Here is a 42,124-nt window from a genome sequence, read left to right on the forward strand (position 1 = left end):
TCTATGAAACTCATGGCCGGCAATTCGAACCTGCCGCTGGCGAGCGCCATCGCCGACTATCTGGAGATTCCCCTCACCCAGGCGAACGTCCGCCGCTTCGCCGACGAGGAGATCTTCGTCGAGATCCTCGAGAACGTCCGCGGCGAGGACGTGTTCGTGCTCCAGTCGACCAGCTATCCGGCGAACGACAATCTGATGGAGCTGCTGATCATGATCGACGCGCTCCGCCGCGCGTCGGCCAAGCGGATCACCGCGGTGCTCCCCTATTTCGGCTATGCCCGCCAGGACCGGAAGCCCGGGCCCCGCACGCCGATTTCGGCCAAGCTGGTCGCCAACCTGATCACCACCGCAGGCGCCAACCGCGTCCTCTCGGTCGATCTGCACGCCGGGCAGATCCAGGGCTTCTTCGACATCCCGACCGACAATCTGTTCGCGGCGCCGGTGATGTCGGCGGACATCCAGACGCGCTTCATCGACAAGCAGTGGATGGTCGTCTCGCCCGACGTCGGCGGCGTGGTGCGCGCGCGCCAGCTCGCCAAGCGGCTGGACAACGCCCCCCTCGCGATCGTCGACAAGCGGCGCGAGCGTCCGGGTGAATCGGAAGTGATGAACATCATCGGCGAGGTGAAGGGCCGCTTCTGCATCCTCATCGACGACATCGTCGATTCGGCCGGCACGCTGTGCAACGCCGCGGCGGCGCTGAAGGCGGCGGGCGCCGAGGACGTCGTCGCCTATTGTACCCACGGCGTGCTCTCCGGCGCGGCGATGGCGCGCGTCGCCAAGTCCGAGCTGCGCGAGCTGGTGATCACCGACTCCATCGGTAATCACGACGTGGTCGCCGCCGGCGAGAAGGTCCGCCACCTCACCATCGCGCCGCTGATCGCCGAGGCGATCCGCCGCATCGCCGACGAAAGCTCGGTCTCGAGCCTGTTCGACTGAGCCGACCTGGCCCCTCCTCCTCGGAGGAGGGGCTTAGCCCTTGGCTACCGCCTCCCAAATCAGCGCACCGCCCACCGCGATCATCAGCACATAGATCGCAGTGTAGAAGCGTTCCGGCGACACCCGCCGCACCAGCCACACCCCTGCCAGCGTCGAGACCAGCGCCAGCGGAAACAGCACGGCCGAGGTCAGCAGGTTCGCGGGCGTGAACTGGCCGAGCGCCCAATAGGCCGGTACCTTGATCCAGTTGGTCGCGGCGAAGAAGAGCGCGGTCGTCCCCACCAGCCGGTCGCGCGGCAGGCCCCGCGGCAGCACCCAGAGCTGGAAGGGCGGCTGCCCTGCATGGGCGATCTGGCTGGTGAAGCCCGAGGCGACGCCGAACAGGCTGCCCACCCATTCGGGCCAGCGCGCCGCCATCGCCGGCGTAGCCCGCCCGCTCCCCCACAGCCGGTACAGCCCGAACAGGATCGAGATCGCGCCCACCGCCGCCAGCACCAGCACCGACGACACGCTCGCCGCGAAGCCATAGCCGAGTGCGATCCCGGCCATCGATCCCGGCAGCATCCACGCCAGCAGCCGCCAGTCCACGGTGCGGCGGAACGCCCAGACGCTTACCACGTCCTGCAGAATCAGGATCGGCAGCGTGATCGCCGCCGCGCGCACCGGATCCATCGCCAGCGCCAGCAGCGGCAGCGACAGCGCGCCCATGCCGGCGAACCCGCCCTTGGACAGGCCGAGCAGCAGCACGGCGGGCACGGCGAGCGCATAGAAATGCCAGTCGGTGATCATGCGTTCGCTTTCGCAGGGCTCGTACGGATTGCAAAGTGCCGCGCGCCTTCTACGATTCACGTATGGGAGAGGATCGTACAGGCCAGATCGCGGTGCTGTTCGTGTCGAAGCGCACCGACGAAGATGCCGCCGGCTATGCCGCAGCGGCAGACGCGATGGTCGCGCTGGCGGCGGTGCAGCCGGGCTATCGTGGCATCGAATCGCAGCGCGGCGCCGACGGCGTCGGCATCACCATCAGCTACTGGGCCGACGATGCCAGCGCTATCGCCTGGCGCGACCATCCCGAGCACGCCGCGATCCGCGCGCAGGGCCGCGCGCGCTGGTACGAATGGTATGAGGTGATCGTCACCCGGGTCGAGCGCGGCTATCGGTGGCGCCGCGCATGAGCCGCGCATGAGCCGCGCATGAGCCGCGCGATCGACCGCGATTTCGCGCTGCTGTTCGGCGTGATGCTGATGATCGCGGCCGGCAACACGGCGCTGCAATCGATCCTGCCGGCGCTCGGCCGCTCGCTCCATGCCGCCGACAGCGCGGTAGCGGCGGTTTTCTCGGTATCGGCGCTCTTGTGGATGCTTACCGCACCGTTCTGGGCCGCGCGCTCCGAAAAGGCGGGGCGGCGATCGATGGTGCTGCTCGGCATTCTCGGCTTCACGGCGTCGCTGGGGCTGTGCGGGCTGTGCCTCGCGCTCGGCATCAACGGCGTGCTGAGCCCCTTCGCCACCTTCGCTGCCTTCGTGGTGGGGCGGATGCTGTACGGCGCCTTCGGCTCGGCCGCGCCGCCGGCGGTGCAGGCGATCGTCGCCGCACGTACCAGCCGCGAGGATCGTACCAAGGCGCTGACCCTGCTCGCCTCGGCCTTTGGCCTCGGGACGATCCTGGGCCCTGCCGTCGCGCCCTATCTGGTGATGGGGCATCTCTGGCCCGGCGGGCCGCTGATCGGCCTTTCCGGCCCCGCCTTCGCCGCCAGCGTGCTGGGAATGGTGCTCTTCGTTGCCGTGCTGCGGCTGCTGCCGCGCGAATCGGGAACGGTCGAACATGGCGCGACCACGAGCTACCCGTCGATCGGCGGGCAGGGCACCGGCGCCAGCGTCGCCGCAGCGGTGGGCGAGCATGCCGAGGATGTCCGTACCTTCGATCCGCGGGTGCGCCCCTGGATGATCGCGGGGCTTGTCGCGGGACACGCCCAGGCGATGACCGGCCAGGCGATCGGCTTCCTGATCATCGATCGGCTTGCGCTTGCCCCCGCCGCCGCGCTGGAGCCGACCGGCCTGGTGCTGATGATCGGGGCCGGCGCCTCGCTGCTCGTCCAATGGGGGCTCATCCCGCTGCTCGAGCTGAAGCCGCGGGCACTGATTCTCGCCGGGGCGGCGCTGGGCGCGCTGGGCTGCCTGGCGACGGCGATGGCGGGATCGCTCTACGGCATCGCGCTCGGCTATGCGACCATCGCGCTGGGCATGGGCTTCGCGCGGCCGGGGTTCACCGCCGGCGCGTCGCTGGCGGTCGGCCCGCATGCGCAGGGGTCGGTGGCGGGCCGGGTGACCTCGATCAACGGCGCGGCGTTCGTGCTGGGGCCGTCGATCGGCGTGGCGATGTACGAATATTGGGGGTCGCTGCCCTTCCTGGTCGCGGCGGCCGCCCTGGCGGTGATGTTCGGCTATGGCTGGGTCGCGACGCGCCAGCGATTCCCACATCCCTGAGCACCGGGCGACTCCCCCGGGAGCGGATCAGGATCGTTCGCGCGGACGATCGTCCTCCGTCAGTTCCACGACTTCGAAATCGTAGCGGGCCCAGCCGCGCTGGCGGGCAGCTTCCTCGGTCGCCGCCCGCTTGCCGGTCGCTTCCTTGAGCGATTTCGCGTGCCCCCAGAAAACCTCGGTGCGGCCGCCGCCCAGTTCCGCGACGATGCGCCAGTAATGGGTAAACGGTGCGGACGTCGGCCCGATCGTCTTCACATAGCCGTCTGCCAGGGTAGCGGTCAGATATCGTCTTCGCTTCGCCATGGGACTCTCTGCAGGACGACGCCCGTGCGTGAAGGCCGGAACGCCGGTTTTGCGGGTAGCGCCCAGCCTGTCCGACGTCGAGGCGCATCGCCAGGGGAGGGCTCCCGCCCCAGGCGGCACCGCTCATCGGTTCACGCATCGGCGAACATCGTGGCAGTTTCAGGGAGGCTGGGAAGCCGCTTGGATGCCCCGTGAGGATTCGAACCTCAATTGACGGAGTCAGAGTCCGTAGTCTTACCTTTAGACGACGGGGCACCAGGCAGGTCGCGCCAGATAGGGGGATGCGGCGGCCATGTCAACGCGCAATCGCGCGCTCGCCTTGCGCTGCCATCTTTGCTCGTCTAGCCTCGCATCCAAGCACCGGCCGGACCGTTTTGGTTCGGTGACGGAAGAAGATAAGTGAGTTGATGTGATGGGGGATGGCTCCGCCAGAATGCCCCGCGGGAGGCGCGTTTCCGCCGCCCGCCCTGCGCCGCCACCGGCCGCGAAAGGGCAGGCACCGCGCTGGCCCGAAGCGCGCCATTATGCCGCGCTGGACCTGGGTACCAATAACTGCCGATTGCTGATCGCCCGCCCGCAAGGTTCCGGCTTTGCGGTGATCGATGCCTTTTCGCGAATCGTCCGGCTCGGCGAGGGGCTGGCGACGACCGGTCGCCTGTCCGATGCGGCGATCGAGCGCACGCTCGCCGCGCTGCGCATCTGCGCGGACAAGCTCAAGCGCCGCAACGTCGCGCTCGCCCGCTCGGTCGCGACCCAGGCCTGCCGCCAGGCCGAGAACGGCGCCGAGTTCATCGAGCGCGCCTATCGCGAGACGGGAATCGCGCTCGACATCATCACCGCCGAGGAAGAGGCGCGGCTGGCGGTGCTCGGCTGCCATGCGCTGCTCGAGCCCGGGGACGGACCGGCGCTGGTGTTCGACATCGGCGGCGGTTCGACCGAGCTGGTGCTGGTCGATTCGCATGCGCCCATCCCGCGCATCCTCGACTGGCACAGCGCGCCCTGGGGCGTGGTGTCGCTGAGCGAGGCGACCGGGCAGAGCAAGGCGGTGAGCGCCGATGCCCGCGCCGCCGCCTATGCGGACATGCGCGCACGGGTACGCGATAGTTTCGCGCCGTTCGTCGCGCGGCTGCGCCCGCCCAAGGGCACGCCGCGGCTGCTCGGCACCAGCGGCACGGTGACGACGCTGGCCAGCGTGCATCTGGGGCTCGCCTCGTACGATCGCTCGGCGGTCGACGGGCTGATCGTGCCGAGCGCGGCGATGCGCGAGGTGAGCGCGCGAATCGCCGCGATGAGCGTCAAGGAACGCGCGCAGGTGCCGTGCATCGGCAACGAACGCGCCGATCTGGTCTCGGCCGGCTGCGCGATCCTGGAGACGATCCTCGACATCTGGCCCGCGGAGCGGCTAGGCATCGCCGATCGCGGCATTCGCGAAGGCATCTTGCGGCGGCTGATCGGCGGCGCGCCCTTATAGGTTGTGAGGAAGAAGCGATGAGCAGGGGCGGTGGCCGCGGCCATGTCCGCGTGCGCACGGCGCGCGGCCGTACGGCGCAATCGACGCGCTGGCTGGAACGCCAGTTGAACGACCCCTATGTCCGGCGCGCCAAGGCCGAGGGCTATCGCAGCCGCGCGGCGTACAAGCTGACCGAGCTGGACGAGAAATTCGGCTTCCTGAAAGGTGCAAAGCGCGTCGTCGATCTGGGCGTGGCGCCCGGCGGCTGGACGCAGGTGGTGCGCCGGGTGCTGCCCAAGGCGGCGGTGGTCGGCATCGACCTGCTGCCCGTCGACCCGATCGAGGGCGCGACGCTGCTCCAGATGGACTTCATGGACGATGCCGCGCCCGACCGGCTGATCGAGGAACTGGGCGGCGCGCCGGACCTGATCCTGTCCGACATGGCCGCGAACACGGTGGGCCATCCGCAGACCGATGCGCTGCGCACGATGGCGCTGGTGGAAACCGCGTTCGACTTCGCGATCAAGACCCTCGCGCCCGGCGGCGATTTCGTCGCCAAGGTGTTCGCCGGCGGCGCCGATTCGGCACTCATCGCCGAAATGAAGCGCGCCTTCACCACCGTGAAGCACGCCAAGCCCCCCGCGAGCCGCAAGGGATCGGTGGAATGGTATGTGGTGGCGCAGGGCTTCAAGGGCCGGGCGGAGAGCGCCGGTGGGGCCGAAGAAGAATAGCGTTTTCAAAAAGGCGACGGTTTTGACGCGCCGCTTGCCCCGTACCGCAAAGGCGGTCTCCTGCTTACCCGGGTGAGGAGGCGGTTGCGACCACATGACCCATTCTCCGCTCCGTCCGCCCTATGCCGAAGCGCTCGCGCAGAGCGGGATGCTGACGCGGCTCGCGGCCTTCGACGCGCATGTCGCAGGCACGCCGCCGCTCGGCCTCGACCTGCCCGACAGCGACATCGGCCTCCTCTGCCATGCGCCCGATCCGCACCGCTTCGCCGCAGCGGTCTGGGCGGCCTGCCGCGACCTGCCCGGTTTCGCGATGTGGCAGTGGCAGGGCCGCGACCGCCCCGTGGTGGCGCGCTTCCACTGCGCGGGCTGGCTGTTCGAGCTGTTCGGCCAGGCGCGGCCGGTCGCCGAGCAGCTCGGCTGGCGGCACTTCGCCATCGAGCGGCGGCTGCTCGCGCTGGGCGGCGAACCGCTTCGTGCAGCCGTGATGGCGCGGCGGCACGCGGGCGCCAAGACGGAACCCGCCTTCGCACAGGTGCTGGGGCTGGCGGGGGACCCCTATGCCGCGCTGCTCACGCTCGAAGGTCTCGACGACGAGGCGCTGCGCCTGCGGATCAGCGCATCAACAAAAAGGGCCGGCGTTTCCGCCAGCCCCTTTGTTGTTCGTTCGACCAAAGGCGATCAGCCCTCGTAGTCGCCGCCCAGATTCTGGTTGCGCGGCGGGGCTGCGGCGGTGAGGCGGAGCGCCTCGGCCTGCGCCTGGATCGAACCGATTTCGTCGGGGGCATCCTCGTCGTCGACGCGGACGCGCTGCAGGCTGGCAATCACCCCCTCCTGCAGATGATCGGGACGCACGGTCTCTTCCGCGATCTCGCGCAGCGCGACGACCGGGTTCTTGTCGCGATCGCGATCGAGCGTGAGATCGGCGCCGCCGGAAATCTGCCGCGCGCGCTGTGCGGCGAACAACACCAGGTCGAACCGGTTGGGAACCTTGTCGACGCAATCCTCGACTGTGACGCGCGCCATAAAACGCTTCCTTGGGATAGGGGTGTCCGGAAAGACCGGCCAGTTAGAGGCCGGCTGCCGAAATGTCAAGGAAAGCGGCCGCGGCGCCGGGGGCGAACCGATTGGCGGCTGAACCGTTGTCTGCGCGTCCGAGCAGGAGAAACGATCCCGATGGCGCCCTATGCCGATGCCGAACCGCTTGTCGCGGGCGCCGATCCGACCCATGGCGCAGCGATGCCGCCGCTCGCCCAGCCCAGCTTCACCGTCGACGGAAACCGCCTCACGCTCCTTCCCGAAGGCCCGGAGCGGCTGCGCGCGCTGCTGGCCCTGATCGCTGGCGCCGAGCGCACGCTGCGCGTGCTCTATTACATCTATCTCGACGACACGGCCGGCGCCGCGGTGCGCCAGGCGTTGATCGACGCTTCCGCGCGCGGGGTGCGGGTCCATCTGATCGTCGACGGCCTGGGCAGCGAGCATGCCGAGAGCAACGCTTTCTTCGATCCGCTGCACGAAGCCGGTGTCGAGGTGTGCCGCTTCGTGCCGCGCTGGGGCCGGCGTTACCTGCTGCGCAACCACCAGAAGCTGGCGCTTGCCGACGAGGCACGGGTGATCGTCGGCGGGTTCAACATCGAGGACGATTATTTCGGTACCGTCGCCGAGCAGGCGTGGCGCGACCTGGGGCTGCTGGTCGAGGGTCCGGCGGCCGAGCGGCTGACCGGCTATTTCGACGCGCTCGCCGACTGGGCGAAGCGTCCGCGTGCGACGCTGCGGTCGCTGGGCAGGACGCTCAAGGCCTGGAGCGAGCCCGACGGGCGCGCGCGCTGGCTGCTGGGCGGGCCGATGCGGCGGTTGTCGCCCTGGGCGCGGGTGGTGAAGCACGACATGGAGCGGGCGAACACGCTCGACCTGATCGCCGCCTATTTCGCCCCCAGCCCGGCGATGCTGCGGCGGCTCGACAAGGCCGGGCGGCGCGGGCGGGTGCGGCTGGTGCTGCCGTCGAAGCTGGATCACACCGCCGCGATCTGGGCGGCGCGGTTCACCTATGCCGGGCTGCTGCGCAAGAAGGTGCAGATCTTCGAATATCAGCCGACCAAGCTGCACACCAAGCTCTATGTGATCGACGACGTCGTCCATATCGGCTCGGCCAATTTCGACATTCGCAGCATGTTCCTCAACCTCGAGCTGATGCTGCGGGTGCAGGATCCCGCCTTCGCCGCGCATGTCCGCAGCTATGTCGACGGCGAGATCGCGCAATCGGAACGGATCACGCCCGAACTCTACAAGGCGCGCACCGGCTGGTGGACGCGAGTGAAGCAGTTTGCGGCGTATTTCGTGATGGCGGTGCTCGATTATCGCGTCACGCGCCGGCTGAACTTCGGCGACAAGGGCCCGGTGGAGCACTGATCGCGCGGTCAGGGCGCCCCGGTCTCCAGCGGCTCCACGTCCACCGACACGTGCATCGCCTGCGCACCCGAGCCGAGCACGATGCCGTCGATCGGCGCAATGTCGGCATAGTCGCGACCGATCGCCATGACGATGTGGTCCTCGGCCATCCAGATGCCGTTGGTCGGATCGACGCCGACCCAGCCGAGATCGGGCCCGCCCCACAGCAGCACCCAGGCATGGGTGGCGTCCGCGCCGACCAGCCGTGGCTGGCCCGGCGGCGGCAGCGTGCGCAGATAGCCCGAGACATAGGCGGCCGGCAGCCCGGCGGCGCGCAGGCCCGAGAGCATGATCTGCGCGAAATCCTGGCAGACGCCGCCGCGTTTCGCGAACGCCTCGTGCGGCGGCGTGTCGACCAGCGTGGCGGTGGGATCGAAGGCGAAGTCGCGCTGGATACGCTGCGCCAGCGCGATGCCGGCGTCGAGGATGCCGCGATCGGGGTGCAGTTCCTCGGCACACCAGGCGGCGATGTCGCGGTCGAGCGGGATCAGCGGCGAGGGAAACAGATAGGCGGCGGGGCCCGCCGGCGTGGGATCGCCGCTGTCGCGCGCCCAGGCGGCGATCTGGGAAATCGTCGGGTCGCTGGCCGCGGGAATCGGAATCTGCCGTTCGACGCGCACCTGCGCGCTGCTCTCGATCGTCAGGCTGTTCGCGGCATGCTCCACCACCAGCCGCACGACATTGGCAAGCCCGGCCTCGGCGCGGGCCGGGTAGGTGCGGCCGCCCGGCTGGATGCTCAGCGCATACTCCTCGATCATCTGGCCGGACCAGAGAATCGGCTTCAGCCGCAGGTTGCAGCGCGCGAAGGCGACCGGCTGGGCATAATCGAACCGCGTCACATGGCGGATGCGGTACAGCATCATGCGAGCACGAGCCCCGCCGCGCGCAGCGGCTCGGCGCCGTGCAGGAAATAGCGGCGGGCGACGGCCTCGGAGAGGCTCCACAGTCGCGACTGGAGATCGTCGAGCCAGGCATCGTCGATCGCGGTGGCGCGCGCGGTGACCAAGGTAGCGGCGATGCTGCGTGCCTGTTCCTGCTGCGGCTCGGCCAGGCCGTCGTCGGAGAGCACCGGCAGCGCGTTGAGGTGCGCCGAAATCGCCGCCGCCTGGAAGGACAGGCCGCGCGGATTGCCGGGATCGAGCGCGAGCAGGTCGAGCACCGGCACCCGGGCGATGCCGGTCAGGTAGCGCTGGCGATAGCTGATCTGGCTGTCGGCCAGGTCCAGCAGCGTCGAGAGATCGTCGGCGGTCGCCTGCGGCCCGCCAAGGGCGCGGAGGAAGCCGATCGTCGCCAGCGCCCGCTCGATGCGACGGCCGAGATCGTGGAAGCGCCAGGCATCGGTGCGGCCCATATGCTCGCCCGCCTGGCCCGCCAGCGCGGAATAGCGCCGCTGCAGCGATCCGGCGCGATCGAGCAGCACGCCGCGTTCCGGGAAGGGCGCATCGAGCAGGCGGATCATGTCGGCGGAGAGCCGGTCGCGCGAGACCGCGCCGATCGAGCGGGCCTGGGCATTGATCGCACGGACGCTGGTCCAGCCTTCGCCCGATTCCAGCGCGGTGCGGGCGAGCTGGGTGAGATCCTGCCGTTTCAGGCCGCGGGGGGGCGGGGCCGCCCCTGCTCCCACCACCAGCTGGGCGAGCCGATCGACGGTCTCGGCAGAAAGTGCTGCGCCGGTGTCCGCGCTGATCGAGTGGCCCAGCAGCACGCGGAGCACCGACAGCAGCGCCTCGCCCCGCTCGAGATAGCGGCCCAGCCAGAACATGTTGTCCGCCACTCGGCTGGGCAGCGTGCCGGGGTTGCGACGCAGCTGGGTCGAATCGCCCGAGGGGAGCAGCGAGACGGGCGCCACCGGATCGGGCCCGTGGATGCAGACGTCGGCCGACCAGCTGCCTTCGCCCATCACCGCGGCGCGGGCGTCGGCATGGTCGCCGATCCGGGCGAAGCCGCCGGGCAGCACCGTCCAGTGGCCGGCGGCGTCGCGCGCGGCGAAGACGCGCAGGGTGAAGGGGCGCGGGGCAAGCCGGTCTTCGGCGACGAACGGCATGGTCGAGAGGCAGACCACCTCCTGCCCGACATAATCCTGCGGCCGGCGGGTGAGATCGTCGCGCAGCGCGTCGCGCGCCGCCGCGTCGAGATGCGCGCCGAGCACCGCCTTGCCCCCCGGCAGGCCGAGCGGCGGCGTGCCGAAGGCGGGGGCGATGAGCATCTGGTCGAGATTCGCCGCGACCTGTGCGGCTTCGGCAGGCTGGCCGCACCACCAGGTGGCGATGTTGGGCAGGCGCAGCGGCTCGCCGAGCAGGATCTCGCTGAGCCGCGGCAGGAAGGCGGCGAAGGCCGGCGCTTCGAGCAGGCCGGCGCCCGGCGCATTGGCGATCACGACATTGCCGGCAACCGTCGCGTCGATCAGCCCGGCGACGCCGATGGAGGAATGCGAGTCGAGTGCAAGCGGATCGAGATAGCGCGGGTCGAATCGGTGCCACAGCGCATCCACCCGCTTCAACCCGGCGATGGTGCGGACATAGACCCGGTCGTCGAGCACCGCGAGATCGGCGCCCTCGACCATCAGGAAGCCGAGATAGCGGGCGAGATGCGCCTGTTCGGCATAGCTCGCGGTGAAGCGGCCGGGGGTAAGCAGCGCCATGCGCGGTTCGGCGCGGCGGCAGGCGGCGGCGATTCCGTCGCGGAAGGCGGCGAAGAAGGGCGCGTGGCGCTCGATGTTGAGCCGGCCCTGCAGGCCGCCCAGCGTCCGCGCCATCGCCAGCCGGTTCTCCAGCGCATAGCCGGCGCCGGCGGGGGCGCGGAGATGATCGGCGAGGACCCGCCAATGGCCGTCCGGACTGCGGCACAGGTCGAAGGCGACGAAATGGAGATGATGCTCGCCCGGCGGGGTCAGATGGGTGAGCGGGCGCAGGAAGAAGGGGCTGCCGGTGAGCAGCGCCGCGGGCAGATGGCCATCGGCGATCAGCCGGGTCGGGCCGTAGAGGTCGCGAAGCAGCAGCTCCATCAGTTCCGCGCGCTGGGCAATGCCGGCCTCGATCCCGCGCCATTCGATCTGGTCGATCAGCAGCGGCACGGGGGAGAGCGGCCAGGGGCGCTCGTCGCCCTCGTCGCCGATGCGGTAGCCGGTGCCGATGTCCTCGGCATGCCGATGCGCGCGTTCGCGGGCGATCGTCAGCCCGTCGCCCGAAAGCCCCGCCAGCTCCTCGAACAGCGCGCTCCATGCTGCGCCGGTTTGCGCGCACAGAACATCGCCGGCCGGTGCCTGGCCGCAATAATCGGTGATCCAACGATCGGCGATCGTACCGGCGTCGAACAATCCGGCCTCGGCAAGGCTGGCCACAGCTGCGTCCCTTTCTCGGCGGAGGTGATGCGGGAAACCATGGTGCCATGCAACACGGGAGATGTGCGGGACCGATCAGCCGAGCCGGGCGCACGTCCTCCCAGCGTCTTAACCCCCGCCCTGCCGCGTGCGTTGCAGCAGGGCGGATGAAATGCGCAAGATGGCGCGGGTTACAGGTCGGGAAGCGTCTGGTCCGCCGTCCCCCAGCCGCGCAGCGCCCGGCTGCCGGCGCGATCGAGCAGCGCGGCGGCGTCCTTGATGGTGAAGACATGCGCGCTGTCGATGGCGCGCAGCTCGGTCCAGGTGACGGGTGCCGCCACCGGCGCATTTTCCCGAGCGCGGGCGACATAGGGCAGCACCGCCGTCGCGCCGCGCTGGTTGCGCAGATAATCGATGAAGATGCGGCCCGTCCGGCTGGCTTTCTTGATGTTGGCGGTGAAGCGCTCGGGCTCGGCCTGGGCCAGCGCGCGGGCGAAGCGCTCGCAGAAGCTTTTCGCCGCCGGCCATTCGGCGTGCGGCACCAGCGGCACCACCACGTGCACGCCCTTGCCGCCGGAGAGCAATGGCCAGCTGGTCAGCCCGATTTCGGCGAGCTGTTCCTTCAGATATTCCGCCGCCTTCTTCACCACGCCGAAATCGAGGCCTTCGTCGGGATCGAGATCGAACACCAGCCGATCGGGTTTTTCGACATCGGCGACGCGCGATCCCCAGCCATGGAACTCGATCGTGCCCATCTGGACGCAGGCGAGCATGCCGTCGACGTCCGAGACGTAGAGATAGGGCTCGATCGAACCATCCTTCTCGCGGATGTCGACATGGTGGACCTGCTCGCCGAAGCTGCCGGCATCATGCTTCTGGAAGAAGCATTGCTTGGCGCGGCCCTGCGGGCAGCGGACCAGGCTGATCGGGCGCTCGCCGAGCCAGGGCAGCGCGATCGGCGCGATCGCCGCGTAATAGTCGGCAAGGTCGCCCTTGGTCAGCTTCGATTCGGGGAAGATCACGCGGTCGCGGCTGCTGATCTTGATCGTGGAAGGGGCGGCCTCGGCCAGTGCAGCCGGCTCCTCGGCGACCACTGTGTCGGCGGCCTTGTCCTCGCGCAGGCCGAGGAAGCTGGCGTGGCGCACCACCTTTTCGGCGGTGAATTCGGCAAAGGCGATCTCGGCGACCAGCTCCGGCTTCACCCAATGCGCGCCCCGCGCTTCGGGACGGGGCACCTTGGCGGCCGGCTTGTCGACGGCGAGCGCGTCGAGCCGCGCGCGCACCGACAGCAGCGTGTTGGTGTTGAAGCCGGTGCCGACCTTGCCGGCATAGACGAGGCCGTCGGGCCCGTTCACCCCGAGCAGCAGCGACTTGAAGCCGCGGCCCCGGGCGGTGGAGGCGGTCCAGCCGAGGATCACGAATTCCTGGCGGTGCGTGCACTTGATCTTGAGCCACGCCTTGCTGCGGGTGCCGCGATAGGGCGCATCGGCGCGCTTCGAGACGACGCCCTCTAAGCCTTCGCGGCACATGCTCTCGAACAGCTTCTCGCCATTGCCGAGAATGTGTTCGGAGAAGCGGATGCGATCGTCGGCGCCCTCGAGCAGCGCGCGAAGGCGCTCCTTGCGGTCGCGCTGGGGCAGGGCGGTCAGGTCCTCACCACCCTCGGCGAGCAGGTCGAAGGCGAAGCAAGTCAGTCCCGCGCCGCCGGCGGAGATCGCCTCCTGCAGGGTGGAGAAATCGGGCTTGCCGTCGTGCATCGCGACGATCTCGCCGTCGATCAGCGCGCCGGGCGGCAGGGTGGCGGCGGCTTCGGCGATCCCGGGGAACTTCGCGGTCCAGTCGAGCCCGGAGCGGGTGTAGATCCTCGGTCCGCCGCCGCCCGTGGCGATCAGCGCGCGGTAGCCGTCATATTTGATCTCGTGGAGCCACTGGTTGCCGGTGGGAACGGTATCGACCAGCGTGGCGAGCTGGGGGGACCGGAAGGGCGGGACGTTCGAGGTGCCTGCCTTTTTTCCGCGCTTCTTCGCCGTCGCCCCAGCGGAAGCTGGGGCTTCCCCGAGGCTGGGCGAGCGCTTCCCTCCGCTACGGGAGACGCCAGCTTTCGCTGGCATGACGGGAGGTGCGGGCGCGGCATGGGGCGCGGCGCCCTCCGCGATCTCCTGCATCGTCCGGCCGGTGGTGACGCTGGTCAGGCCCGCCTCGACCAGTTCGTCCGTCGGGCCGGCATGGTCGTCGTCGATCTTGCGGAGCAGCCAGTTTTCGGCCTTCTCCTTGCCCCTGGGCTTCAGCCGGATCAGCAGCCATTCGCCCTGCATCCGCTCGCCATGGAGCACGAAATGGAGATGGCCCTTTTCCAGGTCCTTGGCGCTCTTGCCGGGGATCGGCTCCCAGGTGCCGGCGTCCCACAGCATCACCGTGCCGCCGCCATATTGGCCCTTGGGGATGGTGCCTTCGAAATCGGCATAGGACAGTGGATGGTCCTCGGTGCGGACCGCAAGCCGTTTCTCGTCGGGGTCGAGGCTGGGGCCGCGCGTCACCGCCCAGCTTTTCAGCACGCCGTCCACTTCCAGCCGGAAGTCCCAGTGCAGCCGCGTCGCGTCGTGCTTCTGGACGAGGAAGCGGTTGCCGCTGCCCTTGGCGACCTCGCCGGCGGGCTCCGCCGTCCTGGCGAAGTCCCGCTTGGCGTTGTAGCGGGCGAGGCTGTCGGGCTCAGGCACGTTTCTTCGCCGCCGGCTTCTTGGCCGGTGCCTTCTTCGCCGGTGCCTTAGCCTTGGGGGCGGGCTTGGCATCGCCCGGGCCCAGCGACTTCTTCAGCGCCGCCATCAGGTCCACCACGTTCGATCCGCGACTCTCCGGCTTTTCCGGATCCTCCAGGATCTTGGCGCCCTTGGCCTTTTTCTTCTTCTCGATCAGGTCGCGCAGCGCATCGACATAACGATCGTGAAACCCCTTGGGATCGAAGCTGCCCGACTTCTTCTCGATCAGCGTCTGCGCCAGGTCGAGCAGTTCGGGATCGGGTTCGCTGTCCGGTATCTCGCGGAAATAGCCCTGCGCCTTCTGCACCTCGTCGGCATAGCGCAGCGTCTCGAGGATCATGCCGCGCCCGCAGGGCTTCAGGCTGACGACATATTCGCGGCCGCGCATCGCCAGCTGGCCCAGCCCCACCTTGCGCGCGCGGCGCAGCGCCTCGCGCAGCACGATGAACGCCTCTTCGGCAAGATCGTCGGCCGGCACCACGAAATAGGGCCGCTCGTAATAGAGCACGTCGATCTCGTCGGCATCGACGAACTGGGTGAGCTCCAGCGTCTTTTTCGATTCGAGCTTCACCGCGTCGATCTCGTCTTGCTCCAGCAGGACATATTCGCCCTTCTCGATCTCATAGCCCTTGACGATCTCGTCCGGTTCGACCGCGCCCACGCCGGGCGCGACCTTCTCGTACTTGATCCGCTGGCCGCTCGGTTCGTGGATCTGGTGGAACGCGATCTGCGCGCCGGATTTGGTGGCGGTGTAGATCTCGACGGGAATCGAAACGAGGGCCAGCCGGATCTGTCCCTGCCAATAGGCACGTGCCGCCATGCGGAAGTCTCCTCGTTGCAGGCCCGATTCAATTCCCCAAAGTCCAGTGTGTTCCGCCCATCGCAACGGCGGCGTTTAGGTTGTAGAGGCACCCCCATGAGCACCGATCCATTTGCGCTGTTCCACGACTGGTACACCGAGGCGCGTACCACCGAGATCAACGATTCCAACGCGATGGCGCTGGCCACGGCGGATGCCCAGGGGCGCCCGTCGGTGCGGATGGTGCTGCTGAAGGGCTATGACGAACGCGGCTTCGTCTTCTACACCAATCGCGAGGGTCGCAAGGCCGGCGATCTTGCCGCCAACCCGCATGTCGCGCTGCTCTTCCACTGGAAGTCGCTGCGCCGCCAGATCCGCATCGAAGGGCCCGTAGACTTGGCCAGCGACGAAGAGTCGGATGCCTATTTCGCCAGCCGCAGCCGCGATTCGCAGCTCGGCGCCTGGGCCTCGGATCAGTCGCGCCCGCTCGATGCCCGCGCCACCTTCGAGGCGCGCTTCGCCGAGGTGCAGGCGCGGTTCGAAGGCCAGCCGGTGCCGCGCCCGCCGCATTGGGGCGGCTACCGCGTGACGCCCGAGCGGATCGAATTCTGGCTCGACCGCGAGCATCGCCTGCACGAGCGGCGGGTGTTCACCCGCGCCGGCGACGGTTGGTCGGAAGGCATGCTGTTCCCGTGACCAACCTCGCCCGCCGTGCGGCGATCGCCAGCGTGTGCAGCGCGCTCTTCCTGGGCGCGATCAAATCCTATGCCGCGGTGAAGACCGGATCGGTGGCGGTGCTGGCGAGCCTTGCGGACTCCGGCCTCGATCTCGTCGCATCGCTGGTCACGCTGGGCGGGGTTCACTGGGCCTCGCAGCCGGCGGATGACGAGCACCGCTTCGGCCATGGCAAGGCCGAAGCGCTGGCGGCGCTGTTCCAGGTGGCGATCATCGCCATTTCGGGCTTCGCCATCCTGCTGCGCGCCGTGCAGCGGCTGATGCAGAGCCAGACGAGCGCGCATCCCGCCGACGGCATCGCCGTGTCCGTGATCGCCATTGTGGTGACGCTGGCCCTCACCCAATATCAGCGCTCGGTGATCCGCCGCACCGGCTCTATCGCGATCACCACCGACAGCATCCATTACAGCTCGGACCTGTACCTCAACGCCGCGGTGATCGGCGCGCTGGTCAGCGAAAGCTATCTGGGGCTGCGCGGTGCCGACCCGGTGTTCGGCATCGCCATCGCCTTCTGGCTGCTCTGGGGCGCCTGGCGCGCCTCGGTCGCGGCGATCGACCAGCTGATGGACCGCGAATGGCCCGAGGAGAAGCGGCGCCGCTTCGTCGAGATCGCCGCGACGCACCCCGAGCTCAACAGCCTGCACGACCTGCGTACCCGCACCAGCGGCAACCGCGATTTCGTGCAGTTCCATGTCAGCATGCGCCCCCGCATGACGATCGCCGAGGCGCACGACGTGGTCGAGCGGCTGGAAGGCGCGCTGGGGCAGGCCTTTCCGGACACCGAGATCCTGATCCATGTCGATCCGGACGGCCATGTCGACGAGCCGGACAATGCGATGGCCGAGACCAATCTGCTCGACGAGAGCGGGCCCCAAACCATCGGCCCCCAAACCATCGGACAGTAACAAGCGGCGACGTCGCTTCCTATCTGTGCGTCCCAACGCCTGAGGAGTCGCCGCTGTGAACGCAACACCCGCCCCGCTCGGCCGCGGCCTTACCTTCGCGATGGCGGCGGCGGCCGGCATTGCGGTGGCCAATATCTACTACAACCAGCCGCTGCTCGGCATCATCGAGCGCGACCTCCCCGGCCAGCCGGCGGGGCTGGTGCCGACGGCGACCCAGCTCGGCTATGCGGCGGGGCTGTTCCTGCTGGTGCCGCTGGGCGATCTGCACGAGCGCAAGCGGCTGATCGTGCTCCAGTTCCTCGTGCTGGCGGGGGCGCTGGTGGCGGCGGCGCTGGCGCCCAATGCCTGGATGCTGATCGGTGCGTCGCTGGCGGTGGGCGCGGCGGCGAGCGTGGCGCAGCAGATCGTGCCGTTCGCTGCGCACCTCGCAGATCCGGCAAAGCGCGGGCAGACCGTGGGCACGGTGATGGCGGGGCTGCTCTGCGGGATCCTGCTCAGCCGGACGCTGTCCGGTTTCGTCGGCACGCACCTGGGGTGGCGCGAGATGTTCTGGCTCGGCGTGCCGCTGGCGCTGGGCACCGCGGCGGTGATGGCGTGGCGGCTGCCGCGCAGCGAGCCCGAGGCGACGCTCGGCTATGGGGCGTTGCTCGGATCACTGGGTAGCCTGTGGCGGGAATTCCCGGCGTTGCGGCTGGCGGCGATCACCCAGGCGCTGCTGTTCGCGGGCTTCACCGGCTTCTGGACGATCCTGGCGCTGTATCTGGAGACGCCGCGCTTCGGCATGGGCGCGGACGTGGCCGGGCTGTTCGGCGTGGTCGGCGCGGCCGGAATCCTCGGTGCGCCGCTCGCCGGGCGGATCGCCGACAGGACTGGGCCGCACCGGGTGGTGCTGCTCGGCGCGCTGCTCGCGGTGGCGAGCTGGCTGCTGTTCGGGCTGTGGGCGAGCATCGCCGCGCTGGTGATCGGCGTCGTCGTGCTCGACTTCGCGGTGCAGAGCGCGCTCGTTTCCAACCAGCACATCATCTTCGCACTCCGGCCCGAGGCGCGGGCGCGGCTGAACACCGTGCTGATGGGATCGATGTTCCTCGGCGCCTCCGCCGGCTCGGCGACCGCCACCTATGCCTGGGGCGCCGGCGGCTGGACCGGGGTGGCGCTGCTCGGCGGCGGGCTCTCGCTGATCGCCGCGCTGTTGCAGCTGGTGAATCGCCGAAAGCGGTAATGCGGGGAACAGCCGCCGCTGCATGTCGTTTGCCTGCCTATCAGGAGAAGCGCCATGCCCGATCCGGACACTGAAACGCACACCCAGCCGAACCCCAATCTCGCGACCGAACCCGGCGAGAAAGGCGACAAGGGCGGCACCAGCACCCAGCCGCGCCCGAACCTCTCGACCGAGCATCAGCAGGAGGGCGATGCCGCCCATCCCAGCGACACGCTCGATCGCGGCCAGACGGATCGCTGAGCGCCTCAGGGGAGCGAGACCGTGGAAGCACCCGAAACGGGCGCCACCGCCCCTGCGCGCGACAGGCCGGGTGCGGCAGCGGCGCTGCTGATCATCGACATGATCAACACCTTCGACTTCGAAGGTGGCGAGGAACTGCGTAGCCGCGCCGAGGCGATCGCGGGACCGATTGCCAGGCTGCGCGCCGCGTTCGACGCGGCCGATCTGCCGACGGTCTTCGTCAACGACAATTTCGGCGAGTGGCATTCGGAAAAGTCCCGGCTGATCGAGCAGGCGCTGGACGGCGCCCCGGACAGCCTCGCAGAGCTCAAGCCGCGCGAGTGCGACTATTTCGTGCTCAAGCCGCAATTCTCCGGCTTCTACGCGACCAACCTGCCGGTGCTGCTCCCCAAGCTGGGCGTGCGCCGGCTGGTGCTGACCGGCGTCGCGACCGACATCTGCGTGCTGTTCACCGCCGGCGACGCGCACATGCGCGACTATGCGCTGTGGGTGCCGGGCGACGCCGTGGCGACGCAGGACGATGATCGCGGGCGCTGGGCGCTGGAGATCATCGCGCAGAGCATGGGCGCCGACATCGCGCCGACCAGGGAGCGCTCGCCCGATGACTGGCTGGCCGAGGCGCACCATGGCTAGCCGCGCGGCGCGCCTCCTCCCGCTGCTGTTGTTGCTCGGCGGGTGCAGCGGCGCGAGTATCCTCCGCCCCGGCGGGCCGATCAGCGCGAACAACCGGACGATCCTGCTCAATTCGCTGGTCATCATGCTGGCGATCATCATCCCCACGATGATCGCCACGCTCGCCTTTGCCTGGTGGTTCCGCGCCGGCAACGACAAGGCGCGCCATCGGCCAGAGTTCGTCTATTCGGGGCGGATCGAGCTGATCGTGTGGTCGATCCCGCTGCTGACGATCCTGTTCCTCAGCGGTCTGATCTGGATCGGCAGCCACGACCTCGATCCCGCCAGGCCGATCGCGTCGAAGGCCCCGCCGCTCGAGGTTCAGGTGGTGTCGCTCGATTGGAAATGGCTGTTCGTTTACCCTGCGCAGGGCATCGCGACGCTGAACCAGCCGGTGATCCCGGCCGGCGTGCCGATCCGCTTCCGCCTCACCTCGGCCAGCGTGATGAACAGCTTCTTCGTGCCGCGGCTGGGCAGCCAGATCTACACGATGAACGGCATGGCGACGACGCTGCACCTGCAGGCGGACAGGCCCGGCAGCTATTACGGCCAATCGGCGCATTACAGCGGCGACGGCTTTTCGGACATGAACTTCCGGCTCCAGGCCGTGCCGGCGGCGGACTTCACCCGCTGGGTGGCGGGCGTGAAGGCGGCCGGCGGGCTGCTCGATGGACCCGCCTACGCCCAACTCGCCCGGCAGAGCCAGCACGAGCCCGCCAAGCATTGGGGGGCGGTGCAGCCAGGCCTGTTCGACAGGGTGGTGGCACAGCATTTGCCGCCCGCGCCCGGCCCCGAACAGGGCCGCGACGGCCAGCCCCAGATTTCCCCCGGAACGGCGGAGTGACGATGTTCGGCAAGCTCACCTGGTCCGCGATTCCGTTCAGCCAGCCGATCCCGCTGATCGCAGCGGGCGGCGTCGCGCTGGCGCTGTTCGCGGTGCTCGGCTGGATCACGGCGAAGGGGCACTGGCCCTATCTGTGGAAGGAGTGGATCACCTCGGTCGATCACAAGCGGATCGGGGTGATGTACGTGCTGCTCGGGCTCGTCATGCTGCTGCGCGGGTTCGTCGACGCGATCATGATGCGCACCCAGCAGGCGACCGCGATCGGCCATGCCCAGGGCTATCTGCCGCCCGAGCATTACGACCAGATCTTCTCGGCGCACGGCACGATCATGATCTTCTTCGGCGCGATGCCGGTGATCATCGGGCTGATGAACTTCGTCGTGCCGCTCCAGCTCGGCGTCCGCGACGTGGCCTTCCCGACGCTCAACTCGACCAGCTTCTGGCTCACCGCTTCGGGCGCGCTGCTGGTCAATATGAGCCTGGTGATCGGCGAGTTCGCGCGTACCGGCTGGCTGCCCTATGCACCCTTGAGCGAGACGACCTACTCGCCCGGCGTCGGCGTGGATTACTATGTCTGGGCGATCCAGATTTCGGGTGTCGGCACGCTGATGTCGGGCATCAACCTGGTGACGACGATCCTCAAGCTGCGCGCGCCGGGCATGAGTTACCTCCGCATGCCGATGTTCTGCTGGACCGCGCTGGGCGCCAACATGCTGATCGTCGCTGCCTTCCCGATCCTCACCGCCACGCTGGGGATGCTGGCGCTCGACCGGTATCTCGGCTTCCACTTCTTCACCAACGAAGCCGGCGGCAACATGATGATGTTCGTGAACCTCATCTGGGCCTGGGGGCATCCGGAGGTCTACATCCTCATCCTGCCCGCGTTCGGCATCTTCTCCGAGGTGATCTCCACCTTCTCGTCCAAACCGCTGTTCGGCTATCGGTCGATGGTGGCGGCGACGCTGTTCATCGTCGTGGTGTCGTTCACGGTGTGGCTGCACCATTTCTTCACGATGGGGGCGGGCGGCGACGTCAACGCCGCCTTCGGCATCGCCACCAGCATCATCGCGGTGGGCACCGGCGTGAAGATCTACAACTGGCTGTTCACCATGTATGGCGGGCGGCTGCGCTTCCCCACGCCGATGCTCTGGTCGATCGCCTTCCTGATGACCTTCATCATCGGCGGGATGACCGGCGTGCTGCTCGCGGTCCCGCCGGCCGATTTCATGCTGCACAATTCGATGTTCCTGGTCGCGCACTTCCACAACGTCATCAACTCGGGCGTGATCTTCGGCGCGTTCGCGGGCATCACCTTCTGGTTCCCCAAGGCGTTCGGCTTCCGGCTCGACGAAACTTGGGGGAAGATGGCGTTCTGGCTGACGCTCGCGGGCTTCCTGATCGTGTTCGGCGCACTGTACGTGCTGGGGCTGGAGGGGATGACCCGGCGGCTGCAGCATATCGATTTCACCGAATGGGCGCCGTGGCTCTACGTCTCGGTCGGCGGCATCGGCGTGATGATGCTGGGCGTGGCCTCGCAGATCGTCCAGATCGTCGTCAGCATCCGCAACCGCGAGGCATTGCGCGACGAAACCGGCGATCCCTGGGATGGCCGTTCGCTCGAATGGGCAACCTCGTCCCCGCCGCCGGTGTTCAACTTCGCGGTGCTGCCACGCGTGCACGGCGAGGAGCCCTATTGGACGATCAAGCGCACGGCGCTCGAAAGCCAGGGGCTCGGCGACGAACCCGACTACGAACCGATCGAAATGCCGCGCAACAGCGCAACCGGGGTCGCCACCGCGTTCTTCGCCACGCTGATCGGCTTTGCGATGATCTGGAGTATCTGGTGGCTGGCGGCGCTGGGTTTCGTCGGCGCCTATGCCACCTTCGTGGTCTTCGCCTGGCGCGACGAGGAGGAGAAGGCAATCCCGGCGGAAGAAGTGGCCCGGATCGATCGCGTCCGCCGCGCCGCGCGCCAGGCCTGGCTTGATGCGAACCGGGAGCAGCCGGCATGACCGCCAAGGCACAGGATCCCTATCGCATCGGCCGCGGTGGTGGCGAGGATACCAATACGGGTCGCGGCGAGGGCGGGCCGGCGAGCAAGCGTACCACCGTGGGCTATGGCTTCTGGATCTACCTGCTCAGCGACATCATCCTCTTCTCGGGCTTCTTCGCCGCCTATGCGGTGCTGGCGAAGCAAACCGCGGGCGGCCCGTCGCCCCGCGAGCTGTTCGGACAGGAGCGGGTGGCGCTCGAGACGGCGGCATTGCTCCTCTCCAGCTTCACTTGCGGCTTGGCGGGCGTTGCGGCGGAGCGGCGCAAGCTGCTGCCCGCGCAGCTCTGGCTGCTTGCCACCGGCGTGCTGGGCGCGGCGTTCCTCGGGCTCGAGCTGGCCGAGTTCGCCGAGATGATCGGCGAGGGCGCAGGGCCCCAGCGCAGCGCCTTTCTCTCCGCCTTTTTCGGCCTGGTCGGGCTGCACGGCCTGCACATCGGCGTCGGGCTGTTGTGGCTCGGCACGATGATGGCGCAGCTGTGGGTGAAGGGTTTCCAGCCGCAGGTCCTGCGGCGGCTGATGTGCTTCAACCTGTTCTGGCACGCGCTCGACATCGTCTGGGTCGGCATTTTCACGATGGTCTATCTTATGGGGTCTATCTGATGGGAGTGGCGCCATGAGCGAGCGCGAGACCGACAGCGGTGATACCGCGCCCGGCGACGAAGCGGCCGAAGGCGAGGAATTCGCCGGCGGCACCAGCGGCTATGTGGTGGGGCTGGGCCTCGCCGCGCTGCTCACCGCCGCGGCCTTCGCGATGGTCAACCTGCCGCTGGTCTGGCGGCCGGCGGTGCCGATGGCGCTGGTGGTGCTGGCCATCGCGCAGATGGGCGTCCACCTCGTCTTCTTCCTCCACGTGAACACCGGGCCGGACAACACCAACAACGTGCTGGCGCTCGCCTTCGGGACGCTCGTCGTGTTGCTGCTGATCGGCGGATCGGTGTGGATCCTCGGCCATCTCGACCATGCGATGATGCCGATGGACCGGCAGATGCACGGCTTCCCGTGACGCGGTGGTTCAGCCCATGATGCCGAGCAGCGCCAGGATCAGCAGGAACAGCGATGCGATGATGGTGATGAACCACAGCAACAGACTGGTCCGGAAGATGGCGGAGCGCCATCCCAGGCCATAGGCCTGCTTCAGCTGCCGGCACATGTGGATCGGCGGCAGGAGCAGGGCGGTCCAAACCAGAATGTCGGTGGATACGCCCACCGCGCTCAGCAGCGTGATACCGATGAACAGCATCGACATCGCCGCGATCGAGTAGGTCACGAACACCGCGTGATCGTAGAGCTTGTACTGGCGTTTCCAGAAGAACAGCAGCCACACGAACGGGATCGACAGCGGGATCAGCAGCCAGGAGAATTTGTAGATGCTCGATTGCAGCTTGTAGAGCATCAGCGCGGGGTTCTTCTGCCACTTCTCGACACCGTGATCGAGGGTGTGCCAGCCGGTGTGCACCTGCTTGATGTTGTCGTCGTCCCCGGCGACGGCCTCTATAGGCGCGATCTGCGCGGCGGCGGCCTTGATCGCGGCGATCTCGCGATCCGCCTTGGCGATGTCCTTGTCCAGATCGGCGCGATCGCTGTCGTCTGCGGCGAGCCTGGCGCGCTTGGCGACATCCTTCGCGCGTCCTTCTTCGCTATGCTTCAGCGCGCGCTGCAGGGCGGCGGTCGGCCGGGCCGTCGGGGTTTCCAGGTCGGTCGGCGTCGAGATGCCGAGGATCTGGAAGATCGCGAACATCGTGAAGATCGAGAAGAGGAACATCGCCATCGGCGAGACGAAGCGCGCGCGCTCGCCGGCGATGTAGCGGCGGGTGAGATCGCCGGGCCGCCAAACGAGCAGTGGCAGCGTGCGCCACATCTTTCCCTCGAAATGCGCGACGCCGTGCAGCAATTCGTGCCCGATCGCGCCGAGCGAGCGATGGACGTGCCCCGATTGCCCGCATTCGTGGCAATGCGGGCCGACCAGCGCGCTACCGCAATTCAGGCAGATCGTGCCATGCCCGTGCCCATGGCCCTCGCCCGCATGCGGCTCTACCGCACGGCCGAGCAGGCCCCCCATTACCAGTTCGCCGGCTGCGTCGAATTCCCCCATGGGGCCTGAGGCTACCAGCTTCGCGCGCTTCGTGCTAGCGACTGCAGCATGGCCGATATCGACATGCCCGACACCCAGATGCTGATCGCCGACATGGGCCGCCGCGCCCGTGCCGCCGCCACGGTGCTGGCGGCGATGCCAAGCCCGGCCAAGGCCGCTGCGCTGCGCGCTGCCGCCGCCGCGATCCGATCGGCGCAGGACGCGATTCTCGCCGCCAACGCCGAGGACATGGCGGGAGGCAAGGCCAACGGCCTGTCCGACGCGCTACTCGACCGGTTGCTGCTCGATGCCAAGCGCGTCGAAGCGATGGCCGCCGGCATCGAAGCGGTCGCCGGACTGGAAGACCCCGTCGGCAGCGTGCTCGACGAACGGACCCGGCCGAACGGCCTCGTCCTCAAGCGCGTGCGCGTGCCGATCGGCGTGATCGCCATCATCTACGAAAGCCGCCCCAACGTCACCGCCGATGCCGGCGCGCTATGCCTGATGTCCGGCAACGCGGCGATCCTGCGCGGCGGTTCGGAAGCGATCCGCAGCAATCGCGCGATCCACGCCGCGCTGGTGCAGGGGCTGCTGGCCGCAGGCGCTCCGGCCGACGCGATCCAGCTGGTGCCGGTGACCGATCGCGCTGCGGTGGGTGCGATGCTCACCGCCGAGGGGCTGATCGACATGGTCGTGCCGCGCGGCGGCAAGGGGCTGGTCGCGCGGGTGCAGGCCGAGGCGCGGGTGCCCGTTCTCGCGCATCTCGACGGCATCTGCCACACCTATGTCGACCGTGCCGCCGATCCGGCGATGGCGCGCACGCTGGCGGTCAACGCCAAGATGCGCCGCACCGGGATTTGCGGGTCGACCGAAACGCTGCTGATCGACCGCGATTTCGCCGATCCCAAGCCGATCCTGACGGCGCTGGCCGAAGCCGGCTGCGAACTGCGCGGCGATGCCGACGTGCAGGCGCTCGATTCGCGCGTGCTGCCGGCGAGCGACGCGGACTGGGACACCGAGTATCTCGATGCGATCCTCTCGGTGAAGCTGGTCGACGGCGTGGACGGGGCCATGGCCCATATCGCCGCGCACAGCTCGCATCACACCGACGCGATCCTCACCGAGGATGCCGACACGGCGGCCCGGTTCCTCAACGGCGTCGACAGCGCGATCGTGATGTGGAACGCCTCGACGCAGTTCGCCGATGGCGGCGAGTTCGGGCTGGGCGCCGAGATCGGCATCTCCACCGGCCGCCTGCATGCGCGCGGGCCCGTGGCGCTGGAGGGGCTCACCACCTACAAGTGGCTGGTGCTCGGCACCGGCCAGGCGCGGCCTTGAACCGTTCCTTTTAAGCTCTTGAAGCGCATCGGTCTCCTTGGCGGGTCGTTCAATCCGGCGCATCGCGGGCATCGGCGGCTGTCGATGCACGCGATTCGCGCGCTGGACCTCGACGAGGTGTGGTGGATGGTCTCGCCGGGTAACCCGCTGAAGGACAAGGCGGGCATGGCGCCGTTCCAGGCACGGATGGCCGCCGCGCGCGCCGTCGCCCGGCACGCGCCGATCCGCGTCACCGCGATCGAGAAGCGGATGAAGACCCGCTACACTGCCGATACGCTCACCAAGCTGCCCCGGCTCTACCCGAATCATCGCTTCATCTGGCTGATGGGCGCGGACAATCTGGCGCAGTTCCATCGCTGGGAACGGTGGCGGCACATCGCCCGTCAGGTTCCGATTGCGGTTATCGCGCGTCCGGGCTATGATCGGGGCGCCCATGCAAGTCCTGCAATGGGTTGGCTGCGGCGCGCTGTGCGGCCCGCAGGCCAGGCGAAACATTGGACGCGATGGAGATTGCCGGCACTTGTGCTGTTGCGCTTCCGCCCCGATCCGACGTCGGCAACGCGCCTTCGGGCTGCCGATCCTGCCTGGCACCGGCGATTCCTCGGGTCTTCTCCGCATTTGGAACAGGAGAGCCCGGCGCCGTCTCCAATCACATCGCACAGACAGTCGCTAGACTAGGAGCAACCTTGGCCACTTCCCCCAATATGCAGCGTTCGAACGACGCCGACAGCGTCGAAGCGCTGCATAGGCTCGTGCTCGCCTCGCTGGAAGACGATCAGGCGGTGGAAACCGTCTCGATCCCGCTCGCCGGCAAGAGCAGCATTGCCGACTATATGGTGATCGCATCGGGCCGCTCGACCCGGCAGGTCGCCTCTATGGCGATGAAGCTGGCCGACAAGCTCAAGGCCGAGCAGGGCCGCACGCCCCGCGTCGAGGGCCTGCCGGCCGCCGACTGGGTGCTGATCGACGCGGGCGACGTGATCGTCCACCTGTTCCGCCCGGAAGTGCGCAGCTTCTACAATCTCGAGCGGATGTGGTCGTTCGAGGGCCAGGCCTGATCTGATTCCGGAAGCGCGCGCGCCATGTTGCTGCACATCGTCGCGCGCGGCCGGATCGGGCGCAGCCCCGAGGCCGAACTGGTCGACCGCTATCTGAAGCGCGTCACCTGGGGTACGCGCGTCACCGAACTGCCCGACACTGGCGGCAAGATGCCGGTGCTCGCCCCCGGCACCCGCGTGGTGATGCTCGACGAACTCGGCGAGAACCTGCCGTCCAGGACGCTGGCGACCCGGCTCGGCGCCTGGCGCGACGACGGGGTGCGCGAAACGCGCTTCCTGATCGGCGCGGCCGACGGGTTCGACGATGCCGATCGCCGGGCGGCGGACATGCTGCTCAGCTTCGGCAAGGCGACCTGGCCGCACATGATGGCGCGCGCGATGCTCGCCGAGCAGCTCTGGCGCGCGGTCTCGATTCTTTCCAACCACCCCTATCACCGCGAAGGCTGATGGGCCCGGCGCGCAGCCTCGGCATCGCGGCAGCGCTGGTCGCGATCGCGGTGACGGGCGTGCTCGCCCAGCCGCAGCCCGATGCCACGCAGCAATCGGCACGATCCGCGATCGAGGCCTCGCAGGCGGCGAAAGCGGCCGAGGCGCGCGCGGCCGAGCTCGATCGCACCGCTGCGGCGGAGCGGGACGCGGAGGCCCGCGCCCGCGCCGAACAGGCGGCGGCGGCCCAGCGCATCAAGGCGGCGGAGGCCGAGCAGGCCGCGGCCGAGGCGCGCGTGGCGCTGCTCGACCGGCTGCTCGCCCGCCAGCGCACCGCCTTTGCCGAGCGGCAGCGGCCCGCGCTGGAACTGGTCGCGGCACTGCAGGCGATGGCGCGGCGCCCGGCGGTGCTGGCACTGGCCCAGCCGGGATCGGCACAGGATCTCGTCCATGTCCGCGCGACGCTCGCCAGCCTGTTGCCCGCGCTCGAGGCGCGCAGTGCCGGCGTGCGCGCTGATCTGGCGCGGTCGCGTGCCCTTCGCACCGCGACCGCCGGCGCTGTGGCAGAGCTGAAGCGACGCCGTGCCGATCTCGAAACGCGCCGCCTTGCCGCGCTCCAGCTCGAATCCGATCACCGGCTGCGGGCGATGACGCTCGGCCGCGCCGCACTGGTGGAATCGGAGCGCGCGCTCGCGCTGGGCGAGAAGGCGCGCGACCTTGCGGCGGACCAGGATCGAACCGAAAGCGCGGCGCAGGTGCGTTCGGATCTCCTCGTGCTGAACGGGCCCCTGCCGCGCCCCGGCGTCCCGACGGAACGGCCAGGCGGCCCGGCCCCCTATCGCCTTCCGGTCACCGGCCACCTGGTCACCGGCTTCGGCGAGATTTCGTCCGCCGGCGTCCGTGCCCGCGGGCCCAGCTTCGCGGTGCAACCCGGTTTCGCCGTGGTCGCCCCGGCCGCCGGCACCATCGTCTATGCTGCCCCATTTCCCGGCTATGGGCAGGTGGTGATCGTCGACCACGGCAAGCAATGGACCAGCCTGCTCTCCGGCCTGGGCACGCTGGCGGTGCGCCCGGGGACCAGGGTGGCGCAGGGCACCCGGCTCGGCACGGCGGGCCCCCGGATCACGGTCGAGCTGCGCCGCCGGGGCCAGCCGCTGGACCTGACCCAATTGCTCGACTGACACCGCGTGCAAATCCCGTTATCCTCGCCTACATTAGCTTGGTCGCCCTTCCGGAAAGTCTCTTGATGCTGCGTTCGTTTCTTCAGGTTTCCGCCGCTGTCGGCGCACTCGCGATCATTCCCATCACATCCGGTGCCATGGCAGGGGTCGATACCAGCAGCTATCGCGAGCTCGATACCTTCATGGAAGTCTACAACACCGTGAAGGCCAATTACGTCGACAAGGTCGACGACAAGACGCTGGTGAAGGGTGCGATCGAAGGCATGCTGGCGGCACTCGATCCGCACAGCAGCTATGCCGACGGGCTCGATTTCGACAATCTCAAGATCCAGACCGAGGGCAATTACGGCGGCCTCGGCCTCACCGTCACCCAGCAGGACGGCGCGGTGAAGGTGATCGCGCCGACCGAGGACGGGCCCGCCGCCAAGGCCGGCATCAAGTCGGGCGACTTCATCACCCATCTGGACGGCAAGTTCATCGTCGGGGGCAGCCTGGACGAGGCGATCACCCAGATGCGCGGCGCGCCGGGCACCAAGATCGCGCTGACCATCGTGCGCCCCGGCGCCGACAAGCCGCTGCAGTTCACGCTCACCCGCGAGATCATCACCCAGAAGCCGGTGAAGTGGGAAATCAAGGACGGCGTCGGCATCCTCAACATCAACACCTTCACGGCGCACACCGGCGGCGATACCGCGCTCGCCATCCAGGCGATCGAGAAGAAGCTGGGCCACAAGCCGCTCGGCTATATCGTGGACCTGCGCGAGAATGGCGGCGGCCTGCTGACCGAGGCGATCGCGGTGGCCGACGTGTTCCTGACCCATGGCGAGATCGTCTCGCAGCGCGGCCGCGAGAAGACCGACATCGAGCGCTATTATGCCGAGAGCGTGTTCCCGGGCGACCTCGCCAAGGGGCTGCCGGTGATCGTGCTGACCGATTCCGGCACCGCCTCCGCGTCCGAGATCGTCGCCGGCGCGCTGCAGGACCATCACCGCGCGATCGTGATGGGCGTGCGCAGCTTCGGCAAGGGATCGGTCCAGACGATCATGCCGATGGGCCAGCGTGCCGCGCTGCGCCTCACCACCGCGCGCTATTTCACGCCTTCGGGCCATTCGGTGCAGGAAGGCGGCATCAAGCCCGACATCGTCGTGCCGCAGCTTTCCGATCCCGACTACAAGTCGCGGCCGGTGCTGCGCGAGGCCGATCTGCGCCGCCACCTGATCAACCAGGAGAAGGTGGACGACAGCGTGCTTGAGGAAGACACCGGCACCGATCCGCGCTTCACCGCCACGGCGGACGAGCTGAAGAAGAAGGGCGTCGAGGACTTCCAGCTGAGCTACGCGGTGCAGACCATCGCGCGCCTGGGCAAGACCGCGACCGCGAGCGCCGGCAAGTGAGCGCGATGCCGCGGAACGTGCCGGTGCTGGCGCGCTGGATCGCGCTGCTGCTGCCGCTCGCCCTGCTGGGCGGCGCGCTGGGATCGCAGTTCATCGGCGGGCTGGTGCCGTGCGAGATGTGCGTGTGGCAGCGCTGGCCGCATCTGGCCGCGATCGTCGTCGCCGCGCTCGCCTTCTTCGCGCGCGGGCGCCGGCAGGTGGCGGCGCTGGTGCTGCTCGCTGCGCTGCTGATCGCGGTGAGCGGCGGCATCGGCGTCTATCATGCCGGTACCGAATATCATTGGTGGCAGGGCATCACGGAATGCACCGCTGCGCCGCGGCATGGCTCGGCGATGGACATGCTGACCCAGGCGCTCCGCGCGCCGATCATCCGCTGCGACGTGCCCCAATGGACGATGTTCGGCATCAGCCTGGCAGGATATAACGCGATCGTCTCTCTGGGCGGTGCGCTGCTGATCGCGCTGCTCGCAACGCGAAAGTCGGTACGATGAGCTGGAAGCCGGGGGATCGGCGCGAGCGCCATGACGCGATGGTCCGGGTAGACCAGGCGGGCGAATATGGCGCGACGCGCATCTATGCGGGCCAGCTCGCAGTGATGGGCGACCGGACGCCGACCGCGCGGCTGATCAGCGGCATGGCCAACCAGGAGGAGCATCACCGCGCCTTTTTCGACGCGCTGATCGCGAAGCGCGGCGTGCGGCCGACGCTGCTCCAGCCTTTCTGGGACGTGGCCGGTTTCGGGCTCGGCATGGTCACCGCGGCGCTGGGCCCGCAGGCGGCGATGGCCTGCACGGCGGCGATCGAGACCGAGATCGACCTCCACTACCAGCAGCAACTCGAGCAGCTGGGCGACGAGGATCCGGAACTGCGCGACGCCGTCGCGCGATTCCGTGACGAGGAGATCGAGCATCGGGATACCGCGATCGCCTCGGGCGCGGAAAGCACGCCGGGCTATCCGGTGCTCTCGGCGCTGATCCGGGCCGGATGCCGGTTCGCGATCGGCGTGTCGAAACGGATCTGACAGCGGCTATTCAGGCGCGTCGCGGCAGGGTGGCGCGCAAAAACAGGAGGAACGCAGGTGCTCAAGAGGATCGCCATCATCACCGCGGCCGCTGCGGCGCCGCTGCTCGCGCCAGGTGCGGCGCATGCCCAGAATGCCGTGCAGAACGGCGTGCTGATCATCTACGGCAACGACAAGTGCCCGACCAACAAGAACGGCGAGGAGATCGTCATCTGCCAGCGGCTGGATGAAGGCGAGCGCTTCCGTATCCCGAAGAACATCCGCGACACGACGCCGACCACGCCGCAGAAGGGCGAGGCCTGGGCGGTGCGTTCGCAGGATTCGCTGACCACCGGCAATTTCGGCACCGGCAGCTGCACCACCGTGGGCGCGGGCGGCGGCACCGGCTGTTTCGTCCAGCGCGCCACCGCGGCCCGCGCCGAGCGCCGGGCAATGAAGAAGGCCGAGACGGACCTGCCGCTGCCCTGATCGTTCAGCCGCGCGCCCGGGTGATCCACGCGGGCGCCGGCAGGCGAACGGCGTCGGCGATCAACCACAGCATCGCCACGCCGCGCACGCTCGCCGCAAGCATGATGTCGTGCGTCGTGGCATAGGGCCATGCGTTGGACATGCCGGCAAACCACCAGAATTCGGCGAAATAGGCGGCGATGTCGCCGATGAAGAACAGCGCCAGCGGCCTCAGGCGCGGGCTCGTCATCACCAGCAGCGGGGTGAGCCACAGGTCGAACTGCGGCGACCAGACCTTGTTGGTGAGCAGGAACCAGGCGAGGATCGGCGTGAACAGCACCCAGAGCCGGTCTCGATGCTGCCTCCAGCCCAGCCCGACGATCGCGGCGGCCCCCATCAGGAAGGCGATCGAGGCGTAGAGATTGCGCTCCGCGATCCCGGTGACCCACAGCCCCTGGTTCGACAGAATCTCCCAGGTAGATCCCGCCGTGCCGGAGCGCTCCTGCGAGAAGCGGTAGAATTCCGACCAGTTTTCCGATGCGGCGAGCGCCACCGGCAGGTTCACCGCCGTCCAGGTGCCGATCGCGACCAGCGTGCAGGTGGCGGCGGTGCCGATCCGCGCGCGCCAGTCCCGATCCGGTGCCGCCAGCGCGGCGAGGCCGATCAGCGGCAGCAGGAGTACGGGAAACAGCTTCGCGGCAGCCCCCAGCGCCGCGAGCGCCGCCGCTAGCACCAGCTGCTGCCGGCGCGCGGCCAGCATCGCCGCCACCGCCAGCGTGGTCGCCCCCAGATCCCAGTTATGACCGAGATACAGGAGGATCGGCGGTGCCAGGGCCCAGAGCCACAGGCGCTGCCGATCCATCCCGGCCCGCGCGCACATCCACAGGATCAGCCCGGCGAGGAGGGCGTTGACCAGCGTGACGGCGCCGAGGAAGGTCGCGGCGGTCGCATCGGCGCCGAACAGCCCGCGCGCCAGCGCACCCTCGATCCAGATCTGCAGCCCCGTCAGCACGGGATATTCCATCGGCGTCTCGACATAGGGTATCAGTCCCTGGTCGACGTGCCGCATCGCCCAGAAGGGCACCGCGTCGCTGTAGCAGCCGCTGGTATACTGGATGGCGGCAACCCAGCCATCGGCCATGCAATGCGCCTTGAATGCCCAGCCCAGCAGGCAGGTGCATGCCATGCCGAATGCCAGCGCGGCCACGCGCCCATCGATCCGCCGAACCATCCGAATTCCCTCCGCCCGCCGCTCGTACAGGGCGGATGGACCAGCGTCCATCTGGACAGTGCGGCGCAGAGAACATAAAAAGAACGGAAATGGCGCAACTTGATACCCGAGCAAAGCTGGCGATCCTCGCCGATGCCGCGAAATACGACGCCTCCTGCGCGTCGTCGGGGACGGCCAAGCGCACCTCGAAGGACGGCAAGGGGCTGGGGTCCACCACCGGCATGGGCATCTGCCACGCCTATGCGCCGGACGGGCGCTGCATCAGCCTGCTCAAGATCCTGCTGACCAACAGCTGCATCTTCGACTGCCACTATTGCATCAACCGCAAGAGCTCGAACGTGCGCCGCGCGCGGTTCACCCCGGCCGAGGTGGTGGAGCTCACGCTCAACTTCTACCGGCGCAATTATATCGAGGGGCTGTTCCTCTCCTCGGGCATCATCCGCTCGTCCAACTATACGATGGAGCAGATGGTCGAGGTGGCGCGGTCCCTGCGCGAGGACCATCATTTCCGCGGCTATATCCACCTCAAGACGATCCCCGACGCCGACCCCGAGCTGATCCACCAGGCCGGGCTGCATGCCGATCGCCTGTCGATCAACGTCGAGCTGCCGACGGTCGCGGGGCTCAAGCGGCTGGCGCCCGAGAAGTCCGCACCGCAGATCGAGGGCGCGATGCTGGGGATGCGCAGCGCGATCGAGGAGGGGGCAGACGCGCGGAAGCGCTATCGCTCGGCGCCGAAGTTCGCGCCCGCGGGCCAGTCGACCCAGATGATCGTCGGCGCCGATGCCGCCACCGACGGCGACATCATCGGCCGCGCGGCAGGGTTGTACGATCGCTTCGGCCTGCGCCGCGTCTATTATTCGGCGTTCAGCCCGATCCCGGATGCCAGCACGGTGCTGCCGCTCCAGCGCCCGCCGCTGATGCGCGAGCATCGGCTCTACCAGTCGGACTGGCTGATGCGTTTCTACGACTATCGTCCCGACGAAGTGGCGCAGGCGGTCGACCCGGCGACGGGCATGCTGCCGCTGGATATCGACCCCAAGCTGGCCTGGGCGCTGCGTTTCCGCGATCGCTTCCCGGTGGACCTCAACCGCGCCCCGCGCGAGGCGCTGCTGCGGGTGCCGGGGCTGGGCACCAAGGCGGTCGCCTCGATCCTCGCCGCGCGCAAATGGCGGCGGCTGCGGCTGGAGGATGTCGCGCGGCTCACCGTGTCGCTGGCGAAGATCCGCCCGTTCATCGTCACCGCCGACTGGCGGCCGGTCGCGCTGATCGACAAGGTCGATCTGCAGGCCTGGATCGCGCCCAAGAAGGCGCAGCTGGAGCTGTTTGCGGCATGAACATGGCCCTTGCGAACGACTCGCGCGAGCAACCTAGGTCAGGCTGGCCGGTTGGGAGGGGGAAACCAGGGAGACTCCCAATGGCCAAGCAGCCCCGCATCTTCGCCGACCTCATCGCCGACCATGACCGCCAGCGCGACCTCCTGCAGCAGATCGACGCCACCTCCGGCGACAGTCCCGAGCGGCAGTCGCTGTTCGAGCAGCTCCGCCTCGAGCTCCAGTCGCACGCCGCGGCCGAGGAGGAATCGCTCTACGCGACGATGCTCGCCAACCCGGAGCTGCGCGAGGATGCGCGGCATTCGGTGTCCGAGCACAAGGAAGTCGACGATATGCTGGGGGAGCTGATGGACGTCGACATGGCGTCGTCGGGCTGGCTCACCAAGTTCCGCGCGATGAAGGACCGCTACCTCCACCATATCGACGAGGAGGAGGAAGAGATGTTCCCGACCGCCGAGAAGGAACTTTCGTCGGAAGAGGAAGAGCGGCTCGGCGAGATCTTCGAGAAGCGCAAGCCCAAGGAGCTGGAGCGGGCGGAAGCCCATCCGCCGGGCGACGACCGCGACTGAACCTTGCGGGCGATCACGCTTTCCGCCGAGGATGATTTCGACGGCTGGCGCGATGCCGCGCGGGCGCTTGCCCAGGCGCATGTGCCGCCGCCCGAAGTGGTGTGGCGGGTAGGGGAAGGCGGCGGTGACCTGTTCGCCGTTGATGCTTCCCCGCCCCCCGCTGCTACCGGGCCGCAGCTCCGGGTGCCCAAGGCGTTCGTCGAGCTGGCGCAGGCGGTGATCCTGCATTCCGATCCGCAGCGCTTCGCGCTGCTCTACACGCTGCTCACCACCGATTCGCACCGCGTGGAGGACCGCGCCGATCCGCTGGTCCGCCGGCTGGAGCTGATGGCCAAGGCGGTGCGCCGCGACATCCACAAGATGCGCGCCTTTGTCCGCTTCCGCGAACTGGTGGACGATACGGGCACGCGCTTCGTCGCCTGGTTCGAGCCCGAGCATCACATCGTCCGCGCCAATGCCCGTTTCTTCGTCGAGCGGTTCGCCAGCATGCGCTGGTCGATCCTCACTCCTGAAGTCTCGCTGCATTGGGATGGCACCACGCTCAGCGAAGGCCCCGCCGCCACCCGCGAGGACGCGCCCGCCGACGATCCGGTCGAAGCGGTGTGGAAGACCTATTACGCGTCTATCTTCAATCCCGCCCGCCTCAAGACCGGCGCGATGCTGAAGGAGATGCCGCGCAAATACTGGAAGAACATGCCCGAAACCGCGTTGGTCAAGGCGCTCGTGGCGGGTGCCCGGGCGCGGGAGACGGCGATGGTGGAAACGGCACGTGGTGCGGTGGGCGGCAATGTCGAAGGCGCGTGGGAGGCTTTGCGCGACGAGGCCTCGGCCTGCACCCGCTGCCCGCTCTACAAACCCGCGACGCAGACGGTGTTCGGCGAGGGGCCGCTCGACGCCCCGATGATGCTGGTCGGCGAGCAGCCGGGCGACCAGGAGGATCTTGCCGGTCGCGCGTTCGTCGGCCCCGCCGGGCAGATGCTCGACCGCGCGCTGGACGAAGCGGGGATCGACCGCGCCCGCGTCTACGTCACCAATGCGGTCAAGCATTTCAAGTTCGAGCCGCGCGGCAAGCGACGCATCCACGCCAAGCCCGATGCCGGCGAGATCACCGCCTGCCGCTGGTGGTACGAACAGGAACTGGCGCTGGTCCGGCCAAAGCTGGTCGTCGCGCTCGGCGCCACCGCCGCGCGCCAGATCACCGGCAAGGCGGCGACTATCGCCAAGCTGCGCGGCCGGAAGCTGGCGCTGCCGGAGGGCGGCACCGGCTGGGTGACGGTGCACCCCAGCTATCTGCTTCGCCTGCCCGACGCGGACGCGGCGGCGCAGGCGTATCTCGATTTCGTCGCCGATCTGCGCGGCGCCTGGGCCTTGCTCTAGCCGCCGAAGACGATAGGCCTGCGTCGAACAGGGGGACGATTCATGAAGAAGATCATTGCTGCCGCGCTGGCGCTGCTGCTGCTGCCGGTGCCGGCATTCGCACAGGACGTGTCGAAGATTCCGCCCGCGGTGTTCGCGCTGAGCGGCTGCTGGCGGGGGGAAGGCGCGGTGATGGGCAAGCCGGTGACGATCGCGCTCACCGCCTATCCGATCGTCGAGGGCGCGATGTTCGCCATCGATGCCGAGAGCCGTGCCACCGCCGACCCGAAGGATCGCTACGCCGCGCACCTGCTGTTCGGCGACGGTGGCAAGGACGGCGCGATTGCCGGCTATTGGGCGGACAGCTTTGGCGCCGCCTATACCGCGACGGGCAAGGGCGCGCCGACCGCGGAGGGTTTCGCGATCACCTATCCCTATCCCGATGCCGATTTCGTCAACCAGTGGCAGCGCAAGGATGGCGGCCTGGTCTGGCAGATCACCGCCAGGGACAAGGCGGGCAAGGAGTCGCTGTTCGCGCGCTATACGCTGCGCGAAGCAAGCTGCGGCAAGGCGGCCGGATAGCGCCGCGCCCCTTGCGCGAAACGATCGGCGCGCCGATGTTTGGGCTTTAACCCCTGTCCTGTAAGGGACGGGCCGTCGGCATTGAACGCATTGGGGATATTGGTGGCAGATCCATACGTAACGCTCGGGGTGGCGCGCAGCGCGAGCGAGGACGAGATCAAGAAGGCCTATCGCAAGCTCGCCAAGGAGCTGCACCCCGATCGCAACAAGGACAATCCCAAGGCGTCGGAGAAGTTCAGCCAGGTCACCCAGGCCTACGACCTGCTGACCGACAAGGACAAGCGCGCCCGCTTCGACCGGGGCGAGATCGACGGCGACGGCAATCCCACTGCGCCGTTCGGCTATGGCGGCGGCGGCGGCAGCCCCGGCGGATTCCGTCCCGGCGGCGGCCAGTTCGATTTCGGCGGCGGCGAGGCCGATATCGGCGATATCTTCGAAGGCCTGTTCGGCGGCGGCAAGCGCGGCGGCGGCGGCGGCGGCTTCAGCGGCGGGTTCGGCGGCTTCGGCCGGCGCGCGCAGCCCAAGGGCGCCAACATCGCCTATCGCCTGGCGGTATCGTTCGAGGATGCGGCAAAGCTCGCGCCGCAGCGGATCACGCTCAAGGACGGCAAGACGATCGACCTGAAGCTGCCCGCCGGCGTCGAGGAGGGCACCCAGATGCGCCTCGCCGGCAAGGGCGAGGAAGGGCCGGGCGGCGCGGGCGACGCGATCGTCACCATCGAGGTCCAGCCGCACCGATTCTATGTGCGCGACGGCGACGACATCAAGCTCGACCTGCCGATCACCCTGGCCGAGGCCGTGCTGGGTGCGCAGGTCCGCGTGCCGACGCCCGACGGTCCGGTGATGCTCACCGTCCCCAAGGGCTCCAGCTCGGGCAAGGTGCTGCGCCTGAAAGGCCGGGGCTTCCACAAGCGCGGCGGCGCGCGCGGCGACCTGTTCGTCACGCTGATGGTCGATCTGCCGGTGGATGACGACGCCCTCATCGAATTCGCTCAGGGCTGGAAGAACAAGGGGAACCCGCGGGGACGCATGGGCGTCTGAACCCTCGTGGACGAACCGACGCGCGCCTCGATCTCGCCCCAGTCGCCCGAAGGGCGGCGGCTGGGCGTCGGCGGGAAGGTGCCGCGGCGGCTGGCCGAGCTGGGCGTGACCGAGCGGATGTTCGAGATCACCAAGCGCGTCGCGATCGGCACGTTCAACGACGGCTTCACCTATGCCGGCAACCTTGCGTACCTCTCGCTGGTCACGCTGTTCCCCTTCTTCATTGTCGCGACGGCGCTGGCGAGCCTGGTCGGCCGCACCGGCACCGGCGTCCACGCGCTCGAGGCCTTCCTCCAGACCGTGCCGCCCGATGTCGCCAAGCTGCTGCGCCAGCCGGTGATCGAGGTGCTGAGCGCCCGCGGCACCGGCGGCCTGCTGTGGTTCGGCGCGCTGGTGGGGCTGTGGACCACCGCTGGCTTCATCGAGACGATTCGCGGCATCCTGCGCCAGGCCTATGGCACCAGCTCCAGCACGCCGTTCTGGCGCTATCGGCTGGCGTCGATCGGCATGATCGTGGCGGCGGTGGTGCTGGTGATGCTGGCCTTCACCTTCCAGGTGATCCTCACCGCGGTCGAGCAGTTCCTCTACCGCGTGCTGCCGCTGGCGATCGACGCGCAGCGCTTCGCCTCCGCCGGCAAGGCGGTCCCGGCGTTCGCGCTGTTCGGCGCGCTCTACGTGCTGTTCTTCGCGCTCACGCCCTCGCGCTACCGTTCGCGCGCCTATCCGAAATGGCCGGGCGCGCTGTGCACGACGCTGTGGTGGCTCAGCGTCACCGGCGGCCTGCCCTGGGTGCTCTCGACGCTGGGCGGCTATGGTGCCACCTATGGCAGCCTGGCCGGCGTGATGGTCGCGCTGATCTTCTTTTTCCTGGTGGGCCTCGGCCTCGTCGTGGGAGCCGAACTCAACGCTGCTCTGGCGGAAGTGCCCGATCCCGGTCTAGAGGGGGAGCACGTACAGGAGATTCAGAAGACGTGACCGGATTGATGCAAGGGAAGCGCGGGCTCATCATGGGCCTCGCCAACGACAAGTCGCTGGCCTGGGGCATCGCAAAGGCGCTGCACGCCCAGGGTGCGGAACTGGCCTTTTCCTATCAGGGCGACGCGCTGCTCAAGCGGGTGAAGCCGCTCGCCGAGCAGGTCGGCTCCGACTTCCTCATCGATTGCGACGTGTCCGACATGGCGGCGCTCGACACCACGTTCGAGACGCTGGCGGCGCGCTGGCCGACGATCGATTTCGTCGTCCACGCGATCGGCTTCTCGGACAAGAACCAGCTGCGCGGCCATTATTACGACACCACGCTGGAAAATTTCCTGATGACGATGAACATCTCGGTGTTCAGCTTCACCGCGGTGGCCCAGCGCGCGCAGCGGATGATGCCGAACGGCGGCAGCCTGCTGACGCTCAGCTATTACGGCGCCGAGAAGGTCGTGCCGCACTACAACGTGATGGGCGTGGCCAAGTCGGCGCTCGAGACCTCGGTCAAGTATCTGGCCATGGACCTGGGCCCGGAGAACATCCGCGTCAACGCCATCTCGGCCGGCCCGATCCAGACGCTGGCGGCGCGCGGCATCGGCGACTTCAACTATATCCTCAAGTGGAACCAGCTGAACTCGCCGCTCCGCCGCAACGTGACGATCGAGGATGTCGGCGGCGCGGGCCTGTACCTGCTCTCGGACCTCGCCTCGGGCGTGACCGGCGAGACCCATCATGTGGATGCCGGCTACAACGTGATCGGCATGAAGGCCGAGGACGCGCCGGACATCGCGCTGGCCTGAGCCCTGAAGGGGCGGCCGCGCGCCGCCCCGCTCACGCGCCGTCCAACAGCCAGGCGCGCGCTTGCTCGACATCGTCGAACAGCACCGCACCGGGCCGCAGCTCGACGATCCGGCGGATCTGCAACCGTGTCAGCATGGTCGAGGCGACGAAGGCGCGCCGAGGGGCCGCGTCGATCTTTCCGGCATCGGCGAAGTTCTTGAGGACGAAATCGGCGGTCGCCTGCGGCAGCACGTGCACGCCGCGCGCATCGTAGAGCGTGCGGTGCCGGCCCGCTTCGGGCCCCAGCGTGAGGATCGCGGCGCGCACTTCCTCGGCCACCCAGCCGATATCCTCGGGCGACGGTACGCCGGCAAGCGTCACCGTCACCAGCCGCCGGGGCCGGTCGACCTGCACGTCGAACCCCACCTGGAACGGGGAGGCGGGCGTTCCGGCGTCGTCGCTCAGGCGCGCACCACGCCGAGTTCGTGGAACGGCCGCGGCTCCTCGGGCGGGCGGCTCGGTTCGTTGAGTTCGCACTGCCAGATGCCGACGTCGATCCACTGGCCGTGCTTGTACCCCGCCTCGCGGAACACGCCGGTGCGGCGGAAGCCCACCGCCTCGTGCAGCGCGATCGAATTGTCGTTCGGCAGCGTGATCATCCCGAACGCATGGACGAAGCCCTGCGCGCGCAGGGTATCGACCAGCGCCTCGTACAGCAGCCTGCCGGCGCCGCGCCGCTGCGCGGTATCGGCCATGTAGATCGAGCTTTCGACGACATAGCGATAGGCCGGGCGATCGCGGAACTTGCTCGCATAGGCATAGCCGATCACGCCGCCGTCGGCGCCGTCGCCATTGGTCGCGACCAGCCAGGGATAATAGCCCTCGCTGGCGCCCATGCGCGCCGCCATCGCAGTGGCATCGGGCGGCTCGATCTCGAACGAGGCGGTGCCGGTAAGGACGTTCGGCGCATAGATGGCGGCGATCGCGGCGGCGTCGTCCGGCGTGGCGGCGCGGATCCCGATCACTTGGCCGCCCCCAGCGCGAACTGGAGCAGCGCGAGATCGCTGGGCTGTGCGCTCGGCACGCCCAGCGCCATGCACTCCAGGCAGCGGGCCTGCACCGAACCGCTCGCGGTCAGGCGCTTGGCGTCGCCCAGCGCCTGGGCGAGCAGCACCCGGCGCTCGTCGGCGATGCGCGCATAGGTGTCCGAGCCGGCGGGCGCGTCGGCCCAGTTGCCGTCATCCTCGTCGTCGTTGCCGAACGAGCTGAGCGCCGCCGCCAGCGCCGCCGCCGCCGCATTGGGCTTCTTGGCGAGATAGACCGGCCGCACCTTGGCGGGATCGAGGTTGGCGCGCTTGGCGGCTTCCGCGATCGCGTCGTTCAGCCCGCCGAAGCGGTCGACCAGGCCGATCTGGCGGGCGATGCCGCCGATCCACACCCGGCCCTGGCCGATCTCGTCCACCCGCTGCGGCGTCAGCTTGCGCGACGCGGCGACGAGGCCGACGAAGCGGCCATAGCCCGCCTCGATCGCCGATTGCAGGATCGTGTCGATCGTGGCGTTGGTGCCGCCATAGATGCTCGGCTGGCCGCTGAGCGGCGTGCTCTGCACCCCGTCGGTGGTCACGCCGATCTTGGCGAGGCTGTTCTCGAAGGTGGGAATGATGCCGAAGATGCCGATCGAGCCGGTGATCGTGTTCGGCTCGGCGAAGATCACGTCGCCGGCGGTGGACACCCAATAGCCGCCGCTGGCGGCCAGGCCGCCCATCGACACGACGATCGGCAGCTTCTGCGCCTTTGCCTGGAGGATCGCCTGGCGCATCTGCTCCGAGGCCATCGCCGAGCCGCCGGGCGAGTCGACGCGCACGACCAGCGCCTTGAGCTTGCCGTCCTTCAGGCCGTCGAGCACCAGCTTGCTGACGGTGTCGCCGCCCGCGCTGCCGGCGCCGCCCTTGCCGTCGACGATCTCGCCGGCGATGGTGATCACGCCGATCGCGTCGCCGCTGGTCGCCACCGGGTTGGCCTGCAGCCAGTCGGCGAGCTTGATACCGTTGAAATTGCCGGCACGGGCGCCACTCGGCGCGCCCACGAGCTTCGCCACGTGCTGGCCGAAGGCGATGCGGTCGCCGAGCTGGTCGACCAGGCCATAGGCACGGTTGGCAGCGGCGATGTCACCCTTGGCGGCGGTGATCGCCACCTCCGGCTGCATCAGGAAATCGGCGATCCGCGCCTTGGGCCGCGCCTTCTGGATGCCCTCGCGCCACTGGTCGAGCAGGCCGCCATAGAGCGCGGTGTTCGCCTCGCGCGCCTCGGGCGACATGTCGGCGCGGATATAGGGCTCCACCGCCGACTTGAACTTGCCGACCTTGTAGACATGGACGTTGATGCCGAGCTTCTCGGTCAGGCCCTTGTAATAGAGCTGGCGGCCGCCGGGGCCCATGAACAGCGATCCGCCCATCGGGTGCACCCAGATCTCGCTGGCATTGGCCGCAATCTGGTAGCCGCTGTCGGTATAGGCGGTGGCATAGGCGAGCACCGGCTTGCCGGCGGCGCGCACGCGGCCGACCGCGGCGGCGACTTCGCTCACCGTGGCCGGGTAACCGCCGAGGAAGCTGTCGAGATCGAGCACGACTGCCTTCACGCGGGAATCGCCCCTGGCGGCATCCAGCGCGCGGATCACATCGCGGGCGCTGACCTGCCCCGCGGCGCGTGCGCCGGTCACCCCGGCGAGCGGATCGGCCTCGCTCGGCTGTTCCACCAGCGCGCCGTTGAACGCGACGATCAGCGCACCGTCGCGAATCGTCGCCGGTGTCGGCCGGTGCGAAAGCGCGGCGAACAGCGCCGAGAAGAACAGGAGGAGCAGAACGAGGACGAGCAGGTCCTTGATTCCGACGAGTATCTTCCAGGCAGTACGAACCAGCTTCACCGGCGGCTCCTCAAAGCGTATCTTCATGTGGTGCTACCGGATGCGCGGGGAGGAGTAAACGACCCGTATTAGCGATCCAACACGGCGAAAAAAGTTCCCGTCGCACCCGTTGACGACGGCGTGACCGCTTCACATATGGCGGCTGTTAGCACTCCGGGGGACCGAGTGCTAAACACCGAAATCCACCTGAAAGAGGATCAGGCAATGAACTTCCGTCCGTTGCACGACCGCGTGCTCGTCCGCCGCGTCGAAGCCGAGGAAAAGACCGCCGGCGGGATCATCATCCCCGATACCGCCAAGGAAAAGCCGCAGGAAGGCGAAGTCGTCGCCGTCGGCACCGGCACCAAGGCCGAAGATGGCAAGGTGACCCCGCTCGACGTGAAGGCGGGCGACCGCATCCTGTTCGGCAAGTGGTCGGGCACCGAGGTCAAGGTCGATGGTGAAGACCTGCTGATCATGAAGGAAAGCGACATCCTCGGCATCGTCGGCTGAGCGACCTCG

Annotated in this window: 45 protein-coding genes and 1 tRNA gene; 33 read left to right on the forward strand and 13 right to left on the reverse strand. The window is 68.6% G+C overall.

Going from position 1 to position 42,124, the window contains the following annotated elements:
• Nucleotides 1-3 precede the first annotated feature (3 nt).
• Entirely contained in the window at nucleotides 4-939 is a 936-nt protein-coding gene (locus SPI01S_RS19910) for a ribose-phosphate pyrophosphokinase (RefSeq protein ID WP_084253625.1), read from the forward strand.
• Nucleotides 940-972: 33 nt separating this feature from the next.
• On the opposite strand, the gene SPI01S_RS19915 is transcribed toward SPI01S_RS19910, so the two are convergent.
• Entirely contained in the window at nucleotides 973-1,728 is a 756-nt protein-coding gene (locus SPI01S_RS19915; RefSeq protein ID WP_066726811.1) for a sulfite exporter TauE/SafE family protein, read from the reverse strand.
• 62 nt (nucleotides 1,729-1,790) lie between these two features.
• Here SPI01S_RS19915 and SPI01S_RS19920 point away from each other — a divergent pair, with 62 nt between their 5' ends.
• Nucleotides 1,791-2,114, forward strand: a complete 324-nt coding sequence (locus SPI01S_RS19920) for an antibiotic biosynthesis monooxygenase family protein (RefSeq protein ID WP_066726813.1) — start codon at nucleotides 1,791-1,793, stop codon at nucleotides 2,112-2,114.
• An 18-nt stretch (nucleotides 2,115-2,132) separates the two neighbouring features.
• The gene (locus tag SPI01S_RS19925; RefSeq protein ID WP_066726815.1) at nucleotides 2,133-3,425 is read left to right on the forward strand and encodes an MFS transporter; all 1,293 of its coding nucleotides are present in this window, start codon (nucleotides 2,133-2,135) and stop codon (nucleotides 3,423-3,425) included.
• Nucleotides 3,426-3,452: 27 nt separating this feature from the next.
• Here SPI01S_RS19925 and SPI01S_RS19930 read toward each other — a convergent pair whose 3' ends face one another.
• Together SPI01S_RS19930 and SPI01S_RS19935 are read right to left on the reverse strand one after the other, a co-directional pair.
• A complete protein-coding gene (locus SPI01S_RS19930; RefSeq protein ID WP_066726817.1) occupies nucleotides 3,453-3,728 on the reverse strand; it encodes a hypothetical protein in 276 nt (91 codons plus the stop codon).
• Between the two features lie 181 nt (nucleotides 3,729-3,909).
• Nucleotides 3,910-3,983 (reverse strand) — tRNA-Gln (locus tag SPI01S_RS19935).
• Between the two features lie 178 nt (nucleotides 3,984-4,161).
• Here SPI01S_RS19935 and SPI01S_RS19940 point away from each other — a divergent pair.
• From SPI01S_RS19940 to SPI01S_RS19950, 3 genes are all read left to right on the forward strand, one after another.
• Nucleotides 4,162-5,199 carry a Ppx/GppA phosphatase family protein gene (locus SPI01S_RS19940; RefSeq protein WP_066726819.1) on the forward strand — a complete coding sequence of 346 codons (1,038 nt, stop codon included), beginning with the start codon at nucleotides 4,162-4,164 and terminating at the stop codon, nucleotides 5,197-5,199.
• A 17-nt stretch (nucleotides 5,200-5,216) separates the two neighbouring features.
• Nucleotides 5,217-5,909 carry an RlmE family RNA methyltransferase gene (locus tag SPI01S_RS19945; RefSeq protein WP_066726821.1) on the forward strand — a complete coding sequence of 231 codons (693 nt, stop codon included), beginning with the start codon at nucleotides 5,217-5,219 and terminating at the stop codon, nucleotides 5,907-5,909.
• 94 nt (nucleotides 5,910-6,003) lie between these two features.
• Entirely contained in the window at nucleotides 6,004-6,600 is a 597-nt protein-coding gene (locus tag SPI01S_RS19950) for a DUF4269 domain-containing protein (RefSeq protein WP_066726823.1), read from the forward strand.
• Here the strand turns inward: SPI01S_RS19950 and rpoZ are convergent.
• Nucleotides 6,588-6,932: a DNA-directed RNA polymerase subunit omega gene (gene rpoZ, locus SPI01S_RS19955; protein ID WP_066726831.1), complete on the reverse strand. Its 345-nt coding sequence runs from the start codon at nucleotides 6,930-6,932 to the stop codon at nucleotides 6,588-6,590. The genes SPI01S_RS19950 and rpoZ overlap by 13 nt on opposite strands.
• Nucleotides 6,933-7,082: 150 nt before the next feature.
• On the opposite strand from rpoZ, the gene SPI01S_RS19960 reads away from it, so the two are divergent.
• Nucleotides 7,083-8,315: a phospholipase D-like domain-containing protein gene (locus SPI01S_RS19960; RefSeq protein ID WP_245653699.1), complete on the forward strand. Its 1,233-nt coding sequence runs from the start codon at nucleotides 7,083-7,085 to the stop codon at nucleotides 8,313-8,315.
• Between the two features lie 8 nt (nucleotides 8,316-8,323).
• Here SPI01S_RS19960 and SPI01S_RS19965 read toward each other — a convergent pair whose 3' ends face one another.
• From SPI01S_RS19965 to ku, 4 genes are all read right to left on the reverse strand, one after another.
• Complete coding sequence (locus SPI01S_RS19965; RefSeq protein WP_066726834.1) at nucleotides 8,324-9,214, reverse strand: transglutaminase family protein; 891 nt, start codon at nucleotides 9,212-9,214, stop codon at nucleotides 8,324-8,326.
• The gene (locus tag SPI01S_RS19970) at nucleotides 9,214-11,694 is read right to left on the reverse strand and encodes a circularly permuted type 2 ATP-grasp protein (RefSeq protein WP_066726836.1); all 2,481 of its coding nucleotides are present in this window, start codon (nucleotides 11,692-11,694) and stop codon (nucleotides 9,214-9,216) included. Before SPI01S_RS19970 ends, SPI01S_RS19965 begins: the two co-directional genes overlap by 1 nt.
• A gap of 170 nt (nucleotides 11,695-11,864) precedes the next feature.
• Nucleotides 11,865-14,390, reverse strand: coding sequence for a DNA ligase D (gene ligD / locus SPI01S_RS19975; protein ID WP_066726838.1), 2,526 nt, complete (start codon nucleotides 14,388-14,390; stop codon nucleotides 11,865-11,867).
• The gene (gene ku, locus SPI01S_RS19980; protein WP_066726840.1) at nucleotides 14,383-15,249 is read right to left on the reverse strand and encodes a non-homologous end joining protein Ku; all 867 of its coding nucleotides are present in this window, start codon (nucleotides 15,247-15,249) and stop codon (nucleotides 14,383-14,385) included. Before ku ends, ligD begins: the two co-directional genes overlap by 8 nt.
• A 96-nt stretch (nucleotides 15,250-15,345) precedes the next feature.
• Here ku and pdxH point away from each other — a divergent pair, with 96 nt between their 5' ends.
• The 9 genes from pdxH (at nucleotide 15,346) to cyoD (ending at nucleotide 22,899) form a co-directional block, all read left to right on the forward strand.
• Nucleotides 15,346-15,924, forward strand: coding sequence for a pyridoxamine 5'-phosphate oxidase (gene pdxH, locus SPI01S_RS19985; RefSeq protein ID WP_066726842.1), 579 nt, complete (start codon nucleotides 15,346-15,348; stop codon nucleotides 15,922-15,924).
• On the forward strand, nucleotides 15,921-16,868 hold the full coding sequence (locus tag SPI01S_RS19990) for a cation diffusion facilitator family transporter (RefSeq protein WP_066726844.1): 948 nt from the start codon (nucleotides 15,921-15,923) through the stop codon (nucleotides 16,866-16,868). The genes pdxH and SPI01S_RS19990 overlap by 4 nt, the downstream gene beginning before the upstream one ends.
• 100 nt (nucleotides 16,869-16,968) lie before the next feature.
• Nucleotides 16,969-18,087 carry an MFS transporter gene (locus SPI01S_RS19995; RefSeq protein WP_245653703.1) on the forward strand — a complete coding sequence of 373 codons (1,119 nt, stop codon included), beginning with the start codon at nucleotides 16,969-16,971 and terminating at the stop codon, nucleotides 18,085-18,087.
• A 54-nt stretch (nucleotides 18,088-18,141) separates the two neighbouring features.
• Nucleotides 18,142-18,327 (forward strand): hypothetical protein, encoded by a 186-nt coding sequence (locus SPI01S_RS20000; protein ID WP_066726847.1) that lies wholly within the window; start codon nucleotides 18,142-18,144, stop codon nucleotides 18,325-18,327.
• Between the two features lie 21 nt (nucleotides 18,328-18,348).
• On the forward strand, nucleotides 18,349-18,960 hold the full coding sequence (locus SPI01S_RS20005) for a cysteine hydrolase family protein (protein ID WP_084253626.1): 612 nt from the start codon (nucleotides 18,349-18,351) through the stop codon (nucleotides 18,958-18,960).
• A complete protein-coding gene (cyoA, locus tag SPI01S_RS20010) occupies nucleotides 18,953-19,843 on the forward strand; it encodes a ubiquinol oxidase subunit II (protein WP_084253627.1) in 891 nt (296 codons plus the stop codon). The genes SPI01S_RS20005 and cyoA overlap by 8 nt, the downstream gene beginning before the upstream one ends.
• Nucleotides 19,844-19,845: 2 nt before the next feature.
• Nucleotides 19,846-21,855: a cbb3-type cytochrome c oxidase subunit I gene (locus SPI01S_RS20015; RefSeq protein ID WP_066726849.1), complete on the forward strand. Its 2,010-nt coding sequence runs from the start codon at nucleotides 19,846-19,848 to the stop codon at nucleotides 21,853-21,855.
• Nucleotides 21,852-22,496 carry a cytochrome o ubiquinol oxidase subunit III gene (gene cyoC, locus SPI01S_RS20020; protein WP_066726851.1) on the forward strand — a complete coding sequence of 215 codons (645 nt, stop codon included), beginning with the start codon at nucleotides 21,852-21,854 and terminating at the stop codon, nucleotides 22,494-22,496. Before SPI01S_RS20015 ends, cyoC begins: the two co-directional genes overlap by 4 nt.
• A 13-nt stretch (nucleotides 22,497-22,509) precedes the next feature.
• Nucleotides 22,510-22,899, forward strand: a complete 390-nt coding sequence (gene cyoD / locus SPI01S_RS20025; RefSeq protein ID WP_066726853.1) for a cytochrome o ubiquinol oxidase subunit IV — start codon at nucleotides 22,510-22,512, stop codon at nucleotides 22,897-22,899.
• A 9-nt stretch (nucleotides 22,900-22,908) separates the two neighbouring features.
• Here cyoD and SPI01S_RS20030 read toward each other — a convergent pair whose 3' ends face one another.
• Complete coding sequence (locus tag SPI01S_RS20030) at nucleotides 22,909-23,988, reverse strand: DUF3667 domain-containing protein (RefSeq protein ID WP_066726856.1); 1,080 nt, start codon at nucleotides 23,986-23,988, stop codon at nucleotides 22,909-22,911.
• Nucleotides 23,989-24,036: 48 nt separating this feature from the next.
• Between SPI01S_RS20030 and SPI01S_RS20035 the strand changes: the two genes are divergently transcribed.
• The 9 genes from SPI01S_RS20035 (at nucleotide 24,037) to SPI01S_RS20075 (ending at nucleotide 30,853) form a co-directional block, all read left to right on the forward strand.
• On the forward strand, nucleotides 24,037-25,305 hold the full coding sequence (locus tag SPI01S_RS20035; RefSeq protein WP_066726858.1) for a glutamate-5-semialdehyde dehydrogenase: 1,269 nt from the start codon (nucleotides 24,037-24,039) through the stop codon (nucleotides 25,303-25,305).
• Between the two features lie 18 nt (nucleotides 25,306-25,323).
• The gene (locus SPI01S_RS20040; RefSeq protein ID WP_066726860.1) at nucleotides 25,324-25,983 is read left to right on the forward strand and encodes a nicotinate-nucleotide adenylyltransferase; all 660 of its coding nucleotides are present in this window, start codon (nucleotides 25,324-25,326) and stop codon (nucleotides 25,981-25,983) included.
• A 26-nt stretch (nucleotides 25,984-26,009) separates the two neighbouring features.
• Nucleotides 26,010-26,363, forward strand: coding sequence for a ribosome silencing factor (gene rsfS / locus SPI01S_RS20045; protein ID WP_066726862.1), 354 nt, complete (start codon nucleotides 26,010-26,012; stop codon nucleotides 26,361-26,363).
• A 24-nt stretch (nucleotides 26,364-26,387) separates the two neighbouring features.
• Nucleotides 26,388-26,810 (forward strand): 23S rRNA (pseudouridine(1915)-N(3))-methyltransferase RlmH, encoded by a 423-nt coding sequence (locus SPI01S_RS20050; protein WP_066726863.1) that lies wholly within the window; start codon nucleotides 26,388-26,390, stop codon nucleotides 26,808-26,810.
• Nucleotides 26,810-27,970 (forward strand): murein hydrolase activator EnvC family protein, encoded by a 1,161-nt coding sequence (locus SPI01S_RS20055; RefSeq protein WP_066726865.1) that lies wholly within the window; start codon nucleotides 26,810-26,812, stop codon nucleotides 27,968-27,970. Before SPI01S_RS20050 ends, SPI01S_RS20055 begins: the two co-directional genes overlap by 1 nt.
• 65 nt (nucleotides 27,971-28,035) lie before the next feature.
• A complete protein-coding gene (locus SPI01S_RS20060; protein WP_066726867.1) occupies nucleotides 28,036-29,364 on the forward strand; it encodes a S41 family peptidase in 1,329 nt (442 codons plus the stop codon).
• A gap of 5 nt (nucleotides 29,365-29,369) precedes the next feature.
• The gene (locus SPI01S_RS20065; protein WP_066726907.1) at nucleotides 29,370-29,855 is read left to right on the forward strand and encodes a disulfide bond formation protein B; all 486 of its coding nucleotides are present in this window, start codon (nucleotides 29,370-29,372) and stop codon (nucleotides 29,853-29,855) included.
• Nucleotides 29,852-30,385, forward strand: coding sequence for a demethoxyubiquinone hydroxylase family protein (locus SPI01S_RS20070; protein ID WP_066726869.1), 534 nt, complete (start codon nucleotides 29,852-29,854; stop codon nucleotides 30,383-30,385). The genes SPI01S_RS20065 and SPI01S_RS20070 overlap by 4 nt, the downstream gene beginning before the upstream one ends.
• 57 nt (nucleotides 30,386-30,442) lie before the next feature.
• Nucleotides 30,443-30,853 (forward strand): hypothetical protein, encoded by a 411-nt coding sequence (locus SPI01S_RS20075; protein WP_066726871.1) that lies wholly within the window; start codon nucleotides 30,443-30,445, stop codon nucleotides 30,851-30,853.
• 4 nt (nucleotides 30,854-30,857) lie between these two features.
• On the opposite strand, the gene SPI01S_RS20080 is transcribed toward SPI01S_RS20075, so the two are convergent.
• The gene (locus SPI01S_RS20080; protein ID WP_066726874.1) at nucleotides 30,858-32,063 is read right to left on the reverse strand and encodes a glycosyltransferase family protein; all 1,206 of its coding nucleotides are present in this window, start codon (nucleotides 32,061-32,063) and stop codon (nucleotides 30,858-30,860) included.
• 89 nt (nucleotides 32,064-32,152) lie between these two features.
• Between SPI01S_RS20080 and SPI01S_RS20085 the strand changes: the two genes are divergently transcribed.
• From SPI01S_RS20085 to fabI, 7 genes are all read left to right on the forward strand, one after another.
• A complete protein-coding gene (locus SPI01S_RS20085; RefSeq protein ID WP_066726876.1) occupies nucleotides 32,153-33,400 on the forward strand; it encodes a putative DNA modification/repair radical SAM protein in 1,248 nt (415 codons plus the stop codon).
• 80 nt (nucleotides 33,401-33,480) lie between these two features.
• Nucleotides 33,481-33,966: a hemerythrin domain-containing protein gene (locus SPI01S_RS20090; RefSeq protein ID WP_066726878.1), complete on the forward strand. Its 486-nt coding sequence runs from the start codon at nucleotides 33,481-33,483 to the stop codon at nucleotides 33,964-33,966.
• Nucleotides 33,967-33,969: 3 nt separating this feature from the next.
• Nucleotides 33,970-35,343, forward strand: coding sequence for a UdgX family uracil-DNA binding protein (locus tag SPI01S_RS20095; protein WP_066726880.1), 1,374 nt, complete (start codon nucleotides 33,970-33,972; stop codon nucleotides 35,341-35,343).
• A gap of 42 nt (nucleotides 35,344-35,385) precedes the next feature.
• Nucleotides 35,386-35,904 (forward strand): hypothetical protein, encoded by a 519-nt coding sequence (locus SPI01S_RS20100; RefSeq protein ID WP_066726882.1) that lies wholly within the window; start codon nucleotides 35,386-35,388, stop codon nucleotides 35,902-35,904.
• Nucleotides 35,905-36,006: 102 nt separating this feature from the next.
• A complete protein-coding gene (locus tag SPI01S_RS20105; protein ID WP_066726909.1) occupies nucleotides 36,007-36,945 on the forward strand; it encodes a DnaJ C-terminal domain-containing protein in 939 nt (312 codons plus the stop codon).
• 6 nt (nucleotides 36,946-36,951) lie between these two features.
• Nucleotides 36,952-37,920 carry a YihY/virulence factor BrkB family protein gene (locus SPI01S_RS20110; protein WP_174539141.1) on the forward strand — a complete coding sequence of 323 codons (969 nt, stop codon included), beginning with the start codon at nucleotides 36,952-36,954 and terminating at the stop codon, nucleotides 37,918-37,920.
• Nucleotides 37,917-38,720, forward strand: coding sequence for an enoyl-ACP reductase FabI (gene fabI, locus SPI01S_RS20115; protein ID WP_066726884.1), 804 nt, complete (start codon nucleotides 37,917-37,919; stop codon nucleotides 38,718-38,720). Before SPI01S_RS20110 ends, fabI begins: the two co-directional genes overlap by 4 nt.
• Nucleotides 38,721-38,751: 31 nt before the next feature.
• Here fabI and SPI01S_RS20120 read toward each other — a convergent pair whose 3' ends face one another.
• Genes SPI01S_RS20120 through sppA form a run of 3 tightly spaced genes read right to left on the reverse strand, consistent with a single transcriptional unit; the run spans nucleotide 38,752 to nucleotide 41,650 of the window.
• Nucleotides 38,752-39,114: a hypothetical protein gene (locus SPI01S_RS20120; protein ID WP_157084808.1), complete on the reverse strand. Its 363-nt coding sequence runs from the start codon at nucleotides 39,112-39,114 to the stop codon at nucleotides 38,752-38,754.
• A gap of 47 nt (nucleotides 39,115-39,161) precedes the next feature.
• The gene (locus SPI01S_RS20125; protein WP_066726888.1) at nucleotides 39,162-39,725 is read right to left on the reverse strand and encodes a GNAT family N-acetyltransferase; all 564 of its coding nucleotides are present in this window, start codon (nucleotides 39,723-39,725) and stop codon (nucleotides 39,162-39,164) included.
• Nucleotides 39,722-41,650, reverse strand: a complete 1,929-nt coding sequence (gene sppA, locus SPI01S_RS20130; protein WP_245653701.1) for a signal peptide peptidase SppA — start codon at nucleotides 41,648-41,650, stop codon at nucleotides 39,722-39,724. The genes SPI01S_RS20125 and sppA overlap by 4 nt, the downstream gene beginning before the upstream one ends.
• Before the next feature lie 177 nt (nucleotides 41,651-41,827).
• Between sppA and groES the strand changes: the two genes are divergently transcribed.
• Nucleotides 41,828-42,115 (forward strand): co-chaperone GroES, encoded by a 288-nt coding sequence (gene groES / locus SPI01S_RS20135; RefSeq protein ID WP_064310559.1) that lies wholly within the window; start codon nucleotides 41,828-41,830, stop codon nucleotides 42,113-42,115.
• Nucleotides 42,116-42,124 lie beyond the last annotated feature (9 nt).

Source organism: Sphingomonas pituitosa NBRC 102491 (assembly GCF_001598435.1).
In the GTDB taxonomy this organism is placed as follows: Bacteria; Pseudomonadota; Alphaproteobacteria; order Sphingomonadales; family Sphingomonadaceae; genus Sphingomonas; species Sphingomonas pituitosa.

Bases quoted from the DNA above. Each gene is read 5' to 3' on its own strand.
- SPI01S_RS19910 (WP_084253625.1), top strand. From the start codon at position 4: ATGAAACTCATGGCCGGCAATTCGAACCTGCCGCTGGCGAGCGCCATC.
- SPI01S_RS19915 (WP_066726811.1), bottom strand. From the start codon at position 1,728: ATGATCACCGACTGGCATTTCTATGCGCTCGCCGTGCCCGCCGTGCTG.
- SPI01S_RS19920 (WP_066726813.1), top strand. From the start codon at position 1,791: ATGGGAGAGGATCGTACAGGCCAGATCGCGGTGCTGTTCGTGTCGAAG.
- SPI01S_RS19925 (WP_066726815.1), top strand. From the start codon at position 2,133: ATGAGCCGCGCGATCGACCGCGATTTCGCGCTGCTGTTCGGCGTGATG.
- SPI01S_RS19930 (WP_066726817.1), bottom strand. From the start codon at position 3,728: ATGGCGAAGCGAAGACGATATCTGACCGCTACCCTGGCAGACGGCTAT.
- SPI01S_RS19940 (WP_066726819.1), top strand. From the start codon at position 4,162: ATGCCCCGCGGGAGGCGCGTTTCCGCCGCCCGCCCTGCGCCGCCACCG.
- SPI01S_RS19945 (WP_066726821.1), top strand. From the start codon at position 5,217: ATGAGCAGGGGCGGTGGCCGCGGCCATGTCCGCGTGCGCACGGCGCGC.
- SPI01S_RS19950 (WP_066726823.1), top strand. From the start codon at position 6,004: ATGACCCATTCTCCGCTCCGTCCGCCCTATGCCGAAGCGCTCGCGCAG.
- rpoZ (WP_066726831.1), bottom strand. From the start codon at position 6,932: ATGGCGCGCGTCACAGTCGAGGATTGCGTCGACAAGGTTCCCAACCGG.
- SPI01S_RS19960 (WP_245653699.1), top strand. From the start codon at position 7,083: ATGGCGCCCTATGCCGATGCCGAACCGCTTGTCGCGGGCGCCGATCCG.
- SPI01S_RS19965 (WP_066726834.1), bottom strand. From the start codon at position 9,214: ATGCTGTACCGCATCCGCCATGTGACGCGGTTCGATTATGCCCAGCCG.
- ku (WP_066726840.1), bottom strand. From the start codon at position 15,249: ATGGCGGCACGTGCCTATTGGCAGGGACAGATCCGGCTGGCCCTCGTT.
- pdxH (WP_066726842.1), top strand. From the start codon at position 15,346: ATGAGCACCGATCCATTTGCGCTGTTCCACGACTGGTACACCGAGGCG.
- SPI01S_RS19995 (WP_245653703.1), top strand. From the start codon at position 16,969: ATGGCGGCGGCGGCCGGCATTGCGGTGGCCAATATCTACTACAACCAG.
- SPI01S_RS20000 (WP_066726847.1), top strand. From the start codon at position 18,142: ATGCCCGATCCGGACACTGAAACGCACACCCAGCCGAACCCCAATCTC.
- cyoA (WP_084253627.1), top strand. From the start codon at position 18,953: ATGGCTAGCCGCGCGGCGCGCCTCCTCCCGCTGCTGTTGTTGCTCGGC.
- SPI01S_RS20015 (WP_066726849.1), top strand. From the start codon at position 19,846: ATGTTCGGCAAGCTCACCTGGTCCGCGATTCCGTTCAGCCAGCCGATC.
- cyoC (WP_066726851.1), top strand. From the start codon at position 21,852: ATGACCGCCAAGGCACAGGATCCCTATCGCATCGGCCGCGGTGGTGGC.
- cyoD (WP_066726853.1), top strand. From the start codon at position 22,510: ATGAGCGAGCGCGAGACCGACAGCGGTGATACCGCGCCCGGCGACGAA.
- SPI01S_RS20030 (WP_066726856.1), bottom strand. From the start codon at position 23,988: ATGGGGGAATTCGACGCAGCCGGCGAACTGGTAATGGGGGGCCTGCTC.
- SPI01S_RS20035 (WP_066726858.1), top strand. From the start codon at position 24,037: ATGGCCGATATCGACATGCCCGACACCCAGATGCTGATCGCCGACATG.
- rsfS (WP_066726862.1), top strand. From the start codon at position 26,010: ATGCAGCGTTCGAACGACGCCGACAGCGTCGAAGCGCTGCATAGGCTC.
- SPI01S_RS20050 (WP_066726863.1), top strand. From the start codon at position 26,388: ATGTTGCTGCACATCGTCGCGCGCGGCCGGATCGGGCGCAGCCCCGAG.
- SPI01S_RS20055 (WP_066726865.1), top strand. From the start codon at position 26,810: ATGGGCCCGGCGCGCAGCCTCGGCATCGCGGCAGCGCTGGTCGCGATC.
- SPI01S_RS20060 (WP_066726867.1), top strand. From the start codon at position 28,036: ATGCTGCGTTCGTTTCTTCAGGTTTCCGCCGCTGTCGGCGCACTCGCG.
- SPI01S_RS20065 (WP_066726907.1), top strand. From the start codon at position 29,370: ATGCCGCGGAACGTGCCGGTGCTGGCGCGCTGGATCGCGCTGCTGCTG.
- SPI01S_RS20070 (WP_066726869.1), top strand. From the start codon at position 29,852: ATGAGCTGGAAGCCGGGGGATCGGCGCGAGCGCCATGACGCGATGGTC.
- SPI01S_RS20080 (WP_066726874.1), bottom strand. From the start codon at position 32,063: ATGGTTCGGCGGATCGATGGGCGCGTGGCCGCGCTGGCATTCGGCATG.
- SPI01S_RS20085 (WP_066726876.1), top strand. From the start codon at position 32,153: ATGGCGCAACTTGATACCCGAGCAAAGCTGGCGATCCTCGCCGATGCC.
- SPI01S_RS20090 (WP_066726878.1), top strand. From the start codon at position 33,481: ATGGCCAAGCAGCCCCGCATCTTCGCCGACCTCATCGCCGACCATGAC.
- SPI01S_RS20100 (WP_066726882.1), top strand. From the start codon at position 35,386: ATGAAGAAGATCATTGCTGCCGCGCTGGCGCTGCTGCTGCTGCCGGTG.
- sppA (WP_245653701.1), bottom strand. From the start codon at position 41,650: ATGAAGATACGCTTTGAGGAGCCGCCGGTGAAGCTGGTTCGTACTGCC.
- groES (WP_064310559.1), top strand. From the start codon at position 41,828: ATGAACTTCCGTCCGTTGCACGACCGCGTGCTCGTCCGCCGCGTCGAA.